The sequence below is a fragment of the Dorea sp. AM10-31 genome, assembly GCF_003435815.1.
GTDB classification, from domain to species: domain Bacteria; phylum Bacillota; class Clostridia; order Lachnospirales; family Lachnospiraceae; genus Dorea_D; species Dorea_D hominis.
Genome location: NZ_QTUV01000011.1, coordinates 1 through 57,671, shown reverse-complemented (window position 1 = coordinate 57,671; position 57,671 = coordinate 1). Strand labels below are relative to the sequence as shown.

The 57,671-nt window shown below is 41.9% G+C and carries 58 protein-coding genes, 1 tRNA gene and 1 pseudogene (1 of these 60 running past the window's edge); 6 read left to right on the top strand and 54 right to left on the bottom strand.

Annotation, left to right across the window (positions count from 1 at the left end):
- The 19 genes and pseudogenes from purM to DW125_RS12960 form a co-directional block, all read right to left on the bottom strand.
- A protein-coding gene (gene purM, locus DW125_RS13045; RefSeq protein WP_117538415.1) for a phosphoribosylformylglycinamidine cyclo-ligase crosses the window boundary here: on the bottom strand, positions 1-274 show its 5' end (the start). It extends 752 nt beyond the left edge of the window; 274 of the gene's 1,026 nt are visible here — the first part of the coding sequence; the start codon lies at positions 272-274; its stop codon lies beyond the left edge, outside the window.
- 23 nt (positions 275-297) lie between these two features.
- Entirely contained in the window at positions 298-807 is a 510-nt protein-coding gene (purE, locus tag DW125_RS13040) for a 5-(carboxyamino)imidazole ribonucleotide mutase (protein ID WP_021861349.1), read from the bottom strand.
- Between the two features lie 42 nt (positions 808-849).
- Positions 850-2,898: an aminopeptidase gene (locus DW125_RS13035; protein WP_117538414.1), complete on the bottom strand. Its 2,049-nt coding sequence runs from the start codon at positions 2,896-2,898 to the stop codon at positions 850-852.
- Positions 2,899-3,243: a DUF6142 family protein gene (locus DW125_RS13030; RefSeq protein ID WP_021861347.1), complete on the bottom strand. Its 345-nt coding sequence runs from the start codon at positions 3,241-3,243 to the stop codon at positions 2,899-2,901.
- Positions 3,227-3,691, bottom strand: coding sequence for a VanZ family protein (locus DW125_RS13025; protein WP_117538413.1), 465 nt, complete (start codon positions 3,689-3,691; stop codon positions 3,227-3,229). Before DW125_RS13025 ends, DW125_RS13030 begins: the two co-directional genes overlap by 17 nt.
- A gap of 32 nt (positions 3,692-3,723) precedes the next feature.
- Positions 3,724-3,876 carry a hypothetical protein gene (locus tag DW125_RS14125; RefSeq protein WP_021861345.1) on the bottom strand — a complete coding sequence of 51 codons (153 nt, stop codon included), beginning with the start codon at positions 3,874-3,876 and terminating at the stop codon, positions 3,724-3,726.
- A gap of 17 nt (positions 3,877-3,893) precedes the next feature.
- On the bottom strand, positions 3,894-4,574 hold the full coding sequence (gene pyrE / locus DW125_RS13020; RefSeq protein ID WP_021861344.1) for an orotate phosphoribosyltransferase: 681 nt from the start codon (positions 4,572-4,574) through the stop codon (positions 3,894-3,896).
- 352 nt (positions 4,575-4,926) lie between these two features.
- Positions 4,927-5,331 (bottom strand): annotated as a pseudogene (locus tag DW125_RS13015) (sugar transporter); the annotation flags it as partial.
- 114 nt (positions 5,332-5,445) lie between these two features.
- Positions 5,446-6,348 carry a dihydroorotate dehydrogenase gene (locus DW125_RS13010; protein WP_021861342.1) on the bottom strand — a complete coding sequence of 301 codons (903 nt, stop codon included), beginning with the start codon at positions 6,346-6,348 and terminating at the stop codon, positions 5,446-5,448.
- Positions 6,348-7,133: a dihydroorotate dehydrogenase electron transfer subunit gene (locus tag DW125_RS13005; protein WP_117538411.1), complete on the bottom strand. Its 786-nt coding sequence runs from the start codon at positions 7,131-7,133 to the stop codon at positions 6,348-6,350. Before DW125_RS13005 ends, DW125_RS13010 begins: the two co-directional genes overlap by 1 nt.
- Before the next feature lie 11 nt (positions 7,134-7,144).
- A complete protein-coding gene (gene pyrF / locus DW125_RS13000) occupies positions 7,145-8,065 on the bottom strand; it encodes an orotidine-5'-phosphate decarboxylase (RefSeq protein WP_117538410.1) in 921 nt (306 codons plus the stop codon).
- Between the two features lie 78 nt (positions 8,066-8,143).
- A complete protein-coding gene (locus tag DW125_RS12995) occupies positions 8,144-9,439 on the bottom strand; it encodes a dihydroorotase (protein WP_021861339.1) in 1,296 nt (431 codons plus the stop codon).
- A gap of 124 nt (positions 9,440-9,563) precedes the next feature.
- Positions 9,564-10,736 carry a S41 family peptidase gene (locus tag DW125_RS12990; protein ID WP_117538409.1) on the bottom strand — a complete coding sequence of 391 codons (1,173 nt, stop codon included), beginning with the start codon at positions 10,734-10,736 and terminating at the stop codon, positions 9,564-9,566.
- 16 nt (positions 10,737-10,752) lie between these two features.
- Entirely contained in the window at positions 10,753-11,862 is a 1,110-nt protein-coding gene (locus DW125_RS12985) for a murein hydrolase activator EnvC family protein (protein ID WP_117538408.1), read from the bottom strand.
- A gap of 79 nt (positions 11,863-11,941) precedes the next feature.
- Positions 11,942-12,850: a permease-like cell division protein FtsX gene (gene ftsX, locus DW125_RS12980; RefSeq protein ID WP_117538407.1), complete on the bottom strand. Its 909-nt coding sequence runs from the start codon at positions 12,848-12,850 to the stop codon at positions 11,942-11,944.
- On the bottom strand, positions 12,840-13,526 hold the full coding sequence (ftsE, locus tag DW125_RS12975) for a cell division ATP-binding protein FtsE (protein WP_021861335.1): 687 nt from the start codon (positions 13,524-13,526) through the stop codon (positions 12,840-12,842). Before ftsE ends, ftsX begins: the two co-directional genes overlap by 11 nt.
- 31 nt (positions 13,527-13,557) lie before the next feature.
- Positions 13,558-14,646, bottom strand: coding sequence for a PucR family transcriptional regulator (locus tag DW125_RS12970; RefSeq protein ID WP_117538406.1), 1,089 nt, complete (start codon positions 14,644-14,646; stop codon positions 13,558-13,560).
- Positions 14,647-14,819: 173 nt separating this feature from the next.
- Entirely contained in the window at positions 14,820-15,518 is a 699-nt protein-coding gene (locus tag DW125_RS12965) for a WecB/TagA/CpsF family glycosyltransferase (protein WP_117538405.1), read from the bottom strand.
- A gap of 136 nt (positions 15,519-15,654) precedes the next feature.
- Positions 15,655-15,864: a small, acid-soluble spore protein, alpha/beta type gene (locus tag DW125_RS12960; protein ID WP_021861332.1), complete on the bottom strand. Its 210-nt coding sequence runs from the start codon at positions 15,862-15,864 to the stop codon at positions 15,655-15,657.
- 227 nt (positions 15,865-16,091) lie between these two features.
- On the opposite strand from DW125_RS12960, the gene DW125_RS12955 reads away from it, so the two are divergent.
- Positions 16,092-16,637: a hydrolase gene (locus DW125_RS12955; RefSeq protein WP_117538404.1), complete on the top strand. Its 546-nt coding sequence runs from the start codon at positions 16,092-16,094 to the stop codon at positions 16,635-16,637.
- Positions 16,638-16,658: 21 nt separating this feature from the next.
- Here DW125_RS12955 and addA read toward each other — a convergent pair whose 3' ends face one another.
- The 3 genes from addA to dapF all read right to left on the bottom strand — a co-directional run bounded on the left by addA (position 16,659) and on the right by dapF (position 24,659).
- Complete coding sequence (gene addA / locus DW125_RS12950; protein WP_117538403.1) at positions 16,659-20,276, bottom strand: helicase-exonuclease AddAB subunit AddA; 3,618 nt, start codon at positions 20,274-20,276, stop codon at positions 16,659-16,661.
- Positions 20,276-23,740: a PD-(D/E)XK nuclease family protein gene (locus DW125_RS12945; protein WP_117538402.1), complete on the bottom strand. Its 3,465-nt coding sequence runs from the start codon at positions 23,738-23,740 to the stop codon at positions 20,276-20,278. Before DW125_RS12945 ends, addA begins: the two co-directional genes overlap by 1 nt.
- A gap of 61 nt (positions 23,741-23,801) precedes the next feature.
- Entirely contained in the window at positions 23,802-24,659 is an 858-nt protein-coding gene (gene dapF / locus DW125_RS12940; protein ID WP_021861328.1) for a diaminopimelate epimerase, read from the bottom strand.
- A 168-nt stretch (positions 24,660-24,827) separates the two neighbouring features.
- Between dapF and DW125_RS12935 the strand changes: the two genes are divergently transcribed.
- The gene (locus DW125_RS12935) at positions 24,828-25,670 is read left to right on the top strand and encodes an AraC family transcriptional regulator (RefSeq protein WP_021861327.1); all 843 of its coding nucleotides are present in this window, start codon (positions 24,828-24,830) and stop codon (positions 25,668-25,670) included.
- Here the strand turns inward: DW125_RS12935 and hflX are convergent.
- The 18 genes from hflX to DW125_RS12850 all read right to left on the bottom strand — a co-directional run bounded on the left by hflX (position 25,649) and on the right by DW125_RS12850 (position 41,842).
- Positions 25,649-26,890 carry a GTPase HflX gene (gene hflX, locus DW125_RS12930; RefSeq protein WP_117538401.1) on the bottom strand — a complete coding sequence of 414 codons (1,242 nt, stop codon included), beginning with the start codon at positions 26,888-26,890 and terminating at the stop codon, positions 25,649-25,651. The genes DW125_RS12935 and hflX overlap by 22 nt on opposite strands.
- 34 nt (positions 26,891-26,924) lie before the next feature.
- On the bottom strand, positions 26,925-27,449 hold the full coding sequence (locus tag DW125_RS12925; protein WP_117538400.1) for a tetratricopeptide repeat protein: 525 nt from the start codon (positions 27,447-27,449) through the stop codon (positions 26,925-26,927).
- A gap of 75 nt (positions 27,450-27,524) precedes the next feature.
- Entirely contained in the window at positions 27,525-29,387 is a 1,863-nt protein-coding gene (locus DW125_RS12920; protein WP_021861324.1) for a heavy metal translocating P-type ATPase, read from the bottom strand.
- A 42-nt stretch (positions 29,388-29,429) separates the two neighbouring features.
- Positions 29,430-29,789, bottom strand: coding sequence for an ArsR/SmtB family transcription factor (locus DW125_RS12915; protein ID WP_021861323.1), 360 nt, complete (start codon positions 29,787-29,789; stop codon positions 29,430-29,432).
- A 232-nt stretch (positions 29,790-30,021) separates the two neighbouring features.
- Positions 30,022-30,690, bottom strand: a complete 669-nt coding sequence (locus DW125_RS12910; RefSeq protein ID WP_021861322.1) for a uracil-DNA glycosylase — start codon at positions 30,688-30,690, stop codon at positions 30,022-30,024.
- A 96-nt stretch (positions 30,691-30,786) separates the two neighbouring features.
- A complete protein-coding gene (hisF, locus tag DW125_RS12905; protein ID WP_117538399.1) occupies positions 30,787-31,548 on the bottom strand; it encodes an imidazole glycerol phosphate synthase subunit HisF in 762 nt (253 codons plus the stop codon).
- Between the two features lie 15 nt (positions 31,549-31,563).
- Positions 31,564-32,169 carry an imidazole glycerol phosphate synthase subunit HisH gene (hisH, locus tag DW125_RS12900; RefSeq protein WP_117538398.1) on the bottom strand — a complete coding sequence of 202 codons (606 nt, stop codon included), beginning with the start codon at positions 32,167-32,169 and terminating at the stop codon, positions 31,564-31,566.
- Between the two features lie 96 nt (positions 32,170-32,265).
- Positions 32,266-33,750 carry a sensor histidine kinase gene (locus DW125_RS12895; RefSeq protein WP_117538397.1) on the bottom strand — a complete coding sequence of 495 codons (1,485 nt, stop codon included), beginning with the start codon at positions 33,748-33,750 and terminating at the stop codon, positions 32,266-32,268.
- Positions 33,751-34,428 (bottom strand): response regulator transcription factor, encoded by a 678-nt coding sequence (locus DW125_RS12890; RefSeq protein WP_117538396.1) that lies wholly within the window; start codon positions 34,426-34,428, stop codon positions 33,751-33,753.
- 57 nt (positions 34,429-34,485) lie between these two features.
- A complete protein-coding gene (locus DW125_RS12885; protein ID WP_117538395.1) occupies positions 34,486-34,725 on the bottom strand; it encodes a hypothetical protein in 240 nt (79 codons plus the stop codon).
- A gap of 22 nt (positions 34,726-34,747) precedes the next feature.
- Positions 34,748-35,218, bottom strand: a complete 471-nt coding sequence (gene smpB / locus DW125_RS12880; protein WP_117538394.1) for an SsrA-binding protein SmpB — start codon at positions 35,216-35,218, stop codon at positions 34,748-34,750.
- On the bottom strand, positions 35,211-37,358 hold the full coding sequence (rnr, locus tag DW125_RS12875; protein WP_117538393.1) for a ribonuclease R: 2,148 nt from the start codon (positions 37,356-37,358) through the stop codon (positions 35,211-35,213). The genes smpB and rnr overlap by 8 nt, the downstream gene beginning before the upstream one ends.
- Positions 37,359-37,450: 92 nt before the next feature.
- Positions 37,451-37,696 carry a preprotein translocase subunit SecG gene (gene secG, locus DW125_RS12870; RefSeq protein ID WP_117538392.1) on the bottom strand — a complete coding sequence of 82 codons (246 nt, stop codon included), beginning with the start codon at positions 37,694-37,696 and terminating at the stop codon, positions 37,451-37,453.
- Between the two features lie 86 nt (positions 37,697-37,782).
- A complete protein-coding gene (eno, locus tag DW125_RS12865) occupies positions 37,783-39,132 on the bottom strand; it encodes a phosphopyruvate hydratase (protein WP_117538391.1) in 1,350 nt (449 codons plus the stop codon).
- Positions 39,133-39,169: 37 nt separating this feature from the next.
- Complete coding sequence (locus DW125_RS12860; protein ID WP_117538421.1) at positions 39,170-40,507, bottom strand: MATE family efflux transporter; 1,338 nt, start codon at positions 40,505-40,507, stop codon at positions 39,170-39,172.
- Between the two features lie 55 nt (positions 40,508-40,562).
- Positions 40,563-40,727: a hypothetical protein gene (locus DW125_RS14050; RefSeq protein WP_158549929.1), complete on the bottom strand. Its 165-nt coding sequence runs from the start codon at positions 40,725-40,727 to the stop codon at positions 40,563-40,565.
- Positions 40,728-40,851: 124 nt separating this feature from the next.
- Positions 40,852-40,977 carry a LysR family transcriptional regulator gene (locus DW125_RS12855; protein ID WP_330411918.1) on the bottom strand — a complete coding sequence of 42 codons (126 nt, stop codon included), beginning with the start codon at positions 40,975-40,977 and terminating at the stop codon, positions 40,852-40,854.
- Between the two features lies 1 nt (position 40,978).
- Complete coding sequence (locus DW125_RS12850) at positions 40,979-41,842, bottom strand: DegV family protein (RefSeq protein ID WP_021861311.1); 864 nt, start codon at positions 41,840-41,842, stop codon at positions 40,979-40,981.
- A gap of 119 nt (positions 41,843-41,961) precedes the next feature.
- Between DW125_RS12850 and DW125_RS12845 the strand changes: the two genes are divergently transcribed.
- Positions 41,962-42,501: a TetR/AcrR family transcriptional regulator gene (locus tag DW125_RS12845; RefSeq protein ID WP_021861310.1), complete on the top strand. Its 540-nt coding sequence runs from the start codon at positions 41,962-41,964 to the stop codon at positions 42,499-42,501.
- Here DW125_RS12845 and DW125_RS12840 read toward each other — a convergent pair.
- From DW125_RS12840 to DW125_RS12830, 3 genes are all read right to left on the bottom strand, one after another.
- Positions 42,491-43,885 (bottom strand): NAD(P)/FAD-dependent oxidoreductase, encoded by a 1,395-nt coding sequence (locus DW125_RS12840; protein WP_117538390.1) that lies wholly within the window; start codon positions 43,883-43,885, stop codon positions 42,491-42,493. The genes DW125_RS12845 and DW125_RS12840 overlap by 11 nt on opposite strands.
- Before the next feature lie 91 nt (positions 43,886-43,976).
- Complete coding sequence (locus DW125_RS12835) at positions 43,977-45,155, bottom strand: phosphoribosylaminoimidazolecarboxamide formyltransferase (RefSeq protein ID WP_021861308.1); 1,179 nt, start codon at positions 45,153-45,155, stop codon at positions 43,977-43,979.
- 62 nt (positions 45,156-45,217) lie between these two features.
- Positions 45,218-45,931 (bottom strand): IMP cyclohydrolase, encoded by a 714-nt coding sequence (locus tag DW125_RS12830; protein WP_117538389.1) that lies wholly within the window; start codon positions 45,929-45,931, stop codon positions 45,218-45,220.
- A gap of 244 nt (positions 45,932-46,175) precedes the next feature.
- Between DW125_RS12830 and DW125_RS12825 the strand changes: the two genes are divergently transcribed.
- Complete coding sequence (locus tag DW125_RS12825) at positions 46,176-47,291, top strand: acyltransferase family protein (protein WP_117538388.1); 1,116 nt, start codon at positions 46,176-46,178, stop codon at positions 47,289-47,291.
- A 112-nt stretch (positions 47,292-47,403) separates the two neighbouring features.
- Here DW125_RS12825 and DW125_RS12820 read toward each other — a convergent pair whose 3' ends face one another.
- The 4 genes from DW125_RS12820 to DW125_RS12805 all read right to left on the bottom strand — a co-directional run bounded on the left by DW125_RS12820 (position 47,404) and on the right by DW125_RS12805 (position 49,133).
- Entirely contained in the window at positions 47,404-48,015 is a 612-nt protein-coding gene (locus tag DW125_RS12820) for a DUF3841 domain-containing protein (RefSeq protein ID WP_021861305.1), read from the bottom strand.
- 91 nt (positions 48,016-48,106) lie between these two features.
- Positions 48,107-48,472 carry a heavy-metal-associated domain-containing protein gene (locus tag DW125_RS12815; protein WP_117538387.1) on the bottom strand — a complete coding sequence of 122 codons (366 nt, stop codon included), beginning with the start codon at positions 48,470-48,472 and terminating at the stop codon, positions 48,107-48,109.
- Positions 48,473-48,533: 61 nt separating this feature from the next.
- Positions 48,534-48,977 (bottom strand): transcriptional repressor, encoded by a 444-nt coding sequence (locus tag DW125_RS12810; RefSeq protein WP_242992995.1) that lies wholly within the window; start codon positions 48,975-48,977, stop codon positions 48,534-48,536.
- An 18-nt stretch (positions 48,978-48,995) separates the two neighbouring features.
- Positions 48,996-49,133: a FeoB-associated Cys-rich membrane protein gene (locus DW125_RS12805; protein WP_021861302.1), complete on the bottom strand. Its 138-nt coding sequence runs from the start codon at positions 49,131-49,133 to the stop codon at positions 48,996-48,998.
- 201 nt (positions 49,134-49,334) lie between these two features.
- Here DW125_RS12805 and DW125_RS12800 point away from each other — a divergent pair, with 201 nt between their 5' ends.
- Positions 49,335-49,700 (top strand): metal-dependent transcriptional regulator, encoded by a 366-nt coding sequence (locus tag DW125_RS12800; protein WP_021861301.1) that lies wholly within the window; start codon positions 49,335-49,337, stop codon positions 49,698-49,700.
- 168 nt (positions 49,701-49,868) lie between these two features.
- Here DW125_RS12800 and feoB read toward each other — a convergent pair whose 3' ends face one another.
- The 6 genes from feoB to proC form a co-directional block, all read right to left on the bottom strand.
- The gene (gene feoB, locus DW125_RS12795; protein WP_117538386.1) at positions 49,869-52,052 is read right to left on the bottom strand and encodes a ferrous iron transport protein B; all 2,184 of its coding nucleotides are present in this window, start codon (positions 52,050-52,052) and stop codon (positions 49,869-49,871) included.
- Between the two features lie 78 nt (positions 52,053-52,130).
- The gene (locus DW125_RS12790; protein WP_021861299.1) at positions 52,131-52,352 is read right to left on the bottom strand and encodes a FeoA family protein; all 222 of its coding nucleotides are present in this window, start codon (positions 52,350-52,352) and stop codon (positions 52,131-52,133) included.
- 68 nt (positions 52,353-52,420) lie between these two features.
- Positions 52,421-52,633 (bottom strand): FeoA family protein, encoded by a 213-nt coding sequence (locus tag DW125_RS12785; RefSeq protein WP_021861298.1) that lies wholly within the window; start codon positions 52,631-52,633, stop codon positions 52,421-52,423.
- 325 nt (positions 52,634-52,958) lie between these two features.
- On the bottom strand, positions 52,959-54,827 hold the full coding sequence (locus DW125_RS12780) for a heavy metal translocating P-type ATPase (protein WP_117538385.1): 1,869 nt from the start codon (positions 54,825-54,827) through the stop codon (positions 52,959-52,961).
- Positions 54,828-54,884: 57 nt separating this feature from the next.
- Positions 54,885-55,103, bottom strand: coding sequence for a cation transporter (locus tag DW125_RS12775; RefSeq protein ID WP_021861296.1), 219 nt, complete (start codon positions 55,101-55,103; stop codon positions 54,885-54,887).
- A 415-nt stretch (positions 55,104-55,518) separates the two neighbouring features.
- Positions 55,519-56,313: a pyrroline-5-carboxylate reductase gene (gene proC, locus DW125_RS12770; RefSeq protein ID WP_021861295.1), complete on the bottom strand. Its 795-nt coding sequence runs from the start codon at positions 56,311-56,313 to the stop codon at positions 55,519-55,521.
- A 398-nt stretch (positions 56,314-56,711) separates the two neighbouring features.
- On the opposite strand from proC, the gene DW125_RS12765 reads away from it, so the two are divergent.
- Positions 56,712-57,362: a GntR family transcriptional regulator gene (locus DW125_RS12765; RefSeq protein WP_021861294.1), complete on the top strand. Its 651-nt coding sequence runs from the start codon at positions 56,712-56,714 to the stop codon at positions 57,360-57,362.
- Positions 57,363-57,529: 167 nt separating this feature from the next.
- Here DW125_RS12765 and DW125_RS12760 read toward each other — a convergent pair.
- Positions 57,530-57,601: transfer RNA gene (locus DW125_RS12760), tRNA-Asn, on the bottom strand.
- Between the last annotated feature and the right edge of the window lie 70 nt (positions 57,602-57,671).

The following is a 57,671-nucleotide window of genomic DNA, read 5'->3' as shown; positions in this document are numbered from 1 at the left end:
CAATATCATTGACGCACATTGCTACTGCATCGATCCCGATCGTATCATGCTTGTCCATGACCATGGCAAGTTTCACTTTTGTTCCACATCCATCTGTTCCGGATAAGAGCACCGGCTCTTCCATCTCTTTAATCTTTGTAAGAGAAAATGCTCCTGAGAATCCTCCCAGTCCGCCTAAAACTTCCGGACGCATTGTTTTCTTTACATGCTCCTTCATCAGTTCTACTGATCTATAACCTGCCTCAATATCGACACCAGCTTTTTTGTAATCCATAACTCGTCTCCTTTGTGTATGTTTTATTTATTTAAATATGCTTCGTATCCGATTTCATCCAGTTTTGCAGCTTTTGCCTGTACTGTCTCTTTCATCTCTGTTGTATAAGCTTTAAGCTTTTCAAGAAGCTCTGCGTCTGAAACTGCAAGAATCTTAGCTGCAAGAATTGCTGCGTTCATACCACCATCAATTGCTACTGTGGCAACCGGGATTCCAGGTGGCATCTGTACAATTGAAAACAGTGCATCTTCACCCGCCAAGTTCTTACCTGACATCGGCACTCCTACAACCGGCATCGGGAATAATGCCGCACACATTCCCGGAAGATGTGCTGCCATACCTGCACCTGCTATGATTACTTTAATTCCTTTTCCTTCTGCGGATTTCGCCCAGTCGAAGAAAACATCTGGTTCTCTGTGCGCTGAGATAATCGTCATCTCATAATCAATCCCTAATTTTTCCAACATCGCTGCAGCTTTGCTCATTACTTTTAAATCCGAGTCGCTGCCCATCACAATTCCTACTTTTGGCATTTTTCTCTTCCTTTCTGTTCTTCTACTATTGAAAATATTACATTATTTATCTATATTTTTCAATGGCTCATTTAAAATCTCCGTACCCGGCAGAACAAACCTTCCATGTTCCAGAAGTAAAATATGACCGCCGTCTTTTTTATTTACTTCGATCTTTCCAAGTTCTTCGTACGGAATGGTAATATCTGTATGGCAGTGATAGTACGCCTTTCCCAAATCCTCTTTTCTCTGGATTGAGACCGAATTATCTCTTGCTATGATTTCTTTCCCATTTGGATTGTAAACCGCTATATCCTCACACCAACTATAGCAGGTATCCCCCACTGCAAAATGTGGTCCCATCTTCTCTGCGATCAGAATCGGCATTTTATCCTCAATGCCATATTTTTTTGCCGCCTGATAAGCAGTCGTATTTGTTCCGATTGCGAATTCTCCAAGTGCCAGTGTGTCATGACGATACAAAACATTATCCCGGATATATTCCTTATTCTCCAGCTCGCGTTCGAAATTGCTACACCGGTAATCTGCAACCATTCCATTGGAAAATGTAATTTCCAGATCTTTGTACTGTAACTCATTCAGATAAACTTTGCTCACATGCAGTACACCATTTGTTCCTTCCAGTACCGGTGATGTAAATACTTCTCCCACCGGAATGTTCACATCAGCAACACAGTTTTCAAAAATTGTCTCTTTTTCCGGATCACTCAGCGTGTGTAGCTGTACAGTAAGGTCAGTGCGGTTCCCATTTTCCCCGCAGATATGCACGGACTCTCCTCGGTCCAGTGCATCGATCAGTGTCTGCTGAACCTGTTCATACAATCCCGCATCCAGCGTATTGATCCGGATAATCTCCTGAAATATCTCCTCGTAATCTTCTCCGATCTCCGGCACCGGATACGCAATGATCGTAAAACTTCTCTCATCTCCCGGAATATAAGTGTTCGTAAGCCGACTCTGACGTCCGTCAAAAAATACGGACAACTCCTGCTGTTTCTCGCTTAATTTCAGAGCTGTTTCTTTCTGCTCCGGCACAAACGGAACTTCTCCAAACATCTCTATGCATGCCGGTCCTGCAAAAGCTCCCGCTTCTTCTTTCAGATGTTCGTAAGTAGTCGCGATCACTTCTAATTTGCGTTCCACAAATTTCTTATCCAAAAATAACGCCTGGTCATTTCTGTGATCATACTCATATTGTTTATTTGCAATAGCTCCATAGTATCCAATCTTCAAATGCTGTCTCTTCGTCAGCATGCTGACACCACTTCGGTAAATAACCGGCTTAAGCCCCATTTTATCAAAATTCTCAATTGCTTTTTTGACAACACGTTCAAAGCCTAATACATAACGGATATTGACCGTCTTTTTCTTAGACAGATCTTTTCCTGTATTCACAAAACCGATCCGGTATCCTTCTGTGTATACATCTGCCATCTTCTGAATTGTTGTTTCATCCAGTGACAACAGATATTTTGCAGTTGTCAGCTCACTGTCACTGATATACTCTCCAAAGCGATACAGATAACGAAGATCTGCAAGATCACTTCCAAGGATCAGATCTGCTGCAAAAGACTGTGTAGCATCTACCTGCTCATGGATGCGGTCTGCCACAAAAACATCACAGTAATCGCTGGCGTACCAGTACAGGATCTCCTTTAACACATGTGGCTCCGGCATTTCTTCTTCCTCGAACTGATTATATACCTCTATAAAAAGTTCAAACAGAATATCTAAATATTCTGTTTTCTTTTCATATACATACACGATCGCTGCACGTATTTCCGCATACAGCGCACTGAGTGTGCTTCCATACGCTTCTCCAAGCTGCGCCACCGCATAATCCGGATTTGCATAGCTCTCCCGGTAATGTTCCGGAAGGATATCGCTGTAAAGCTTCTTGTTCCATGCAGCCAGTTCTTCTATCTGCATCCCATCAAATGTATGATCCTCTATTTTCTTTTTCGTCCCATCAATAAGATGAATAAATTCCGCAACTTTTACAAAATAGTCACGGAACTTCACATCCACCGTTCTTTCTTCCTTAATATCGCCAATTCTGTCTACCGCCAGATTGTATCTTTCTTCCATCATCTAAACAAGCCCCCTGATAAATATTGCGCACATGCCAAGGAAAAGTGCGCTGCAGACTGCAATTCCCACTTTGCACGTAATGTAATTTTTATCTCTTTCTCTCAGTCCTGTAACGCCCTGATAAATGCCATATCCTGCCATCACCATAGTAAACAGTCCTGCAAAACCGACCAGGATATTTACATTTCCTTTTAAACAAAATGAAATCCAGATCATAAAGACCAGAAGCAGAAATGACAGCGCTGCAAGTATACATGATTTCATTCCTTTTCTGGAATGTCTCCTTGGTGACTGTCCGAATCTGGTCCGCATCATTTTTCTTTTCTGTTTATTTTTTACGACCATGTATCCTCCTTAGTGCCACACAGATGATAAATATCAGATATCCTACCACACCGCCAAGCGTATTAAGCAGCAGATCATCCACATCAAAACATCCGACTTTCGTGATCAGCTGAAAACTTTCAACGCACAAGCTCAACCCGAAACTGTAAAACAATGTAGCCAGAAAACTTCTATGTTTGCTTGCCATCGGCATAAAAAATCCAAACGGAATAAAAATCACAACATTTCCAAACAGATTCGTAAATGTTGCAAACATGCCTACCTGATCCCGATAATACCAGAATCTTTTAATTTCTTTAAATAATACGAGATTATAATGATACTCCTGCATCTGACCGGTACGTCCGTACCAGTCAGAAAAAAGCAGGAAATAGATAATAAAAATAATATATAATACGAATAATATCTTCCCTAATATACGAATTCTCTTTCTACTGCCCGAATTCACTTTGTACACTCCCCTTATTTATCTGTCCATGCTTAAAATGTAAGCTTCTTCTTCTCTTTCAGCAGACGGGCACCGCTAATGATCGTAATAATTCCCGTGACAACACCTACCACTGCTACGATAACTCCAACTGCAATATTAGAAACTCCTGCAAAAGTCATGGATTTGTATATCTTCTCATTCATAGTGAAATCCTCCGTTATTATTTCGCTCCATATTGTTTATAATATGCGTCAATTGCTGCTTTTAATGTATCATCGATCACAATTTTTCCGTTACACTCTTTGTTGTACAGACACTCTGTAACTTCTTCCATTGTAACGATCGCTGCAGTATCGAATCCGTACAGGTCTTTGATCTCGTCGAGTGCGCATTTTTCTCCGCCTTTTCCAACCTCCATACGGTTTAAAGAAACCATAAGTCCCACGATCGTAACATCAGCGGCGCCTTTTACCTTAGGCACTGTCTCTTCCATGGATTTACCGGATGTTGTAACATCTTCGATCATGATCACACGGTCGCCGTCTTTTAATTTGCTTCCAAGAAAGCTTCCTTTATCTGCACCGTGATCTTTCTCTTCTTTTCTGTCAGAGCAATAACGTACTTCTTTTCCATATAATTCACTGTATGCAATTGCAGTTACAACCCCAAGTGGAATACCTTTATATGCCGGTCCGAACAACACATCAAAATCATCTCCGTATGTATCATGGATTGCTTTTGCATAGTATTCTCCGAGTTTCTTAAGCTGGGAGCCTGTCACATATGCTCCTGCATTCATAAAGAAAGGGGATTTTCTTCCACTCTTTAATGTAAATTCTCCAAATTTCAGCACATCGCTTTCTACCATAAATTTAATAAATTCCTGTTTGTAGCTCTCCATCTTTCTATCCTCCGTATGAGTGAGCAGTTTTGCTCTTACAGCTCTGCTCTTATTTTTTTTACATTATATGATGCCAGGGGCAAAAGCCTGAAACCACGATGTGCTTGCACATGAGTGGTTTTATGGCTTAGTGCCCCGCCCGATATGAGCATAAAAGTGGAGCATAAGCTTCACGATATGCGAATATTGGGTAGAATTGCGGGAGTACGAAGTACGAAACAATTCGTATGGCATCATTATTTTTAATAATAACACAATTTTTCTTTACAGGCAACGTGTGGAAAACGCGACACGAAAAAAACTGCCGTACGCGATACGTACGACAGTTTTCTTACATCCCTTTTTAATACTAGACTGGCAGTTCAAGATAAATATCTTTTCCTTCTTTGATAGAAATAACTACCTTTCCATGTTTTACAGTCACTGCTGCACCTTCTACATTCACTTCCGGAGCAACTGCAGCTTCTTCTGCCGGTGCTTCCTCAGCCGGTACTTCTTCTGTAACTTCTTTGATTCCTTCTACGTTGTCTACAGTAAGTGGACAGAGAGAATCACTTGTCTTTGTAAGTTTTGCTCCCAGTACCTGCTCGATTGTAAGACATCCATCCAGATTTAATAATCCAGAATCTACTAATTCATCAAAGATTGCCGGATCTTCCAGGTTAGCCGGTTCAATTGTAATTCCACCTTCTGCTCTGCAGCAAAGAACTGCAGGGTCTTTTGCATGCGCTTTCGCTGTTTCAGCTGTAATTGACATACTTCATTACCTCCTACATTTACATCTTCTTTTAGTATAGAGCTGTCCTCCGGCAAAATCCAATTGTTTTTTTATATAGTATTTATTGTTTTTTTCTATATTTCGACATCTGTTTTATTTTACAATTCCTACCATATCCGAAACTTTATCAAAGCCATTCTTCTCCATATATGCACGGATTCCGTCAACCACTTCTTCTGTGATATTCGGATGATAGAAATTCGCTGTTCCTACAGAAACGGCACTTGCACCCGCAAGTAAAAATTCAATCGCATCTTCCGCCGACTGGATCCCCCCCATTCCGATGATCGGAATCTTCACTGCCTGTGCTGCCTGATAAACCATGCGCACAGCGATCGGATGCACGATTGGACCTGACACGCCCCCGGTCTTATTTGCAAGTGCAAATGTTTTTCGGTTAATATCAATCTTCATTCCTGTTAATGTATTGATCAGAGAAATTGCATCTGCACCTCCTGCTTCTGCCGCTTTTGCAATCTCCGTAATATCCGTTACGTTCGGTGTCAGTTTCATGATAACCGGCTGTTTTGCAATCTTCTTGATCTGGGCAGTCAGTTTTTCTACATGACCGGCATCCTGTCCAAAAGCGAGAAAGCCTGCATTTACATTCGGGCAGGAAATATTGATCTCCATCATGTCGATCGGTTCATCTGCAAGTCTTTCTACAACTGCAAGATACTCTTCCGGTGCATGTCCGCAGACATTGACAATAATCTTTGTATCGTATTTTTTAAGAAACGGGATATCTCTCTCGCAGAACAGCTCAATTCCCGGATTCTGTAATCCGATTGCATTCATCATGCCGCCGTATACTTCTGCTACACGCGGAGTCGGATTACCGGACCACGGTACATTTGCCACACCTTTTGTTGTTACTGCACCTAACTTATTCAAATCTACAAAATCGGAAAACTCTTCTCCTGATCCAAACGTTCCGGATGCTACAGTAACCGGATTCTTCCATTCTACTCCGGCAATATTCACTCTCATGTCCATTAGATTTCCACCTCCGTAGCAAGAAATACCGGTCCGTCTTTACAGATCCGTTTGTTATGTACATTGCTGTGTGCATCTTTTTCTTTTGATTTGCAGACGCACGCCAGACAGGCACCGATTCCGCATGCCATCCGTTCTTCTAAAGATATATAACATTCAATCTGATTTTCTGCTGCATATGCTTTGATTGCACGAAGCATCGGAGCCGGTCCACAAGCGTAAATAATCTCTGCTTCCAGAGCTGCTTCCCGGATTGCATCCATAACATTGCCCTTTGTTCCTACACTTCCGTCTTCTGTTGCAATATAAACTTCTCCGTTTGCTTCAAACTCTTCTCTCAGAAATGTCTGCGCATCCCGGTAACCGACAATGATCCGCTTCTTTTCACATTCCATTTCCTTAGCAAGCTGTAAGATCGGCGGCACTCCGATTCCTCCACCCATCAGAAATACTTTTTTCCCTTTTGCTTTCTCAAGCGGAAATCCATTGCCAAGAGATCCAACAATATCAATTGTATCTCCCGCCTGCAGTTTTGAAAACTGCTCTGTACCTGTGTTTTCTCCGGTTACCCGGTATACTACACGAAGTTTCTCACTCTCACGGTCTATCTCACAAATACTGATCGGACGCGGCAATAATTTACCTGCGTCATTTGTATACATGGATATAAACTGTCCCGGTTTTGCATTTTTTGCAGCCTTTGTCTGAATCCACATACTGTATATACCGGCAGCCAGCATCTCCTGAGAGATGACACGTGCCTGTTCTTTTTCCATTTTAGCCATTTATTTTCTCCTTAACCAAGTGCTCCTTTGATATCTGCAACCATGTCTTCTACTGCTGCTCTGGATGCATCTGCAAAATTCTCTGCTCCGAATTTTGCATATTTCTCCTGCTTGTATGCAGCGATGATTCCTCTGGATGAGTTCACGATCGCACCGAGTCCGTCTTCGTTAAAGAAGTGTACAAGATCTTTTCCTTTTCCACCCTGTGCACCATATCCCGGAACAAGAATGTATGCTTTCGGCATGATCTTACGCAGTACTTTACCCATCTCCGGATAAGTTGCTCCAACAACGGCTCCTACATAGCTGTATTCGTCTCCCATTGCTTCTGTGCCCCATGCGGCCACTTTCTCTCCAACCAGTTCATAGAGCGGACGTCCGTCGATCTCCTGATCCTGGAATTCGCCACTGGATGGATTGGATGTTTTCACCAGCACGAAGATTCCTTTCTTCTCTTCTTTGCATACATCCAGAAATGGATTCACACCATCAGATCCAAGATATGGATTCACTGTTGCAAAATCTTCATCAAATGCTGCATAGTTCTTGCTTCCAACTGCAACTTTTCCAAGATGTCCGACTGCATAGGCTGCGGATGTTGATCCGATATCGCCACGTTTGATATCTCCGATCACTACAAGTCCTTTCTCTTTGCAGTAATCTACAGTTTTCTTGAATGCCTGCATTCCCGGAATGCCAAACTGCTCATACATGGCAATCTGCGGTTTTACAGCCGGGATCAGATCATAAGTATTATCTACGATTGCTTTGTTAAACTGCCAGATTGCTTCTGCTGCACCTTCCAGCGTCTCTCCGTATTCAGCAAATGCTTTTTTCTGTACCTGCTCCGGAATATAATTTAACATCGGATCAAGCCCTACTACAATCGGTGCCCCTGTCTTCTTAATGTTTGCTACTAATTTGTTGATCATCCTCTTATTCCTCCTATATTCTCTGTACTGTTACACATCGTAAGATACTCTGCCCTAACACTTGCATGCTGTTGCATACTACACCTTTCTGGTATCCTGATACTCATATACGATTTCACCATCCGCCAGTGTATATTCTACCCGGCCGTATACTTCTCTTCCGTCAAACGGTGTGTTCTTCCCTTTGGAAAAGAATGTATTCTTATCAATCTTATAGTTAGCATCCGGATCAAAAATTACAAGATCCGCAATCTTTCCTTCTGCCACTGCTCCTTTTTCAGTAAGCCCCAATATCTGCGCCGGATTATAACTCATCTTCTCTGCCATATCCATAATACTGAGCACGCCTGTCTTCACCAGTTCTGTATAAGTAAGCGCTGCCGAAGTCTCCAGACCTACGATACCAAAAGATGCTTTCTCAATGGAACGGTTCTTCTCTTCTTCAGAATGTGGTGCGTGGTCTGTAGAAATCACATCCATAATTCCATTCTTAAGTCCCATGCGGAGCGCTTCAACATCTTCTCTGCTGCGCAGCGGCGGATTCATCTTGAAATTTCCATCATCTTCTTTGATATCATCTGAAGTCAGTATAAAATGATGCGGACATACTTCTGCCGTTACCGGAAGTCCTTCTTTTTTCGCCATCTCTACCATCGTCACACTGTCCTTTGTAGAGCAGTGGCACAGATGCAGACGTACGCCTGTCTCTTTTGCCAGCAGGATATCTCTTGCAACGATCACATCTTCTACAGAGTTTGTGATTCCCTTAAGTCCGAGACGCTTCGCATTCTCATCTGCATTCATCACGCCTCCTTCGACCATGGTAATGTCCTCGCAGTGTGCAAATACACTGATTCCTGCCTTCTTCGCTTCTTTCATCCCTTTACGGTATAAAGATGCATTCATTACAGATTTGCCGTCTTCACTGATCGCATGGCATCCTGCCGCTGCCATTCCTGCAATATCAGCCAGTTCTTTTCCTTCCTGTCCACAGGTAACTGCGCCAAGCTGGATAACATGTGCCGGTGATTCTTTCACGGCTCTTTCATGCACAGCTTCTACTTTCTCCCGGCTGTCGATCACCGGTTTCGTATTCGGCATCGCACAGATTGTCGTCACACCACCGTGTACCGCCGCTCTTCCGCCTGTCTCCAGTGTTTCCTTGTATTCCAGTCCCGGATCTCTGAGATGTACATGCAGATCAATAAATCCCGGCAACACATAAGTTCCTCTTGCATCGATCACTCTGTCTGCTTTCTCATCGATCTTCTCTGCAATTTTCTGAATTTTCTTTCCTTCTACCAACACATCGTATACTCCATCTTTTTTTGTGAGTGGATCTACAACATGTCCATTTTTAATTAAAACTGTCATATCTATAATCCTTTCTTCCGGAAATGATTTCCCAGGATTTCATTTAGAAAAATTTTCGTTTTTATTCTATCACATGGCATGTTAAAAGGGAATGCCAAAAAAGCATTCCCTTTATTTTCATCGATTATTTTATTTTATCTTTTACAACAGACACCGCTTTATCAAGCTGATTGTCTGCCTTTGGATCTTTGGCATTATATTTATATTCGATCTTTACATCCGGCGTGATTCCTTTGCCGTCAATGTTGCGGCCCTTCGGTGTAAAATACTCGGATGTCGTTAATTTTACGCAGGTGCCATCTTTCAGATCAAACAGATTCTGTACCACACCTTTTCCGTAAGTTTGTGTTCCTATAATCTCAGCTTTGCCATAATCCTGTACTGCTCCGGCAAAAATCTCTGATGCGCTTGCGCTCTGACCATTTACCAGCACAGACATCGGAAGGTTTAACCGGTGTTTTTCATCCGATGTATATTCTTCTTTCTTTCCATTCTTATCCTTCGTGTAAACGATCAGTCCTTTTGGGAGGATGCTGTCAAGAATATCACACACCGTAGAGAGACTTCCTCCCGGATTATTTCTTAAATCTACGACCAGTCCTTCTATATTCTTCTTTTGCAGCTGTTTCAATGCTTTTGCGAACTGAGCACCTGTCACAGAATCAAACTCTGAAATGGAAATATATCCAATCTGATTTTCCAGCACTTTATATTTCACCGTCTCAACATTGATCACGTCACGTGTAGCTGTCACTTTGATCTTATCACTGTTCGTTCCACGAAGCAGTGTCAGATTGACCTTTGTTCCTTTCTTACCTTTGATCCACGAAACAACTTTGTCCAGATCTTTTCCTGTCACCGTTTTCTCTTCTACTCGGTACAAGACATCTCCAGCCTTAATTCCTGCTTTCTTTGCCGGCGAATCATCGTACACCCGTGTGATCGTGATCACTCCGCTACTGGCATCCTGCGTCATAACAGCGCCGATACCACTGAAAGAACCATCCAGGCTTTCCGTCAACTCTTTTGTTTCCTTTTTGTCGTAATAAGCAGAATACTGGTCCCCCAGTCCTTCTACATAGCCTTTGTAAATGCCTTCATTGAGATCTTTCTCTTTTACGTCATGCAGATATGTCTCATCAATCAGTTTTTTCAAATAAGATAACTTCGTCTCTGTATCAGATGATATGATTCCTTCATTGATATGCTGCAGTCCACAGGCTGCAAGGCTCACAACTAATAATGTCAGAAGGGCGCCCGTAAGCGCCCCTTTTATAAATCCTTTTTTATGTTCCACAATCGTCAGTCCTATTCTATAAATATTTCAACGGGTTCACCGGTACTCCGCCGGACATAACCTGGAAATGCAGGTGTGGTCCTGTTGAATTACCCGTTGTTCCTACAATTGCTATATTCTGTCCTTTGCTTACTTTCTGCCCTGCCCGGACGTAAATCTTGTGGCAGTGCATATAGTAAGTAGATAATCCGTTTCCATGATTGATTACGATCAGGTTACCGGCTTTGCCACTGTATCCGGCAGATACTACAGTACCTCCTGCCGCCGCATAAATCGGCGTACCAGTCGGCGCCGCAAAATCCATTCCTTTGTGATTTGTGCTGGCTCCGGCAAGTGGCTGTTCACGATATCCGAAATAACTGGATATGCGACTGTATCCCGGACAAGGATGTGTAAAAGTTCCATTACCGGATACGACAGACGCACCCGCTCCGGATGAATAAGAACTCGCTGCTTCCTGCTTCTTTCTTGCAGCATCTGCCGCTGCCTGTTCAAGCGCGCTCAGCTTGCTTGCATTCTTTTTAATATCCTTTTGGATTCCGGCAATCTCATTCTTCTTATCCGAAAGCATCTGTTTTACAGTACTCTGCTTTGCGATCAGATTATCCTGCATCTTTTCCAGTTCGGCATTCTCTTTTTTCAGGACTTCTTCCTGCGCCTGCACATTCTTTACAACTTTCTGGAACTTTTTCAACATAGTTCTGTCATATGAAGAAATCGTCGATATGTACTCTGCATTATTCAGAAAGTCACTCAACGACTTCGACTGGCAAAGAATCTCGATGAATTTAGCATTGCCATTCTCATACATATATTTGATACGTTTCTTCATGTCTTCATACTGATTGTCTTCATCTACCTGCGCAATCAGTAGTTCATCTTCTTTTTTACTGATCTCATCTTCTTTGGCAGTGATCTTCTTCTTTGTTGTTTCCATCTCATCCAATACAGATTCCAACTGCTCCAGAAGTTTTTTCTTCTCTGCTACTGCCTCTTTTTTCTTCGACTGTAACACCTGCGCTTTTTTCTTAGCGGCACTGATCTTTGATGCCTGTGCCTGCCCTGTCATACTGAAGCACAGAACACATACCAATAACAGACTGAGGATTCTTTTTCTCTTCTTCATCTGTGTCTCCCTTATTAATTACACCCTTGCGCTATCTGAAGAACCTGTCACTGACAGCTTCTTTCGTACGCTAAAGCAACTAAACTTTCAGATGTTTGCGGATTGTAAATGTACTTCCAAGGAAACCGATACCTACTCCAAGAGCAATACCGACCGGTAAAAGTGTACGGTATACTCTCATTACCGGGAGGAAGTCCACGATATTATTCAGCAGACTGTATCTTGTCATCACATAGCTTACTGCTTTATCATACATAAAATATAACATTACCAGTGGAATGATCGCACCGATCACACCAATCAGAAGACCTTCAAATACGAACGGTGCCCGCACAAAACCGTCCTTCGCTCCGATGTATTTCATGATCGCAATCTCTTCCCGTCTTACTGTAATACCCATTGTTACTGTATTACTGATCAGAAAGATAGATACAGCCAGCAGGATCAAAATAATCGCTGCCGAAATGATACCAACCAGTTTGTTCACACTTGTCAGAGTCTTGGCTACCGTATCTGACTTGTTGACTTTCCGTACACCGTCCAGTTTCTCTGCATAAGATACGACCTGTTTCTGCTTGGATACATCTGACATGTATACTTCATAGTTGTCTGAATTTGCCAGTGGATTATCATTTTTAAATCCCTCTGCCGCTTCTTTGGAGTCTCCGAAGTAGTCATCCTGGAACTTATTCCATGCTTCTTCTGCACTGATATAGTTCACTTCCAGAACTCCGTCTTCCTTCTTCAGATCCTCTCCGATCTTATCTTTCTGTTCCTGTGTTGCATCCTCGTTAAAAAATACTGTAATTGCAACTCCCTGCTCTGCTTTGTCTACAATGTAATTAAAGTTCATTACAATCGAATAGAATAATCCAAAGAGGAAAATACAAGCTGACATCGTTGCAATGGATGCCATGGAGAACATCTTATTTCTGCCGATGTTCTTCACACCCTGTTTCATCGAATATCCAAATGTGCTAATTCTCATTATTATACCCACCTTTTTTCTCGTCGCTGACGATAACACCCTTCTTCATCGTTACAACGCGCTTTTTCATCTCGTTTACAATCTCCTGGTTATGTGTAACAACAAGTACAGTTGTTCCACGGTCATTCGCCTCTTCAAGAAGCTTCATGATTTCCCATGAGTTCGTCGGATCGAGATTACCGGTAGGCTCATCCGCCAAAAGGATTGCCGGTTCATTCACGATTGCTCTCGCGATTGCAACACGCTGCTGCTCTCCACCGGATAATTCTTTCGGGAATGATTTGTACTTCTGTGCAAGTCCTACAAGGGACAGCGCAGCCGGCACTTTTTTCTTAATAATTCTTGTCGATGTCTCGGTTACTCTCTGGGCAAACGCAATATTCTCATAGATATTTCTATCCTTCAAAAGGCGGAAATCCTGAAATACAACGCCCAATTTTCTCCGGTACAACGGAATCTTTTTATGTTTCATACGGTTCAGGTTATGTCCATTTACAATGATCGTGCCTGAAGTAGGATCTAACTCCTTCATAATCAGACGAATCAGAGTAGACTTACCGGAACCACTGTCTCCAACAATAAAGACAAATTCGCCCTGTTCAATCTTAAGATTGATACCATTAAGGGCTGCAACCCCTTTTGAGTACTCTTTCGTTACTTCTCTTAATTCAATCATATGTTCCTCCTAATTATTATACTCCAGCAATTTAATATTCCAGCGACTCCATATATTTCATGTATTTTACAACCATCAGTGCAATCTTGAATGTAATAGCATCCTCGAATACACGAAGATCAAGTCCCGTACTTTTCTGAAGTTTATCCAAACGGTAAACTAATGTATTACGGTGAATATAGAGCTGTCTTGAAGTCTCTGACACATTGAGGTTATTCTCAAAGAACTTATTGATCGTAGTCAATGTTTCCTCATCAAAATCATCCGGTGATTTCCCCTCAAAAATCTCACGGATAAACATCTTGCACAGAGGAATCGGAAGCTGATAGATCAGTCGCCCAATGCCAAGCGCACTGTATGCGATAATATTCTTCTCACCAAAAAAGATCTTACCCACATCAAGCGCCAGTTTGGCTTCTTTGTAAGACTTCGATACTTCTTTGATGTCACTGACAACCGTACCATACGCGATCAGAATGTCTTCTTCTCCGTCATTGCGGAGCAGATTATAGAAATTCTGCGCAATCCTCTCCAATTCTGCATGTCCGTCATTCGGCTCCAGTTCCTTCACAACTATAATATTCTTCTCATCTACCGCTGTTACAAAATCCTTGGCTTTACCGCCAAGAAGTGAGCGCACATTATCAAGGGCACTGCTGTCCTTCTCGTGTTTTGTCTCAATAATAAAGATAACACGTCTTACTTCCGTGTCAATATGTAATTTTTTGGCACGATTGTAAATATCCACCAACAACAGGTTATCAAGCAACAGGTTCTTTATGAAATTGTCTTTGTCAAACCGTTCTTTATATGCTACCAGAAGATTTTGGATCTGGAACACTGCGATCTTGCCCACCATATAGACATCTTCTCCGCCGCCGTTCGCGAGCAGGATATATTCCAGTTGGTGTTCATCAAAGATCTTAAAGAACTGATATCCCTGTACTACCTGACTGTCTGCCGGAGATTCCACAAAAGACAGAATCTCGTCTTCGTAATTCTCCTGTTTTGAAAATGTACTTGCAAGGGCCTTACCATCTGTATCCATAATACAAAAGTCAATTCTAGTAATCCCTTTCAATCCTTCAATCGTGTTTTGAAGTATTTGATTAGATATCATAGGTTATCTCCTCCACTCATTTCAATATGCATTTTCCACAACAAAATTACTCTATCTTAAGTGAATTTGCATATTACTAGACCTATATTAATATATATCAACAAAAAAATAAAGAGGAAATCACAATTTTTTGTTGATTTCCTCACTTTTTTCTTTCTGTATCTGTATGTCTTTTAAATGTCTGCCCCGACATTCCTGTCGCTCTCTGCCTTTTGCTTTTCCATCTCTTTTCTGAAAATTCTCCGGGTAAAGAATCGGGTGACTTTTTCCTTTCCAAAGCTGGTCTCTTTCCACGGCGGAGCTGCTTTCCCCATACCGAAAAGAATTCTCGTATTGAGAAGTGCTCTGTTCTTTGCCGCAAAATCTTCCTGAAGCGGCGAACATAACATAGAAAGTACACAGTCTGTCTCTGCACCATTGATCGCATTCACCAGCATATCATCCGCTCTGTTCTCTGCAGAGACTTTCGCCATCCCAACAATCTGGATTCCTCTATAATAGTGTTCCAGATATTGAAAAAATGCTTCTCCCTCTTCCTGTGTCTCAACAAGAAGATATACCCGCTTATGGTTCTTATGCAAATATCTCAGGAACATCTTCATAAATAAATGATTCTCTGTCTCCTGCAGACAACGCTTCTCTTCCACATCCGCTGCTTCCAGAATTGTCTTGTCTCCTGCCAGCACAAGATCGAAACTTCTAAGCTGTTCCTTCGTCTCCTGCTGCAGATCTACATCCATCACTGCATCTACTGTAAGAAGTTCTACAATATTAACCGGATCAGACTCCATGTATCCGACCGCTTCTTTCATAGCTTCTTTGCCTGTGTAATTGTCTATATATATACCTAAAACATTAATCTTGCTGTCCATCTTCTCTGCACCCGCTATATCCCGAATCTTTTACTCTTCTAATCAAGCTTTTCGATTATAGCAAAAGGGCTTTCTGTTTTCAAGCTTTCCCTGTAAATGTTCATACTAATTAACATTCGTAATACTTTTGTTACTTTTACTCCTCTTCCACAGCGCTTTGCTGCTGCCGACGCCTGCGTCCTGCCAGCTTCCCTCCAATCCGTCCGGTTTCCTTGGATGATAAAGATTTCCATCCCTCTGCCAGCACTTTATCAAGCAGTCCCAGCTCCTCTGCTACTTCATATTTCATTTTCTCTTCCGGCGTGATCTGATCCAGCCGTATCGGACCTTTCTTTTTTGCAGTCATAATATTACCCCTTTCATTATTTTGAAAGTATTTCCATAACATTTTTAAAATATTCGTGTAATAACTTTTTTCTATAGTCTGCCAAAAAAGATTCTTATTAGTGTGGAACTTATATACCGTGCTATAATAATGTCAGATAGAATTGTGGAATACGAAGTACGGAACAATTCGTATGGCATCTTTTGACCCTGACATCATTATAGCAATAACATCCAGGAGGTATATATATGACACAGGAACAGGCATGGACATTATTGAAAGAATATAATCAGGATGAATTTCATCTGGAACACGCAGACATTGTCGGAAAAACAATGCGCTATTTTGCAGAGAAACTTGGATATGGTGATGAGAAAGATTTCTGGGAAGTCGTAGGGATCCTGCACGACCTGGATTTTGAGAAATATCCGGATCAGCACTGCATCAAAGAGCAAGAAATCTTAAAAGAAAATGGCGCAGATGAAAAAATCATCCACGCCACAGCAAGTCACGGTTATGCAATTACTGTTGACATACAACCGGAACACGAAATGGAAAAGGTGCTTTATGCCGTTGACGAGCTGACCGGACTGATCGGTGCAGTCGTTGTTATGCGACCGTCCAAAAGCGTTCAGGATCTGACTTTAAAATCTGTTAAGAAAAAATACAAATCCAAAAATTTTGCAGCCGGATGTTCCCGCGAAGTAATCGAACGCGGTGCTGATATGCTCGGCTGGACTCTGGAAGATCTGATTGCCCAGACCATCGAAGCACTGAAAACATTCCGTCCTTAATTGTAAACTTTTTATTTTCTTTTATGGCAGATGAATTTCTTCGCCAAGGGTAAAGGAATAGATGATCTTTTCTTTTACGGTTTTACCGGTCGCCTGTTCCAGTGCCCTGGCGTAGTAATCAAGCTGTCCATGATAACGTTCTACAAGTTCTCTGTTTTCACGGACACGGTCTGTCTTATAATCCAGCACAACCAATCCGTCCTCTTCTTCAAAATACACATCTATGATTCCCTGAACAAGAACAAGTTCGCCTTCCTCTTCTTCCTTCCACAGATCCGTTGCCGGCACTCCGAGTACGAATGGCTGCTCTTTAAAGAGGCGGTTTTGTTTTGCACATGCCTGCATCCGTTTTCCGCTGTCTGTCTGTAAAAATTTCAAGAAATCCCGAATGCAGACAGCCTTTCGCATCTCGTCCGTCATCTTCCCATCTTCTGTAAACTTCCTAAGGCAATTTTTCAGTTTCTCAGTATCATAGTCTTCTGCAAAATTCAGAAGCTCCAGTGCACGGTGATAAGCGGTACCTCTGGATGCTCCTGTAAGCGGCACCTCTTCCTCCATAAATTTCGGAAGGATCGGCTGCAGTTCCGTTTCTTCGTAAAGCTGCTCGCTGTCCTCCATTTCTCCGGATTCCTGTAAATAAATCCGTTTCTTTAATTCCGAAACGGAGAATTTCAACTTTCGTGTCTGGCTGTTTTCATATGGATATCTGTAAGCAAACTGATTCCTAAGATTTTCATGCATCTCTTCATCATATACACGCTCTGTATCCCAGTCTTCCAGTACACTTCTTTCTATCTGACTCTTCACCTGCGTTTCTGCCTGTCCCGCAATGATGTCATACATATTCAGCACTTTCAGTCTGAGCGGTACAGACCGCGGAGCCCGTAATACTGCCGGCAGTACAAAATCCCAGTACGTTGTCGCTTTGCTCAGACGTAGGAAATCAAATTTCATATCCGACTCTTCCTGCACACTTTCATATTCTGCCTGCTTCTTTTCCAGATTAGACATCGTTCCTGTGATGATCAATTTCTCTTTTGCCCTTGTATAGGCAACATAAAGAACTCGGAGTTCTTCTCCAAGTGAATCCAGTTTTTCTTCCTGCCGGATCGTTTTCTTTAACAGGCTCGCCCGCTTCGTCCGCTGCTTCAGGTCTACAACTTCCAGACCCACACCAAATTTGGAATTCAAAACAACACGGCTGTTAATATCCTGCATGTTAAATCGTTTCCCCATACCGGCTACAAATACAACTGGAAATTCCAGTCCTTTACTTTTATGGATTGTCATAAGACGCACAGTATCTGCCTGCTCTTCCTCGACATTCGCCTCTCCATAATCCACTTCATATTTCTGCAGCTGTTCCATATAGCGCACAAAATGAAACAACCCTTTGTAACTGGTGCTTTCAAAAGCTTTCGCCCTTTCCATCAGCATATCAATATTGGCTTTTCTCTGGATACCTCCCGGCATTGCTGACATATACATTTCATATCCGGTATCATCCAACACGCGCTGTAATAATTCATGCATCGGTGTATACGGCACGATCTCACGAATTTTCTCCATCACCGAAAGGCAGTTTTCCAGTTTGTCTCTAAGCTCTTCTTCCGTTCCTTCTGCTCGGTATCTGCGCACTGTTTCATAAAATGGTTCTTCCGGACATGAGCTACGAATCAGTGCAAGCTCTTTTGCACTGCATCCACCGATTGGTGACGTCAACACTGCCGTCAGCGGCAGATCCTGTCTTGCATTATCCAGCACACGCAGATAGTCCAACAGTACTCCGATCTCCTGTGTGGCAAAATATCCTTCTTTTGTTCCCGCAAACGCCGGGATTCCTTCCCGCCCAAGGATTTCCACAAATACATCTGAAAATCCTCTCGAACTTCTTGTCAGGATCACAATATCGCGGTACTGAAGCGGGCGAAGTTTTCCACTCTCTTTATCTGTCACGCGGAAGTTATCCTCCATCATGGAACGGATTTTCCCCGCAATTGCTCTTGCTTCTATCTCCCTTTCATTGATCCCTTTTACTTTCTTATGATCATTGTCGCGAATATCAGTATCGACAACAAGCACTTCCGTCGCATTTTCTCCGGTCTTTTTATAGTCAGCTCCTACATTTAGCGCTGCATCGTCGTCATAGTCGATTCCTCCTAGATCTTCCGTCATAATCTGACGGAAAATAAAATTCACACTGTCCAACACTTCCTTACGGCTTCGGAAATTCTTATGCAGATCAATCCGCTGTTTTTTACTCTCGGATTTATCGTATGTATTATATTTATCCATGAAAATCTCCGGTCTGGACAGACGGAAACGATAAATACTCTGCTTTACATCACCAACCATGAAAATATTATACTTATCTTCCCATATTGTAGAAACACTTGTAAGAAGCGCTTCCTGGATTAGATTGCTGTCCTGGTATTCATCGATCATGATTTCCACAAACTGTCTCTGGTACTCTTTTGCGATCGGTGACGGCACAAGTCTGCCATCCTTTTCTTCTGTCAGAATCTGCAGGGCATACTGCTCCATATCGGAAAAATCAATCATATTTTTGCTTCGTTTTTTCTCTTCAAAACGATCTGCAAATTTGCATACCAGATCTGCCAGTTCTTCCATCATCGGCGCACTGGCATTTAAGTCTTCCAGCAATTTAAAAGACGGTGCATAGAAGAACTGCTCTTTCATTTCTTTTATGATCTTCTTTGCCGTATCTCTTAAATATTTTACCTGGTTTGCTTTATTCTCAGATACGTTTTCATCTCTGTTGCACGGAAGCCTTGTCCATTTATAATCCTTGTCCAGCACCGTTGACATCTCAAGAAATGTATCTTTTGATCTTAAACTTTGAATCAACTGCGAATCATTTACCAGCGCCGTCTCATACATATATGGTCCATCAGCTTCTCCGGTACAGATCTTTATTGCCTGCCGGATTTTATTCGCCGCATCCTTAAGATAACGGCTCACCTGATCTTTGATGACACGGATAAATTCTGTCTCTTCCAGTGCATCAAAATCTTTAACCCGGTAGCTTTCTGCACAGTCATGTATCCATTTTTTTGCATCCGGATAACTTCTGGAATATTCGTATATTTTAAGGATCAATTCTTCGATCTTCTTATCATTCTTTCCATCTCCATATGCAGTCGTAAAATCCAGGAAACGCTGTCTCCCCTCTGTGTATTCTTCTTCCAGCACTTCTCCGAGCACATCATGACACAAAAGCTTAAGCTCCCCTTCCTCTCCGATCCGGAATCCCGGATCCAGATGGATTGCATAAAAATGATCCTTGATCACAGACAGGCAGAAGCTGTGGATTGTCGTAATACGCGCATTATGAATCAGTGTTGCCTGCCGTTTCAGATGTTCATTATCCGGCTCTTCTTCCAATTTCTGCTCTATGGCCACACGGATTCTTTCTTTCATCTCCGCTGCCGCCGCCTCTGTAAATGTCACAACAAGTAGCTGGTCTACATCGATCGGCGGCTCATCTTTCGTCAGCATCGTTATGATCCGTTCTACCAGAACTGCCGTTTTCCCGGAGCCTGCTGCCGCCGACACAAGTATGTTCCGGTTACGCAAATCAATTACTTTCTGTTGTTCCGGCGTCCATGTCACACCCATTACTGCTCCTCCTTGCTGTTCTTTTCTTTATCTGGCTGTTCTTCTTTCTCTGCCATTCCAATTTTTTTAGATTTTTCCGGCTGTTTTAAACCAGTCCCGACTTCTGCTGTCATCTTCTGGATTGCTTCTTCTTTTGATAATTTTTCCAGATTCCGATAATGATAACCCGGAACTTTCAGATCAAATCCGCAAATGTGCCGATATTTACAATAGTCACATCCTGTCTCCGTTCCCTGACGGTACGGCCGAGCAGCAACTTCACCATCTGCAATTTTCTGATGGATCTCTTCCACTTTCTTCTGGGCATATCGCATCAATGTATCAAAATCTGTCTCTGAAGCCACTTTGGATGTTTTGGAAAGCGATCCCGATTTTGTATATTTAACCGGAACTGCAACAGAATCACCAGACTGTATTTTCTGTAAATGTTTAAGATTCTCACCGGACAGATTGACCAGACCATCCGGACGGAGTACTTTTAACATCTCCTTTTCCATCTGTTCTTTCTTTTCCTCTTCGGTTCCACGCAGAATTTCATCCATGACTTTTCCATCCAGAAGCGGATCCTGGATGCGATAATAAAATACGCCTGATGGTACGATCTCTTTACCCGGATGTCTTTTCTCTTCTCTTTCCACTGCCGCCTTTATATAAACCATCAGCTGAAGCTGCAATCCCTGATACAGCGAAACTACATCAAATTCTTTGCTGCCGGTTTTATAGTCCATAACTTTCACATAAACTTTATCCTCATCCTCACAGGTATCGACACGGTCAATTTTGCCATTTGTAAAGCGGACTTCATATGCAGAAGGCGCAAAATCCCCCTGTGCAAGCTGTTCTGTCAGTGCCCAGATCGTGCGTTCCAGCATTCTCTTCATACGCTCTACAAGATATTCGTTCCGCGATGAACTGTAGAGAACCGAATTGCCATAGTCTGTAATTGCCTCATCCACCGACTCATCAATATATTGCTTTCTTATTTTATTTTCAACTTCTGTCCAGCTCTCTCCGGTGTGCTCCAGTTTTCTTGAGTACAGTTCCAGTGCACGGTGACACACATTTCCAAAATCCACAGACTGGAAATCATATTCCGGTCGTTCTTTCAGACGGAGCCCGTATGTCAGAAAATGTGCGAATGCGCAGATACTGAACCGCTCCATTCTCGATATACTATCTGTAAAATATTTTCCATATAACTTCTCTGCCACCTGTCTCGTAAGTCCATCCATCGGCATACGGTAATAGCCGGCTTCCAGTAAGCTTTCTACTGTCTGCTGCCATTCTGGATGTTTCTTATACCAGGTGTACAGTTCACACCAGAGTGGATCAAGTTCTCCATTACTTTCCTGCAGCCCCCGTATCAGACAGGTGATTCCCAGCTTCTCGGTGAATTCCCTCTCTGCGAAGCTTTTTTCTTCTTCCTCTATGATCTTCATGTCCGGATACATTTTTCTTAAATCTTGCATCAGATACGCCGGTCGCATATTTTTACCATCGGAAGATACCTTGCTATAGAATATATCCAGCTTTTCCGATGGTTTTGTAAGATTCATATAGAGATAATACTTCTGTACATATGCCCGCTCTTTTCCACCCGGAGCCAGAGCCAGCTTCTGGTTCTGGAACTGTTCCCTGTCCGGCTCTGACAACAGACCGGTACGCAGAAGATTTCCCGGAAGATGCAGATCATTTGCCCCGACAAAGAGAAGTGCACGGATGTCTTTCAGACGCGTACGCTCCATATCTCCGATCACAACCTGGTCAATACTTGGCGGGATGACACCGACACGTGCCTCTTCCAGCCCTGCATCCAGCAATTTGCAATATTCATTCAGGCTCACCTGTTCATCACCGAGAAGCTCGACAAATTTATCAATCAGTTCGATAACAATCCGATAAACCTGTGCATATTCTTTCGCAAGTGCCAGTTCACCATTCTCACGGAATTTTTGCTCCTGCTCTGCGATCCGCTCCTGCAACTGCTCCTGCACCATAAATTCATACAATGCCATTGTAATATCTTTGACAGTTTTCCTCCGCTGCTTTAATACAAAGACAAAATTATCCACTTTTTCTACGAATCTGGTGCGGTAATGGTTCAGTCGTTCCAGATCCTCTTCTTTCATATCTTTTAATCTGCGGATCCATTTCTCCTGCCACCGTTTATAGCCTTTGATTCCCATACCGATGACATAATTTTCCAGTTCGTCCACTTCATCATGGGTAAATCCCGCCAGATTTGTACGCAGAAAACGAAATACACTTTCATATGTAAAATTCTGTTCTGCCATTCCAAGGAGACTTCGTATATACTCTACGAATGAATTTAACAGGATACTTCTCTTGTGATCCATAAATACCGGGATCTCATACAGCGCAAATGCCTGTTCCAGTGCCTCGGCATACATCTCCATATTGCTGACGATCACAGCAATCTCACGGCAGCGATATCCATTCTCCCGCATATAAGCGCGCACCTGCTGCGCCGCCGCCAGTGCTTCTTCCCCCGGCTCTCTCGCCACATGGATCTTAACCGCATCCTGCTCTCCTTCATAAGTTTCTTTCCGATAGCGGAAAAGATTTCTTTCCAGAAATGCAAGTGCCGGATTATCACGGAAACGATACGGGATCTTATCAAACAGCTCCATGGGCTCTTCGATCTCGATCTGATTTTCTTTCGCCAGCTGTATCATGGATGTAACCATATGTTTACTAAGCGCAAATAACTGATATGGATGTTCATAGCGGTACGGATCTTCCGCCGGATCGATCGTTACAGTAATCATAACTTTCCGACAATGCTTCATCAGTTCTCCAAGCAAGCGGTTCTGTACCGGTGTAAATCCGGTAAATCCATCCAGAACGATCGTACTGTTTTTTAATATTTCCGATTTACATACGACACGGCTTAATACGTCCAACAGTTCTTCCTTGGAAATATACCGTTCTTTCAGATAGTCCTGAAACCCGCGGTATAGAACTTTCATGTCTGCCAGCTTATAATACAGTCTTGACTCTCTGCCGGCATTTTCCATCACACGGTCAATCTCTTCTTCCCCGATATCATACTGTGCAAATTCCGATAGCACCGATTTGACTTCACTGATATATCCAAGCTTGCGAATGTTGCCGCGGAGCATCTGTAATTCATTTTCATGATTGCCTGCAATCTTACGCAGGATCAGATTTTTTCCCTCATCATCCAGCACCGGCAGTGTACCGGCTCCTGTCTCTTCAAATATACGGTATGCAAGACGCACAAAACTTAATACATCGATGTTCATGATTGCGTGTCTGTCATGCATCGTCACAAGATCTTTTTGCGTCTGCATCGTAAACTGCTCCGGTACAAGAACAATAAAATTCTCCTCCGGATGTGCTTTCGACTCAGCGATCACATTCTTATATAATTGATAAGTTTTTCCGGACCCCGATGGTCCCAATACAAATTTTAAAGGCATAGGTTTTCCTCCTATGCCTTAGTATATCTTATTAGATGGTACAAATCTACCCCACACATTTTTATAAAGCTCTTAACTTCTCTGCAAATTCATTGCTCAGAGTCATCTTCGCAACATAGAAAACATCTCCTGTCATATAGACATTCCAATCATCTTCTACTTCTACCTGTAATTCTCCACCCGGCATATGCACGATCACTTTGCTGTTCGTCATGCCCAATTTGTATGCAACTCCGGCTGCCGCACACGCTCCTGTTCCGGATGCAAGTGTGTAACCTGCGCCTCGCTCAAAGATTTCAATCGCAATATTTTCTTTGTCGATCACTTTCATAATCTGTGTATTAATACGATTTGGAAAATATCTTGCGATCTCTGCATAGTCACCAATCTTCGTAACAAGTGGTTTGGAGATCTCGCGCATCGGAATTACACAGTGCGGATTACCGATATTTACACAGGTAACCGGATATAACGTACGTCCGAATACCATATCTTCATTAATGACTTCTCTTCGTTCTCCAGTTACCGGAATATCATCACTCCAGAATGAAAGTTTTCCCATGGAAACGCGAAGTCTGCTACCATCTTCATTTAAAAATGTTACTTCAACCGGTCCGTTTCCTGTATATAATTTAAAATTCTTTTTCTGTACATAACTTGCATCTTTGAGATATTTTGCAAAAATACGGACACCATTTCCACTCGTCTCGGATTCGCTTCCGTCTGGATTCCATACTTTCACATACATTCCGTCTTCTTTTAAAATCGGTCCCTCAAGAACTCCGTCAGAACCAAGTCCCGCATTTCTGTCACAGATCCTCCGGACATTTCTTTCATTTAATTCCAGCTCATTTTTATTTGGATCAAATACAACATAATCATTTCCAAGTCCATGATAACGCTCTAATACAACTTTCATAACATACCTCCGGTTTGCAGAAATCTTGTGATTTCTTTTTCTCATAGCTTCTGTACTCATCATAGCAGGCATGATTTTCCTTTTCAACGCAAATATTGCTATTTGCATTGCAAATCGTGCTATTTTATTCTATGATATAAGAAAAAACGACAAAAGGAGCATTTCTCCATGGACACATATATGAAAAAAGGCTATCTGAACAGTGAATTCCGGCTTTTTCACCTGACGGACCGTGAGACGAAGGAAGTCGAATACCATTATCATGACTTTAACAAGATCACGATTTTTATTAAAGGAAAGGTCAACTATATGATCGAAGGAAAATCCTATGATTTAAAACCTTATGATATCGTTCTAGTCAATCATAATGATATTCATAGACTCGAAGTGGATAATTCGGTTCTTTATGAACGTATTATTGTTTATATTGCACCGGGATTTATCCAAGCTTATAAAAATAAGGATTATGATCTGAGTTTCTGTTTTCAGCGTGCCGCAAAAGAACATTCTAACGTGCTTCGTATTCCATCACTCGAAAAAAGCTCTCTTTTCCGCTCCATTACCCGGCTGGAGAAATCTTTCTCTGATGATAGTTATGCTTCTGGTCTGTACCGGCAGGTATTATTTCTGGAATTTATGATCCACTTAAACCGTGCCGCCCTGAAAAACAGGCTGGAATTTATTGATACAGATAACTGCAATGCAAAGATCATCCATATTCTTGACTACATTAATAATCATCTGAGTGAAAATTTGAATATTGATATTCTTGCTGAACATTTTTATATCAGCAAATATTATATGATGAGACAGTTCAAGCAGGAAACCGGTTATACCATCGGGAATTACATTGCCCAGAAACGGCTCCTGCTCGCAAAAGAAATGCTCCTGTCCGGCACTCCTGCCGCACAGGTATGTTATGACTGCGGTTATCACGACTATTCCACGTTCCAGCGTGCATACCGCAAATTATTTTCTGAATCTCCGAGTCAGACAGTGACTCTCGAGTAAAGTTCTGCCGGGACATAAGCTCTTACAAAGATACCATCCTCCTGATACTTCTCTTCCAGCAGCTCTCCGTACTTGCGGATGAGCTGGATCTTTGCTGCATCCCGGTACTCATACAGGCATTCAAGAAATACTTTCTGCTCTCTTAACACCGCTTCCATCGTATCTGTCAGGTCGGTAAGTCCGGCTCCTGTCTTTGCTGAAATTTTAACCGTATAATCTGCTTTAAAATCCCGGATCAACGGTGCATCTTCTAACTTGTCCTGTTTATTGAACGCCGTGATGATCGCTTTGTCTTTTACACCAAGGTTCGATAATGTCTCATACACGGTGTACATCTGACTGTCCATCTGTGGACTGGATGTGTCTACTACATGCAGGATTACATCCGCATATTTTGCTTCTTCCAGTGTACTCTTAAATGCTTCGATCAGATGATGTGGAAGTTTTTTAATAAATCCGACTGTATCTGTCAGAAGTACTTCCTGACCTCCCGGCAATTTTAAACCTCTTGTTGTCGGGTCTAATGTTGCAAACAGCTTATCTTCCGCCAGAATATCCGCTCCCGTCAGCCGGTTAAGAAGTGTAGACTTTCCGGCATTCGTATATCCAACGATTGCAACTACCGGCACATAACTTTTGCTTCTCTGCTCTCTTGTCACTTCACGGTGGCGTTTTACTTCTTTTAATTCCCGGTTCAATGCTGCAATCCGGCTTTTAATGAGACGTCTGTCCATCTCCAGTTTCTTCTCTCCCGGTCCTCTCGTTCCGATACCACCGCCAAGTCTTGACATTGCCGTACCAAATCCGGTCAGCCTTGTCTGCCGGTACTTTAACTGTGCCAGTTCTACCTGAATCTTACCTTCACTTGTAGAAGCTCTGGCTGCAAATATATCCAATATAAGAAGTGTACGATCCATCACCTTCACATTCAGTTCATCCTGCAGATTCTTCATCTGTGCCGGTGAAAGTTCGTCATCACAAATAATACCTGTTGCTTCCAGTTCCCACAACAGGTCTTTGATCTCTTCTATCTTTCCTTTCCCAACATAAGTTCCCGGATGCACCTGCTCCCGGTTCTGGATCACACGACCGACCGTTTCTGCACCTGCTGTGGTTGCCAGTTCAGAGAGTTCCGAAAGCGAATCTTCCATGCTTTCTTCTCCCGGAAGTTCCACTCCTACCAGGATCACTCTCTCTTTATCCTGTTTTAATTCTATCATACGAAACCTCTATTTTATCTGGTTCTATAACTGATTATCTTGTTTCCAGAAATTCCACTTCTTTTTTTGCTGTTTCATCATCCGGATATTTTTCCAGATATTCATTCAGTTTTGACTTTGCTTTTTCCCAGTTCTGCATCTTCTCATAGGAAACAATAACATTGTATTCCATTTCCTTTTTCAACTCATCTGAACTTCCGGATGCTGCCAGACCTTTCTCATAATAGGAAAGTGCACTCTTTCCATCATCAAGTTTCAGCGCACAGCCACCCATCAGATTATAAAGTGTGGCATTTTCTTTTGTTCCTGCTTTAACTGCATTTTTAAATGCTTTTAATGCAGCCTTATATTCCTTCTGCTCCCAGCAGGCAATTCCGATACCACGGTATGCATCTGCTGTATTCTTGTCCTGTTTCACTGCTTCTTTGAAGCTTGCTTCTGCCTGTTTATATTCTTTGGACTCTAACTGGCTGACACCCTCTTTGTAAGGATTGCCGGAACATCCTGCCAGAGCAAGTCCCATACTTGCTGTCAATATCACTGCTGCCAATCTCTTCATTATGATCTGTCTCCTTTTGCTTTCCTACATGTTTATATGCAAATAGTGATTCTCTCTCAAAATATATTCCACAGTCTATGCATAATATTTCACGACATAAACTGCGTTCATAATCGCTGCAAATACAACGCCGACTTCTGCAACGATCGCTTCCCACATTCCAAAGTATCCAACCAGCGCAAGCAGTACAATGATCACTTTCACTGCAATCGCAAAAGCAATATTCTGGTTTACTACCCGGAGTGTTTCTTTGGAAATTTTGATCGCATCTACGATTTTCGGCAATTCATCTTCCAGTAAAATAATATCTGCCGCCTCAATTGCCAGCGCAGAACCTAACGCTCCCATCGCGATTCCGATATCTGCACGTGCCAGTACCGGGGCATCATTTACACCGTCTCCGACACAGACCAATTTCTCCATATCATCCTGGATCGTCAGGAAATCTTCCAGCTGCTCTAATTTGTCTGAAGGCATCAGATCTGTATATGCATAATCCATCTTCAGTTCTTTTGCCACCGCATATCCTGCGCTCCTTGTATCACCAGTCAACATAACAAGCACAGCTTTACACTTATCTTTCAGATATTTCATCGTCCACTTCGCACGATATTTAATCGCATCTTCAATGATGATCGCACCCATATATTCTGTTCCCACGCTGACATAGACAACCGTTCCTGTACTATCAAATTCATCTACTTCAATATCATATTTTTCCATCAGCCGGAAGTTTCCGACATGGATTCGCTTTCCATCATAATCTCCGGAAAGACCATATCCCGGAATCTGCTTAATATTGGATACGAGATCTTTGTCAATCTCGCCATCATAGGCATTCAGGAGTGACTGTGCGATCGGATGATTGGAATAGCTTTCCACATGCGCCGCAATCTTTAAAAGTTCCTCTTCTGTTCCCTGCTCTGCGTAAATCTCCTGAACCGAAAATTCTCCTTCTGTCAGTGTTCCTGTCTTATCAAATACAAATGTATCTGCCTTGGAAAGGTCTTCCAGATAGTTGGCTCCTTTGATTACGATTCCCTGTCTTGCCGCCGATGCAATTCCTCCTAAGAACGCGATCGGAATCGACATTACAAGTGCTGTCGGGCATGCCACGATCAGGAAAATAAGTCCTCTGTAAATCCATATATTCCAGTTATGATAAGAAAATGTAAGCGGCGGATAGATCATAACAAAGAGTGCTAACAGCACCATTGCCGGTGTGTATATTCTTGAAAATCTGGAAACAAAACTTTCGCTCTCGGATTCCTTATTCTGTGCTTCCTCTACCAGTTCCATGATCTGTGCGACTGTCGAATCACGATATACTTTCAGAACCTTTGCCTCTACTGCACCGCTTAAGTTAATACATCCACTGTAGATCTTATTTCCTTCAGAAACTCTTCTTGGCATAGACTCACCGGTAACCGCTTTCATGTCAAGAAGCGTAGATCCAGCTTCTACTATTCCATCAACCGGCACACGTTCTCCCGGCTTGATCACAATGATATCTCCAACCTGAAGATCGATCGGATCGATCTGTTCTTCTCCGCCATCTGTCTTACGAATCGCAAATGCCGGACGAATATCAATCATCTCTTCAATGGATCGTTTGGCATTGTCTGTGGAATATGCTTCAAAAATAACTCCCAGCTCAAAAAGGATCATAACAAGTACACCTTCTGTATATCTTCCAATACCGAAAGCTCCGATCGTCGCAACCGTCGTCAGCGTATATTCTGTTAAAAATTTCAGTTCCAGAATCCTGTCTCGAAGTTTTTTAAATACATCAAAACCGACGATCAGATATGCGATCAGAAACCAGACGAATTTAATCTCATCTTCTATCGTAAAATTCGATGTCACAATAACAGCCGCCAGATAAATAACAACGCCGACTCCATATATCATACTTTGTTTTTTTAATTGCTCTGTCATATCATTTTCCCTTTTCTTTTTCCACTAAAAAGCCTGTAAAAACTACTCCATAATATGTTCCATTCCTTGGCTGATAATATTCTGAATATGTCCATCCGCAAGTGAATAATAAACTGTTTTTCCTTCTCTTCTGTTCTTCACCAGCTTCATCTGCTTTAATACACGAAGCTGATGTGAAATCGCCGACTGCGTCATCCCCAGCATCTCTGCCAGGTCACACACACACATCTCTGATCGGAGCAGCACGCATAAGATCTTGATTCTTGTTGCATCTCCGAATACTTTATAAAAATCCGCCAGTTCATTCAGCAATTCTTCCGCCGGCATCTTCTCTTTTACTGCCTCTATAATCTGGTTGTGCACGCATGTAACGTCACAGCATTCTACTTCTGTCTTTTTCATGGTCTGTCCTCCCATCGATTCAAGAGATCCATAACCTATGAAAATATGAACCATCTCTCATCTGATATATTATGCCAAAACAAAACCGGCATTTCAACTGTTTGCAACAAAATACAAGGAAAATTAAGAAAATTGTAACGATTTATATTCGTAAGAAGGCTCTCACTGCCGCTAACAGCAGTGAGAGCCTTCTTCTCTTCTAGCATCAACATTCTCCTATCACTTCTTCCGCCTACTCAATCTGCCAGTCAATTGGCTCGATCCCATGTTCCTTCAGGAAATCATTCGTCTGGCTGAAAGGCTTGCTTCCAAAGAAACCACGATATGCCGACAGCGGACTCGGATGCGGTGCCTTTAAGATCAGGTGCTTCGGATTATCAAGCATTCTGGCTTTCCGCTGTGCCGGAGCGCCCCATAAAATAAATACAATCGGACGGTCCTGACTGTTAAGCGCCATGATCGCCGCATCGGTAAATTCTTCCCAGCCGATCCCGCGATGGGAATTTGCCTGATGTGCGCGCACAGTCAGTACTGTATTCAGCATAAGTACGCCTTGCTCTGCCCACTTCGTAAGGCATCCGTGATTTGGAATTGTGCATCCAAGATCATCGTGCAGTTCTTTATAAATATTCACCAGTGACGGTGGTACTTCCACACCTTTTTTCACCGAAAAGCAAAGTCCATGTGCCTGTCCGTTGTTATGATACGGATCCTGCCCAAGAATCACAACCTTTACCTTACTGAGCGGTGTCAGATGAAATGCATTGAAAATATCATCTGCCGGCGGAAAGATAAGCCTCGTCCGGTATTCTTCATTCACTTTATTAAATAATTCTTTATAATAAGGTTTCTTAAATTCCCCTTTTAACGCATCTAACCAGTCATTGTTAATCGCAGACATACTCTTTTCCTTCTTTTCTCTTACTGCTATATGGCAGTTTCATTTCTTATGTATTTTCCTATATATTATTCAATATCATCTGTCCGGCTCCTGTGCCTACAAACGCACGGATACGCCTTTCTCTCGCAGATACTGTTTTACTTCTTTGATCTCCAGTTCTTTATAATGGAACAATGAAGCCGCCAGTGCTGCATCTGCCTTTCCATCCGTCAGTGCTTCATAGAAATGTTCCAGCGTTCCGGCTCCACCGGATGCGATTACTGGAATATTTACCGCTTCCGCAATGGCTCTTGTAAGCTCCAGATCATATCCTGCTTTTGTTCCGTCGCAGTCCATGCTCGTCAAAAGAATCTCTCCGGCTCCAAGGCTCTCTACTTTGTGTGCCCATTCCAACGCATCAATTCCAACGTCTACACGGCCACCGTTTTTATAAATATTCCAGCCACTTCCATCTGCCCGCTTCTTTGCATCAATTGCAACAACTACACACTGACTTCCGAACTTGTCTGCCGCTTCAGAAATGAGATTCGGTGTATTGATTGCCGAAGAATTGATGGAAATCTTGTCTGCTCCCTCGCGCAGAAGTGCCTTAAAATCGTCCACGGTACGGATTCCACCGCCAACTGTAAATGGAATAAATACATTCTCAGCAACTTTTCGCACCATATCTACGACCGTTCCACGATTATCGGAAGATGCCGTAATATCCAGAAATACCAGTTCATCTGCTCCAGCCTGATCATACGCTTTCGCAATCTCAACCGGATCTCCGGCATCTTTCAAATCTACAAAATTCACACCTTTTACTACCCGACCGTTATTTACATCCAGGCATGGAATAATTCTCTTTGTATACATCCAAATTACCTCCGCTTATAATTCCACAAAATTTTTCAGAATCTGAAGTCCGATATCACTGCTCTTCTCCGGATGGAACTGACATGCAAATACATTGCTTTTCTCCACCGATGCATGAATATGTGTGCTGTATTCGGTTGTCGCAGTTACAATATCTTCCTCAGCCGCCTTCAGGTAATAAGAATGTACAAAATATACATATGGATGTTCCGGAAGATTCTTGAACAGTCTTCCATCATTCTGAAAATCCAGGGAATTCCAACCCATATGCGGTATCTTAAGCCCCGGGGAATCCGGAATTCTTAAAATCTCACCTTTTAAAATGCCAAGTCCTTCCACTCCAGGTGTCTCATCACTTCGTTCAAACAAGAGCTGTAAGCCAAGACAGATTCCGAGAAACGGCGTTCCTCTCTCCACTACTTCATGGATCACCGGCTCCAGTCCGTACTGATGAATCTTTCCCATTGCATCACCAAAGGCTCCCACACCCGGAAGAATAACTTTGTCTGCTGTAAGAATCCGTTCTTTATCTCTTGTAATGCAGACGTCCTGTCCCAGACGGATCATTGCCTTCTCTACACTTTTAATATTACCGGCATCATAATCAATAATTGCTATCATATGTTTTTACTCCTAATCAGTACGTTTTACCATTTTATCACTTTGCCACGTTAAAATAATAGCACATCCCTTATAGCTTGTCGATATGAAACTTTCTTACTTCCGATCCAGTGTAAACCAGAATTCCACGCCATTTTCATAATTCTTCACACCATACTCCTGATGGAAGGATTCCATGATCGCTTTTACAATAGAAAGACCGATTCCATTACCACCATACTCTCTTGTATGCGCCTTATCCACTTTATAAAATTTATCCCAGATATGGTTAAGATCTTCTTCCGGGATCGGCGATCCTGTGTTAAACACTGTTACTTTCGCTCTGCTTTCCTCCATATAAATCTTTACTTCCACAATCTTCTCTCCGTTCAGATGGTGGAAAGCATTGCTCATATAATTACGAATTACCTGTTCTACTTTGAATTCATCTGCCCATACATAGACCGGTTCATCTCGCCGGAAGTTCACCGTAGCATTATCCTGCTGTGCCATGATATCCATACTCTGGATCACGCCTCTGATTACTGCTGTCAAATCAAAACGTTCAAAAGTAATATCCTCATCGCCAAATTCCAGCTGGTTAAGCGTCAGCAGATTACGAACCATATTATTCATCTTGCTAGCTTCGTCAATAATCACATCACAGTAAAAATCCATGCTTTCCGGATCGCTGGTCACGCCGTCCTTCAATCCTTCGGCATATCCCTGTATCAACGCCAGCGGCGTCTTTAATTCATGGGATACATTTCCCAGAAAATCATTACGCATCTGTTCCAGTTTTTCTTTCTGTTCAATGTCTTTCTGCAAATTATTATTAGCACTCTTTAAGTCCGAAATCGAGCGTTCCAGTTTCCACGACATCTGGTTGAAATTCTCGCCCAGTTCCGCGATCTCACTCGGTCCTCCTCCGGTGTACTTCGCTTCAAAATCCTGATTTGCCATCTTCTCTGATAATGTAGCCAGTTCTCTTACAGGCGCCGTCAGACGCTTTGAGAAAAACCATACAAGAATTGCACAGATAATAAGCGCAGCAGCTCCGATGTAAAGGAGAAACCGATTCGATAGCTGTACGCTTTCTTTGATACTCTCCAATGGACTTCGGATCAGGAAAGTCTCACCGTCTGAGAATGTTCCCCACATTTCAATATACTCGGTCTGCGTCCACGGCTCTTTTGTCTGCCGGATCTGATAATTCTTTTTCTTTAAAAGAACCTTACCATTTTTCTGTGCCTGATTAAGAAGGTATCCCATCAGCTGCTTCCGGAGCAGATCTTTATCAAGTACATTCGTTATAATACTCACATCATCCGAATCGGAATTTCTGTTATCCAACACCAGAAATGATATATTATTCTTTTCTGCCATTTTCTGAATACGGTTAGATACCGTATTGTCTGTAATGTTGTCTTTTTTTACCGCCGTACGAAGTTCCTTGTACATTTTGATAAATTCAGTCTGCTTATTTCTTACATAATAAGGTTCCAGGAAACGTACATTTGTGATCCACATTGCGCCAATCATACAAACGATCATGCATATAAATACAGCAATCATCTGCCTTTTAATCGACTGTTTTTTCATCTATTCCACCTCGAATTTGTAGCCCATACCCCAGATGGTTTTGATATAATTACCTTTGTCGCCTAATTTATTCCGAAGTTTCTTTACATGCGTATCAATCGTTCTTGCATCTCCGAAATAATCATAATTCCACACATTGTTCAGGATTTTCTCTCTGGACAACGCAATTCCCTGATTTTCTACAAAATAAGTAAGTAATTCAAATTCTTTGAAACTCAGGTCGATCTCTTTGCCATCGATCTTGACCATATGTGCCGATTTATCAATCTCAATTCCGCCTGCATCCATTACAGAAGAAGCATCTATACCATGTGTTCTGCGAAGTACCGCTTCTACACGGGCAACGAGGATCTTCGGACTGAACGGTTTGGAAATATATTCATCAATCCCGAGATCAAATCCCTGCAGTTCATCCCGCTCTTCCGATCTTGCTGTCAGCATAATAATCGGCACTTTGGAACTCTGTCTTACTTCCCGGCATACCTGCCATCCATCCATCTTCGGCATCATCACATCCAGAATAATCAGAGCAATCTCTTTCTCTTCATAGAAAATCTCCATCGCTTCCATTCCGTCTCCGGCTTCGAGTACTTCAAATCCTTCTCTTTCAAGAAAGTCTTTTACAAGCTTCCTCATCCTGCTCTCATCATCTACTACCAGTATTTTGATCTTATCCATCAAAAGCCCTCCTTCTTTGTATCTTATACTACCAAAAAAGTTTGTCTGTTCTGTGAATTAATCTTCCTGTATTCCAAGGATCTCCGCAAGTACTTCAATAATGATCTCATTCGTGCAGGACTTGATATATCCCATCATATGAAGAGAAATCTCATCCTGTTTCTGTGCCTCTGAAAGAGAATCATCATGCTTCGTCTGATCGATGAGCTGGATGAGCTGCGGTGTCAGATCTTCGTAAATATCCAGCGTCTTCTGTGTTACCATTTTCCGTAAATCTTCTTTTTTTACCGGTACCATTCGTGTTCCTCCCTTTCGTGCACTATACGCGAAGATTCCGCACTTTGAAATCTCTCTGCGCTTCTCTCTTCTGGTCTTTCTTCGCAATATCCTGTCGTTTGTCGTACAGTTTCTTACCTTTGGCAAGACCGATTTCTACTTTTACAAGACTGCCTTTGAAGTAAACTTTGAGCGGCACGATCGCCATTCCTTTTTCTTTTGTCTTACCGATCAGTTTATTGATCTCTGATTTGTGCATCAGAAGTTTTCGTACACGAAGCGGATCTTTATTAAAAATATTTCCCTTCTCATATGGACTGATATGCATGCCGTAAATGAACACTTCTCCGTTTTCAATACGGATAAAGGATTCTTTGATACTGCATTTTCCCATACGCAGGGACTTTACTTCTGTTCCATGAAGCGCAATTCCTGTTTCAAAATTCTCTAATATAAAATAATCATGGTATGCTTTTTTATTATTGGCAATCATCTTGCCATTTGTCTTAGCCATCCTGTTTTTCCCTTTCCCTTGCAAATTTGAAATCGATTGTCCGTAAGAATCTGTCTGTATCCAGTACACAGATTCTCACACGCTGTCCCAACTTATAAGTCTTTCCTGTATGCATGCCGACCATCTCATGCCGTTCTTCATAATACTCATAATGATCGTCTGTCATGTTTACGACATGTACCAATCCCTCTATCGTATTCTCCAGTTCTACATACACGCCCCATTTCGTAATACCGGAAATCACACCTTCAAAATATTCTCCGATATGTTTTTCCATGTATTCCGTCTTTTTCAACTTGACTGTCTCGCGTTCTGCCTCTTCCGCTCTTCGTTCCATTTCACTGGACTGTTTTGTCACTTCTTCAAGGATTGCTTCATAATGTGTACGTTTTTCCGGTGTCATCCTGCCTCTTAAATTATCCTTGATGATCCGGTGGATCTGAAGATCCGGATATCGCCTTATCGGTGACGTAAAATGTGTATAATAGGAAGCTGCCAGCCCGAAATGTCCGGCATTTTCCGGTGTATATTTTGCCTGTTTCATAGACCTTAATGCCAGACGGCTGATCAGTGGCTCTTCCGGTGTGCCTTCAACTTTGCCAAGCAACTTTTGTATTTCTTTTGGTCGAATTTCATTTATGCCAAGATGCATGGAATATCCAAAATTATTGATAAACAGCGCAAGTGCCTGCATCTTTTCCTCATCCGGTGCTTCGTGCACACGGTATACAAATGGCAGCTCCTGCCAGTAATAGTCTTCTGCCACTGTTTCATTTGCCAGCAGCATGAAATCCTCAATCAGCTTCGTAGCCACATTTCTCTCATATGCACGAATCTCAACCGGCCTGCCTTTTTCATCCAGAATTACTTTTGCTTCCGGAAAATCAAAATCAATCGCTCCACGCTGTTTTCTGTGTGCTCTTAAGATTCCCGATAACGTTTCCATCTGTCTGAACATCGGGACCAGTTCTTCGTATTTCCTGCACTCTTCCTCGTCCTCTTCTGTCAGGATCTTATTTACACTGGTATAACTCATTCTCCGGTCTACATGGATCACCGTCTCAGTGATTTCGTGATCAATCACAACACCCTTCGAGCTGACTGTCATAATACAGCTCAGTGCCAGTCTGTCTTCTCCTGCATTCAGCGAACAGATCCCATTGGACAATGTCTGTGGAAGCATCGGTATCACACGGTCTGCCAGATATACACTTGTTCCACGCTTCAAGGCTTCTCGATCCAGCGCACTGTTCTCCTGCACATAATTTGTCACATCTGCAATGTGAACGCCGAGAATATAATTCTCTCCTTCTTTTACAAGCGAAACTGCATCATCCAAATCTTTCGCATCTTCTCCGTCAATGGTAACCATCTGCCAGTTTCTTAAGTCCTTGCGCCCCACGCGGTCTGCCTCACTGACCGGCTTAGCCACGCGCTCTGCCTGGTTCAGCACTTTCTCCGGAAATTCTGTCGGCAGATTGTAGCCTTTGGCGATCGACAAAATATCTGTTCCCGGCTCATTTGCATAGCCAAGAACTTCTGTAATCTCTCCTTCCGGTTTATGTCTGTCATCCCCGTAGGAAGTAAGCTTCACGACAACCTTCTGTCCATCCAATGCACTTTTATCCTTTTCCGCCGGTACAAATATATCCTTTAATATCTTCAAATTATCCGGAAGCACAAATCCATAGCTTTTTCCTTTACGCTTATGATAAAGCCCTACGACGGTCTTAAGCTCATGCTCCAGAACTTTTGTGATCTTGCCTTCCTTACTTCGCCCCTGTGGAGAACGGATAATCGTAAACTCAACCACATCGCCGTCCAGCGCACCACCTGCATTCTCCTCAGCGATAAACGTATCGTCCGGATCGTCTTCTACTACAACGAAGCCGAAGCCACGCTGATTAGCACGGTATCTTCCTGTCAGTTTCTTCGCCTCTCCTTTGCAGTATTTCCCACGCTTGGAAAGATATATTTTTCCTTCTTCTTCCAGCTCTTCCAGAATCATACGAAGAGCATCTCTGTCCTCTTTTGCAACTTGCAGAAGGACTGCAAGTTCTTTAAATTTCATAGGTGTATACAAATCGTCACAGATCAGATCGTGCACAACCTTTTTTCTTTTTTCAAATGTTTTATCCACGTCTTACAAATCCTCCATAAATCCATTTAATATTAGAAAAAAGGCACCCCCATACAGGAGTGCCCTACCCATTCATTCTCATCATCTGCAATCTACGCAAATACTTTTAAATTCAACACTGCTGCCAGCACAATAAAAAGAATCGCAAGCATCTTTGTACCTCTTACAAGTGCTCCTTCCATAGAACGTCCCTTGTTCTGTCCCCAGTATGTGTCTGTTGACATACCTCCGATGGAACCAAGTCCCTGTGTCTTACCTTCCTGCATCAACACGATAGCTGATAATGCGATACAATCTATTGCAAATATAATCATTAAAATCGTTTTTAAAATATCCATCCCTTTACACCTCCTGCGGATAAACCATGTATATTTTATCATAGAGGCGGTAGATTCGCAAGCTTTATTTTCCGGTTTCCCTGTGATTAATTCCGCGTTTTTGTAGGATACTGTGCAATCTCTCCCAGCCGTTCCTCAATCCGCAGTAACTGGTTATATTTTTCTACCCGCTCCATTCTGCACGGTGCTCCGGTTTTAATCTGTCCTGCCTGAAATGCAACCGCAATATCTGCGATCATCGTGTCCGCAGTTTCTCCTGATCGGTGTGATATGATTATCTGATATCCGGCGCGCTTTGCCAGTTCAATCGCATCAAACGCTTCTGTTAGCGTCCCGATCTGATTTACTTTGATCAGAATCGCATTTGCAACTTTTTTCCTGATTCCTTTTTTCAGCCTCTTCGTATTTGTCACAAACAAGTCGTCCCCCACAAGCTGTGTATGAAGCCCAAGCCTTGTCGTAATCAGTTCCCAGCCATCCCAATCTTCTTCGTCCAGCGGATCTTCCAGTGATACAATCGGAAAACGTTCCAGAAGCTCTTCGTAATAATCAATGAGTTCCTCAGATGACCGGACGCAAGGTTTCCCCTGCATCTTTCCTTCTCCTTCAAATACATACTTCTGAAAAGTAGAATCATACAGTTCGCTCGCTGCCACATCCAGTGCAAACGTAATATGCTGTCCCGGTTCATATCCGGCACGCCGCACTGCTTTTTCCATCCATTCCAACACGGTCCCGGCATCCGGAAGATTCGGTGCAAACCCGCCTTCGTCACCGACCGCAGTGCTTAATCCTTCTTCTTTCAGGATCTTTTTCAGCATCTGATATACTTCCGCACACATCCTTAGTCCTTCCTTATATGTCTCTGCTCCAGATGGTACGATCATAAATTCCTGGATATCGATCGTATTGTCGGCATGTTTTCCCCCATTCATAATATTCATCATCGGAACCGGAAGCATCTTCACATTTACACCGCCCAGATATGAATACAGCGGTATGCCAAGTGAATTTGCAGCCGCTCTTGCAACTGCCATGGATACTCCAAGCATTGCATTGGCTCCCAGATTGGATTTATCTTTCGTTCCGTCCAGTTTTTTCAGCATCTCATCGACTGCTGCCTGATCAAAAACATTCATCCCAATCACCGCCGGTGCAATTCTGGAATTTACATGGTCTACTGCCAGCTCCACTCCCATACCGCCGTATCGTTCTTTTGTATGTTTTATTCCCGGTTTCTTTTCCAGGTTCTTCTCCCTTTGCCTGCCATCCCTTAGTTCCACGACCTCATAACGCCCGGTCGATGCACCGGACGGCACAGACGCCCTGCCACAAAATTCATCCGCCGCAAGCACTTCTACTTCTACAGTCGGATTACCTCTGGAGTCCAGGATTTCTCTTGCGTACAAATCCGTGATCGGTAAATATTTGTACATGTTTTTTCCTCCTTACAGAGGATATTATGCACCAGTTTTACGTTTCTGATACACCCGGACGTGCATGAACTTTCCGTCGCACAAAATAAAAACAGATGACCTGAAGCACAATCGTTATCATCCATGATACCGGATAAGAAATAAATAAAATATCCAGTGAACGATGGTTCGGGAAGATTCCAAAGATCCATACAATTCTCGTACCTACTGTTCCTATGATTGACAGGATCATCGGCACAGATGAATATCCCATACCACGAAGGGCTCCCGGAAGGAGATCCATGATACCACACAGAAAATAAGTAAGTGTCGTATAAGTCAGAACTTCCATTCCACAACTGATAACCCGCGGATTCGTTGTATATATTTTCAGTACCTCCGGTCCGAAGAAATACATTCCACCGCCAAGAGTCAGCATAACTGCAACCGATAAGATTATACAGTCAAACAGTACCCGATCCATTCTCTTCCATTTACCGACTCCGTAATTCTGGCTTGTAAAACTCATGCATGCCTGTGTGATCGAGTTCGTTGACACATACAGGAATCCAAATAAATTGTTGGCTGCTGTATACCCTGCCATTGCAATTGAACCAAAAGAGTTTACCGAAGATTGTAATAATGCGTTGGAAAAATTAATAACTGTGCTCTGGATTCCCGCCGGCAGTCCTACCTGGAAAATCTGCCGCACATAGCAGCCACGGATCTTAAGATCTCTGAAACGTAACTGATAACTTGCCTGTGACCGTTGCAGACAGCGAAGCACAAGCGCACAGGAAATTCCCTGCGCAGTAACAGTTGCGATTGCCACTCCGGCAACGCCCAGATGAAAAGCAATAACGAGAAAAAGATTCAGACACGCATTGACAACACCTGATACGATCAGGAACAACAATGGCCGCTTTGTATCTCCAACTGCACGAAGGATCGCCGCACCATAGTTATACAGCATAAAAAATGGCATCCCGGCAAAATAAATCCGCATATATAAAGTGGACTGACCGATAACATCATCCGGTGTTCCCATAAGTTCCAACGCACCTCTGGCAAAAAAGATACCGACAAACAGCATTACTACACCGCTTATAAGCGCCAGCATAATCGCTGTATGTACCGTTTCCGACATTTCTTTATCTTTTTGTGCTGCATAGAATCTTGCTGCGAGCACATTTGCCCCAAGTGATATTCCGATAAATAAATTCGTAAAAATATTGATAAGTGCTGTTGTTGAACCGACAGCTGCCAGTGCCTGACTTCCGCTGAATCTTCCAACCACAATAATATCTACCGCATTAAACAAAAGCTGTAAGATTCCGGACAAAATTAACGGCACAGAAAAAGAAATCAATTTGTCCATAATGGTTCCATTGCACATATCAATCTCATATTTATTCTTTTTCAATTGATTCACCTCTCCTTTAGATTTTCAATTACTCATACCGCGATAAGTATAACACTTCTGTTTTACTTCTGTAAACCAGTGTCACTTGTTCACACTTTAACCGGTCAGCACATGATCCAGCCGGTGTAACTTCCCGAGGTGAAAAATTTCCTACTGTTGCGATAAAAAACTCCACTCCTAAAAGCGCCGACATATTTTAACGCTCCTTTTTGTATCCACGATACCACAAAAAGGAGCGTTATAGATAAATCTTTCCCAGTCCCTTCTTTCGTCGAGGCGATTCCAAGACAGTTTCTTGTAAATACCGGAAAGCCACGTTAATTCTCCACTTCTTTGATCGCATTGGAAAGGCTGGGTTGTGAAATATGCAATTCCCGCGCGGCTTCACTGATCGAGCCTTTCTCTGCCACTGCAAGAATATATTTTAAATGTTGTAATGTCATATTATCCTTCCCTGCAGATTCCTACCACGCCAAATGCTCCCGGACCTCCGTGACAGGTGATCACACCCCCGGTACGCACCCATGTGATTTTCTTCACGCCACACTCTTTTGCGGCATTTTCTGCAATTTCTTTTGTATGTTCATCCATTCCCGGAGACCAGATCAGATACAATTCACTAAGATCCAGTTTCTGTTCTTTGATATATTCCGGGATTACTTTTACTGCAATCTTCTTCATTTTGCCACGATGCTTCTTCGTTGCCTGCAAATATCCATCCAGAATCTCAATCTGTGGATGCAGTTTTAACAACTCTCCTGCAATTGCCGCACCATTGCTGACTCTTCCGCCTGCTCTTAAGAATTTCAATGTATCAGGTATAAAACACATATGTACACTTGCTGAAATCTTCTCCGCCGCTTCTTTCGCCTCAGAAAGTGTCCACTCCGGATGCGCCTTAATTGCTTTTGCGGTTTCAACCACCACCATATACTGACCTGCTGCCACATGTTTTGTATCCACACAGGCAATTCTTTCAATATCATCTGTATCAATTGCAATCTGGGCGCTCTGGTAAGAACAGGTTGTCACTGCTGAATATGCCAGATATAAAAGCTCACACTCCGGATCTTCCTCTCTGATTTCTGCGATTACACGCCGGAAATCTTCCGGTACGCTTCCACTTGTCCGCGGCAACTCACCGGTCTTCTCATAATACGCATAGATTTCTTCTGCCGGAAATGTTCCGTCATCCTTCGTATCTTTTCCAAAAGAGACGTGCATCGGCACTAATTTTATCCCATATTCTTTCGCCACTTCTTCTGTTATATCCGAACCCGTCTCGGCCAAAATCACAATCTTGCTCATCCTAAATAATTTCCCTTCATCTTTATCACGTAGTTTTTATTACTACATTTAATTGTATCTCATACATATCTGTGATACAATTTACAAAAGACGTGAAAGTGTAAGAAAGGAGCCTTCTCATGACACGAAAATTATTTTCCAGAAAATATACAAAGCGGACACGTTTTACCCGACAGTGTATCGGAGAAGCGATCATTGCTCTTGTTTACAAAAAAGACTTTGATTCCATTACCATCTCCGACATTGTAAAAACTGCCGGCGTATCCCGCATGACTTTTTACCACTATTTCAAAGATAAAACCGAAGCTCTCGGCAACTATCTGCAGGAAGTCATTGACGGTTATCAGGAAGTCTGCCCGAAAGATATTACCCTTGTCATGCTTCGCCGTGAGACATCGATCCGTCAGGCACTGCATTATTTTGATCAGTACACCTCTCTGTTTCTGACATTGGAAAAAGCCGGTTTGTACTCCCTTATGATTAATGCCATCAATGACTATATGCGTATTTATGTCGCTCCTTATTACTCCGGTTCTATCTATGAACTGTATTTTTACGCAGGTGCACTTTTAAATACATTCATCGAATGGGAAAAAGGAAAAAAGAAAGAACCTGTCGATGAAATCGTACAGATTCTTCTTTCTCTGACTACTGATTAAGGATACAGCGCGCTACCCACAGACCATTCGCAGATGCCTGCTGCAGTCCTCTTGTAATGGAAGCACCGTCTCCCATCGCACGTAATCCTTTGATGCTGGTCTCAAAATCCTGTCCAACTACAACTTTATTGGAATAGAACTTCACTTCCACGCCATACAGCAATGTCTCATCCGACGCAATACCCGGTGTTACTTTATCAAGTGCCTGGATCATCTCGTCAATCGCAACCATGATTCTGTGTGGAAATACCAGTGACAGGTCTCCCGGCACTGCATCTTTCAGTGTCGGCGTAATATTGTTACGGTGAAGACGCTCTTCTGTTGTTCTTCTTCCCCTGCGGAAATCTCCGTATCTCTGTAACAGGATCTTACCGTCACTTAACATATTGCCAAGCTGTGCGATATGTTTACCATATTCGATTGGTGATTTAAACGGCTCTGTAAAATTCTTGGATACAAGAAGTGCAAAGTTCGTATTCTTTGTCTTCATATCTTTTGATTTATAAGCATGTCCGTTTACAACGGCAAGCCCGTCATCATAATATTCTGTCGCAACTTCTCCTGACGGATTCGTACAGAATACACGCACTTTATCATCAAAGGTTGGTGTATAGTATACAAGCTTTGCTTCATACAGTTTCTCATTAAGTTCCTTCATGATCTCATCACGCACTTCCACACGAACACCGACATCTACTGTACCATTCTTGGTATCGATGCCATGTTCCTTACAGATATGTGAAAACCACTCAGAACCTTCACGACCGATTCCGGCTACAATTTCCGGTGCATAGAACACCTCGCCCTGCTCCGTGAGCACACCTTTTGCAACACCATCTTCTACCAGAATGTTCTTCACCATTGTCATAAATTTTATCTCAACACCGCTCTTTATCAGATGTTCCTGCAGTCTTGTATAAATCTTATAACCTTCTTCCGTTCCCAGATGACGGATCGGACATTCGATCAGCTTCAGATTCGCACGGATTGCTTTAGTACGAATTGCTTCGATTGCCTCATAGTCTTCAATGCCGTATACCTTCTTATCTGCTCCGAATTTCAGATAAATATCATCTGCCTCATGAATCAGTTCTTCTGCTTTCTCATATCCTAAAATCTCCGGCAGTGTACCGCCGACATCCGGTGACAGCGATAATTTTCCATCGGAAAATGCTCCTGCTCCTGCAAATCCGGTTGTGATGGAACACGGCTGACATCCCACGCAGACTTTCGTCTTACGCTTCGGACACTGTCGCTTTTCTATAGATCTTCCTTTTTCCAGCATAAGGACTTTCAGATCCGGTTTCTGCCGCGTCAGTTCATAGGCGCAGAAAATTCCTGACGGACCTGCTCCTATAATAATTACATCATATTGATTATTCAATCATTTTCACCTTCCTGGTTTTATATTCGTGCAACACTCCTGTGGCACAGAACAAACCGGTGAGAGCTCCCCGGCTGTTCTGGTAATGGATCTAGTGATGGAACAGACGAATACCTGTAAACGACATTACCATATCATACTTGTTACATGTATCGATCACATTGTCATCACGTACAGAACCACCCGGCTGTGCAATGTATTTTACACCGCTCTTGTGGGCACGTTCAATATTATCCCCAAATGGGAAGAAGGCATCCGAACCAAGTGATACATCTGTCAGCTTATCCAGCCATTCTCTCTTCGCTTCTCTTGTAAATACTTCCGGTTTTTCTTTGAAAATATTCTCCCATGCCCCGTCAGCAAGTACATCCATATAATCTTCACCAATGTAAAGATCGATCGCATTATCTCTGTCTGCACGGCGGATTCCATCTACAAACGGAAGATTCATTACCTGCGGAGACTGTCTTAACCACCAGTTATCTGCTTTCTGACCTGCCAGACGTGTACAGTGGATACGTGACTGCTGTCCTGCTCCGATACCAATTGCCTGTCCGTCTTTGACAAAGCATACGGAATTTGACTGTGTATATTTCAGAGTGATCATAGAGATCGCAAGATCGATCTTTGCCTGCTCTGTCAGTTCTTTATTCTCAGTCACAATCTTAGCAAAGAAATCATCATCAATCTTTAATTCATTTCGTCCCTGCTCAAAAGTAATTCCAAATACTTCTTTGTGCTCCATCGGATCCGGTACATAATCCGGATCGATCTGGATAACATTGTAATTGCCTTTTTTCTTTGCTTTTAAAATCTCCAGTGCTTCCGGCTCATAACCCGGTGCGATCACACCGTCTGACACTTCTCTCTTGATCAGCTTTGCAGTATCTACATCGCACACATCAGACAGCGAAATAAAATCACCGAAGGAAGACATACGGTCTGCTCCTCTTGCTCTTGCATAAGCACTTGCTAGCGGAGACAACTCTCCAAGATCATCTACCCAGTAAATCTTAGCCAGTGTATCGCTCAGCGGAAGACCTACGGCAGCGCCTGCCGGTGATACATGTTTAAAAGAAGTTGCTGCCGGAAGTCCGGTTGCTTTCTTAAGCTCACTTACAAGCTGCCATCCATTAAACGCATCCAGGAAATTAATATATCCCGGACGTCCGTTTAACACTTGGATCGGCAGATCTTTTCCATTCTTCATATAGATCTTAGATGGTTTCTGATTCGGGTTACAACCATACTTTAATTCTAATTCTTTCATGTTTACACTCCTGACTTTTCATATGTGATTTCTATATTCTCTATATTCTCTATATTCTGTTCTTACTGGTTCTTGTTGACAATTCTTGTCTCATACTCTCCTGTTTCGATATCAATATAACGTACAAATAAAGATACTTTATTGTCTTCATTCAGGCTGCTCCACAGAAGCTCTGTAAATGCATCGATTCCATCCGGGATCTGAACAAGCTTCGGCTCTCCCTCAAAGCTTGGCAGTGGATTGGCATCATGCTGGTATGTATGAATGAAATGTCCTTCTCCTGCTGCCGGATTCTCATATGCAAATGTATAGCGGTTACATCCGGAAGGATCACCATTATTACTCTTAAGAATAGACATGGCATAGTTGTATTTTCCTTTCTCAATATGCATAATACCGGAAATACGTGGTGTATAGTTCGGTCCGTCCGGTTCAAATTCACGGCTTCTCAATGACTGTTCGAATGTCATCTGCTTATCCATACCTTCATAGATCGTATCGGTCTGATCTCCGTTTGTAACGATCGTCTTATTCCCCAGTACACGAACCGGTGCATAGATGATCAGGCTCGGATCTGTCAGTTTCGCCGGATCAAATGCCTGCGTACGGATTCCCTGTCCGTCTTCTACAAACACACGGTTCCGGCTGTTCTCACTTCTTCCCATAATAAAATAGGCAGTTACAGCTTTACTTCCGTCTGCACTTCTGCCTATAACGATACCTCTTCCTGGATAGGAATTTTCTTTCAGTTCTTTTTCAATTGCTAACATTTCCATAAGAATACGTCTCCTTCTTCTGATTGGTTTTAAGCTGTGCATTCATTATATAAGAAATCTGGAATTGATACAAGTGTCAACAACCTAACTCTTTCTTTTGTTTGCTCTGAAAAACATTAATTTTGTTAAGATTATATTACAATTTTATTACATTTTTATGCAATTTTTATCTTGTCCGCAGAAATAAAAAAGAGTAAAATAAATGCGTTTTTAAAATCTATTCGCTAATCCAGGAGCAGATATTATGGAATCAAAGAACAGACAAAGAGATTATTTATTCGATAACTACAAAGTATTATTGATCATTCTGGTCATCATCGGACATTTTACCGAGCCATCCTATCGCAATAATGATTTTTTATATACTTTAAAATGGCTGATTGTGTCCTTTCATATGCCGGCATTCATTTTCATATCCGGCTATTTTTCCAAACGTGAACTGACTTTTGCAAAATTATTTCAAAAACTGGTTATTCCGTATTTGATTTATGAATTTATATATTATTTCTTCTATATTTATGTACTTCATAAAGAAACCAGCTTATATCTGTTATATCCGAAGTTCTCCCTTTGGTATATTTTGGCTTTATTTGCATGGAGAGCTGTCACACCGTATTTCAAAAAGCTTCCATACTATATGTTGCTTTCTGTCGGACTTGGGCTCTTGATCGGATGCAGTGATATGGCTGACAATTTTTTAAGCCTGCCGAGGATTCTTGTATTTTATCCATTTTTCCTCGCCGGAACTATATTTTCCAGAGATACTCTAAATACTCTCCGCACAAGAAAATGCCAGCTCTTTTCCGCATGTGTTATTGCAACATTTATTCTTTATTTGATTTTAGATGAAACACACACAGAATATTCGCCGAAAATTTTTTATGGCAGATACAATTATGATTTCTTAGGACAGACAAACGCCGAAGGAATCTTTTGCCGGTTATTCTGTTATGCAGTAAGCTTCATTCTTACATTTGCTATTTTTAGTCTTATCACAGACCGCCAGAATCTGCTTTCCTATATTGGAAGCCGGACAATGGCAATTTATCTGTTTCACGGACTGACCTATTCTTATCTGAAAGAATGTACAACACTGCTGGATCATGTGGATACTCTGACAGAATCTCTCATTCTGCTCTTCTTCTGTACGGCTCTGGCACTGCTGTTTTCTGCATTGCCATTCAGCAGACTGACCGGCCTGGTTTCCAATCTTCCTGCAGTACTTAAACTTTCCATACAACAGTTAGCTTTCCCGTTCCGTTTTCTTCCTGTGCATTATCTGGAAGTTTCCAATCCGGCACTGGAACCTGGAACGCTGCAGTTGTTTAGCTGTACCCTTTCCACTAACAGAGCAGATTAAAGACTTTCCTTCATTAGCGACGTACGCCGCCTGGCGCACTCATATAAAAAGAAGACCTCTGTACTTCAGAAGTCTTCTTTTTATGGTGATGACGTATATTGTCTTTATACCTTTATCCTTCAATCAGATCTGTATCAGCCGGAATCTCCTCTCCCGGATGAACGATTTTACGCACCCACTCTTTTCTGATTTCCCAGATATTGCCACAGACATTGAAGATCGTCCATTTATCAATCCGGAATGCTCTCTTCCAGCTCTCCCGAATCTTTGCAACTTCTTCCGGATACATTCCTTTATAACGTCCTTCAAAGAATTCAAAACTGTTGCTTACTCCGATCTCTTTCAGATGCTTCTTATAGGCCGCCGCATCTTCATCATTATTCGGCAGGTATATCCGATTCAGTACATAATCCCATTTCACATCGTCAAAATAAATAACCTTATCTTCCGGTACTTCCAGTACATACACGACGGTTCCCGGAATCGGTTTTAAACAGTTATCTTTGCTGATGGAACACCAGATCGGTGCATGCACATCTTCCGGCTTTGGAAGCATCTTCGCTGCTTCTTTTGTAAACCAGTCATAACTTTCCATAAAGAGTGGAGCAATATCTCCAAAATGCATCTCTACATATGCGCGGTGGTTGATAATTCTTCCATCCCGCTCAAGTTGCCTGAGTGTTTTATCGTTCTGTCTGGTATACAGTCTTATCATCTTCCCCATGACATTTCCTCCTTATCCGTCTGCAGATCACTTTATCCGCTCTTTCCTCTGGTTTTATTATAAAGCGTCAAGATAGAAATGTCATTTTCTTTTAGGAAAATTTTAATCCGTCCGGTTCATAACCGCTCTGCCAAATCGTGCTCATAATCTCATCTTCCGGCATTTTTTCCTTCATATGTATAACTGCCTGCGCTTTCGCAAGATTTACGACTGCATAAACACCTTCTTTTTCGTTAAATGCATTCTCAACTCTCTTTTTGCAATTGGAACAGGTCATTCCACTGACTCCGACTGTGCATGTGTACGGATAATGTGACACATTCTTATCTTCAACCTTAACCTTCTTCACATTATCTCCGCCACCGCCGCAACAGCCGTGTGCTGTTCGATTTATCATACTTCTGATTCCGACTATACAAATTACAACCAGAATCAGACAAATTACGATTGTTGCCATTGCAATTCCTTCCCATTGTTTTTTTTCTATATTACTGTCTCTTCTGAATCTGCTATGACTCTTACATGCAAGACTGCATCTCTACACTGCGGATTTTCTGATCATTCACATAGCCATATGCTTTCAAGCCTGCCAGAATCACGCGATTCCATGTCTTTGCTGAAAAATGCTTTACTGTATTATCATCAAATTCCACCGTACATGCATCTTCACGGTCACACTCTGCACTGCATGAGATCTTATACATGTTCTTCCTGCTGATAGCTCCAATCTCTTCCAGCTTATTTACCATACGATAAACCGTAGCCGTTCCAATACCCGGGTCTACCTTGGATGCCCGATAATAAATCTCTTTGCAGCAGGAACACTCTTCTTCCAGAATCACATCCAGAAGCATCCGTCTCTGTTTGGTGATTCTGCACCCTTCCTCTCTCAGCCGCTTGATGATCATATCTTTCTGCATCTTCGTTCTCTGATAATTCTGATTGGAATTTTCGTATGCCATAGGTACCTTCCTCCCCGATTAGTGACAATGTCCATTACAATGTTTACAATCACATCCACACTGTAATGATTTTCCGTTCTTTTTATCTTTAACCATACTTCTGATAATCAGTCCAACAACTGCAAGTACTACTGCTCCGACAATAAAAGTTGCCATATGATCGCCTCCTAAATGATAAGTATTTTCATTTTTATAATAGTTAGTATATGCTAACCATCATTGTCTGTCAATACCATTATTAAATATTTTTTATCATTTTCTGATAATTATTGTTTCGTTGCTGACACTTTATTTCTGTGCTATAATGAATTTAAATGTTGGAAACAAAAGATTTCATATGAAAAGAGGTGATCTGTATTGGTTATAAGGGAATCTGCCGAAGACTATCTGGAAACGATCCTCGTTCTTCAAAACCGTCTTGGTAATGTACGCTCGATCGACATTGCCCAGGAGTTATCCTACTCAAAGCCAAGCGTCAGCGTCGCTATGAAGAATCTGCGTGCTGACAATTACATTAAAGTAGACGAGAACGGACATATCCATCTGACAGGAAGTGGTCTGGAGATTGCAAACAAGATTTATGAACGTCATACTTTCCTTACCGGCTGGCTAACATCCATCGGTGTCGATGCCGACATTGCTGTTGAAGATGCCTGCCGTATTGAACATGTAATAAGCGGACAAAGTTTTGAAGCGATTAAAAAATACATTGCAGAGCGTTAAAATAATGTACATCACAATGAACAAAATACGCTTTACGAGTTTTTTCATTAAATTAGCGTTCGTCAAATGTTGCCATGCAAGCATGACGCATTTCTCCGTCGCACTAATAAAAAGCAGTTGACTCACTTAGAATCAACTGCTTTTTTTAGACGTATGTATACCTATGGCTTATTTTGCTTTTGCTGTAGTCTTGATATTAACATTTAAAGTCTGGCTCTCTTTGTATGGACGGAAGAGCATGTATAAGAATCCGATCACAATCAGGATTGCTACTACTACACCGATTCCGAATCCACCGCCTGTTGCCAGGGTACCGAACTGATAAATACACAGAGATACAAGATAAGCGAGGATGCACTGGTATCCGATTGCGAACCAGAACCATTTAATGTTGTTCATCTCTCTCTTAATAGCTCCCATTGCTGCGAAGCAAGGTGCACATAGAAGGTTGAATACGAGGAAGGAATAAGCTGCAATCTGAGTCATGCTGTTTGCAAGTGATCCCCAGATTTCTTTTCCGTCTTCTGCAACTTCTGCAAATCCGAATAACTGTCCGAATGTACCTACTACGTTCTCTTTTGCTACAAGACCTGTGATAGCTGCGACTGCCATTTTCCAGTTACCCCATCCAAGTGGTGCGAAGATCCATGCGATCAAGTTTCCGATCTTAGCAAGAACACACTGAGCCTGAGCTGCTTCCAGTGCTGCTCCCTCAAGTCCGTCAAAGTTCAACATTCCAAAGTGTCCGTTTGTCCATCCGAAGTTCAATAAGAACCAAACAACGATAGTTGAAAGTGTGATAATCGTACCAGCTTTTTTGATGAAAGACCATCCACGCTCCCACATACTTCTTAATACATTTCCTGCTGTAGGCATATGATAAGCAGGCAGCTCCATTACGAACGGTGCCGGCTCACCGGCAAACATTTTTGTCTTCTTCAGCATGATACCTGAACAGATAATTGCCGCGATTCCTACAAAATATGCACTTGGTGCAACCCATGAAGCATTTCTGAACAGCGCACCTGCGATCAGGGCAATGATCGGAAGTTTAGCTCCACATGGGATAAATGTTGTTGTCATAATTGTCATCTTACGGTCTCTGTCGTTCTCAATTGTACGAGAAGCCATTACTCCAGGGACTCCACATCCTGTACCGATCAGCATCGGGATGAAAGATTTTCCGGAAAGACCGAATTTACGGAAGATTCTGTCCATGATAAATGCAACACGTGCCATGTATCCACAAGACTCTAAGATTGCAAGGAAGAAAAACAGAACTAACATCTGCGGTACGAAACCAAGTACGGCACCGACACCGGAAATGATACCGTCAACGATAAGACCCGTTAACCAGTCTGCGCAGCCAATTCCTTCAAAGAAGCTCTGTGCTGCCGGAACGATCCACTCAGCAAACAGTTTATCATTTGTCCAGTCTGTTAAAATTCCACCAAGTGTTGAAATAGATACATAATATACTGCATACATGATGACTGCGAAGATTGGAAGCGCAAGCCATCTGTTTGTAACGATACGGTCAATTTTATCAGATGTTGTAAGCTTCTCACCTTTTTTCGCTTTTGTAACACACTCTCCGATAATAGAAGAAATGTATACATATCTCTCATTTGTGATGATACTTTCTGTATCGTCATCAAATGCATCTTCCAGTTCTTTAATTTCAGAAGAAACATCAACTGTCTGTTTCATCTGTGTCTGAATCTTGTCATCCTTCTCCAGAAGTTTGATTGCAAAGAATCTCTTCTGATCATCAGATACGATTCCTGAAAGCTTTCCTTCAACCTGCTCGATCACACTCTCAGCTTTTGTTGAAAATTCGTGAACCGGTGCCCCTGCACTCTTCTGGTTAGCAAGTTTAACAGCTTGCTCTGCTGCTGCTTTGATTCCTGTTCCCTTTAATGCAGAAATCTCAACTACATCGCATCCAAGTTTTTCTTTTAATTTGTCAAGATGGATTTTATCTCCTGTCTTAGCAAGAATGTCCATCATGTTGATTGCCATAACAACCGGGATTCCCAGTTCCATGATCTGTGTAGACAGATATAAGTTTCTCTCAATATTTGTACCATCTACAATATTGATGATCGCATCCGGTCTCTCACCGATCAGATAGTTCCTTGCTACGACTTCCTCCAGTGTATATGGAGATAATGAATAAATACCCGGCAAGTCCATGATTACAACATCTTTATGTCCTTTTAACTTACCTTCCTTTTTCTCTACTGTAACTCCCGGCCAGTTACCAACAAACTGATTGGAACCAGTCAGTGCGTTAAATAATGTTGTCTTACCGCTATTCGGATTACCTGCAAGCGCAATTTTTACTGACATATTTTTCTCCTTCATTAATTATTGCTTTCTGCTTGTTTCGCCTGTCTTGTTAGCATCTGCTAACTACTGGTTAAAAATTTATTCTACCTCAATCATTTCGGCATCTACTTTCCTTAAGGACAGTTCATATCCTCTTACAGTTACCTCGACCGGATCACCAAGCGGTGCAACTTTTCTTACAAAGATCTCAACACCTTTTGTAATACCCATGTCCATGATTCTTCTTTTTACCGGACCAGTACCAGTAAGCTTTGCAACTTTGACAGTCTTCCCAACGGCTACATCTTTCAGAGTTTTCATTCCCTTAATCCCTTCTTTCATACCTTTATTGTTATCTTTTTATGTTCCTTCGGAACGAGCTTCATGCATTATACCATGATTTTATTTGCCATATCTTTACCGAGGGCAACTCTGGAATCTTTCACATTAATGATCAGATTACCTCCGACTTCCGACACGACCGTTACAATACCTCCGACTACAAATCCAAGGTTTTCCAAAAACCGGCGTGTCTCTTCTTTTCCACCAATTTTTTTAATTGTACATTCTTCACCTGGTTTTACCATTGCTAACGGCATCATCTTACCCCTTCCTTCTACATATTAATGATAAACGTTTTCATTTTACTTTAGTTAGTTTATGCTAATTTATCTTTTCTGTCAATATTTTTATTGATTATATTTTCTCAATAGCCGTGTCATCTATCAATGTCATTATAACTTAGTCATGCAAAAGCCAAAGAATTTTCAACATTTTCCGGATGTTACATCAAAATCAGAAATCTGCCGCCGCAGTTTTTTCTTGGTACTATGGCATTTTTAATATAAAAAAAGCGATAACACAAGAACATTTGTGTTATCACTTCTTTTTTATTATACGATTTTATACTTATATTTGAAGCGAGTATTATATATTTTTCACAAACAATGCGCGGATCGCATTTAATACGGCAATCACCATAACTCCTACGTCTGCGAAAATAGCCATCCACATATTTGCAACACCGATTGCTCCGAGAAGCAGACAAATTCCCTTGATTCCAAGTGCGAAATAAATATTCTGATAAACAATTCGAATACATTTTCTTGCAATTTTGATCGCCTTTGAAATTTTCAGCGGATCATCATCCATCAGCACAATATCTGCCGCTTCAATTGCTGCATCTGAACCAAGCGCACCCATTGCAATACCGATATCTGCTCTGGAAAGTACCGGTGCATCATTGATTCCGTCGCCGACAAATGCAAGCTTTTCTTTTTCTGTCTTCTGTTTCAACAGTTCTTCAACTTTTGCTACTTTGTCGGCTGGCAGTAATTCGCTGTGTACTTCCTGGATCCCAAGTTCTTCTGCCACCTGCTCTGCTACGTTTTTAGCATCTCCGGTCAGCATAACCGTTTTCTTAACACCTGCACGCTTTAACTCTGCTATTGCCTGTGCTGCATGTGGTTTGATCAAGTCAGAAATAAGAATATGACCTGCATATTTACCGTCAACTGCCATATGGACAATCGTTCCCACACTGTGGCAATCCATATAGGAGATTCCAAGTTTCTTCATAAGTTTCACATTTCCTGCTGCAACCAAGATTCCATCTACTTTGGCAGTTACTCCATTTCCACCAATCTCTTCAATATCTGTCACACGGTTACGGTCAATCGACTTTCCATAAGCCTTCTGTAAGCTCTTACTGATCGGATGTGAGGATGAGCACTCTGCCAGCGCTGCATATTCCAGGAGCTTCTCTGCATCCATCTCATTATGATGTACACCACTGACTTCAAACACTCCCTGCGTCATTGTACCTGTTTTATCAAATACTACATATTTTGTAGAAGCGAGTGTCTCCAGATAGTTAGAACCCTTTACCAGAATCCCCTGATTACTTGCTCCGCCAATACCGGCAAAGAAACTAAGCGGAATACTGATTACCAATGCGCACGGACAACTGATTACAAGGAATGTAAGTGCACGATAAATCCAGTCTCCCCATTCTGGTGCAAGTCCCAGAGCAGTCATTCTTACCAGAGGTGGCAGAACTGCAAGTGCCAGCGCACCGTAGCAAACTGCAGGTGTATAATATTTAGCAAATTTTGAAATAAAGTTCTCGGATCTTGATTTTCTGGAGCTTGAATTTTCCACCAGTTCCAGGATCTTTGATACTGTAGATTCTCCAAATTCTTTCGTTGTACATATTTTAAGTACACCTGTCATGTTAATACATCCGCTGATGATCTCATCTCCCGCCTTCACTTCGCGCGGAAGGCTTTCTCCTGTCAGTGCACTTGTATTAAGAGTGGAACTTCCTTCCAGGATCACACCATCGATTGGTACCTTTTCTCCGGACTGTACCACGATTGTCGTTCCTACTTCAACTTCATCCGGATCTACCTGTTCTAACTGTCCATCTTTTTCGATATTTGCATAGTCCGGGCGAATATCCATCAGTTCACTGATATTACGGCGGCTCTTACCAACTGCATAGCTCTGGAACAACTCACCGATCTGATAGAAAAGCATAACGGATACACCTTCAGTATAATCTCCCAGTGCAATGGCACCAACTGTCGCTACTGCCATCAGGAAATTTTCATCAAAGACCTGTCTGTTCAAGATTCCCTTCCCGGCTTTTCTCAAAATATCATAGCCAATGACAAGATACGGAACCATATACAGTGCAAATCTTACATATCCTTCTACCGGAATCCATTTCAGCATAATGATTAATGCAAATGCAATAATAATTCTGATAAATACTTTTTTCTGCTTCTTATTCATTACCGGACCTCCCAATAATACTTGCAAATCTTATTTTATAATCTTCCCACCGAAATCTTATAAAAATATCTCGCAGTCATCTTCTACTTTCTTACAGTTTTTCAGAACTTCTGGCATAACAGCTTTCGGATCCTGACCTTCTTCAAATTCAACGATCATCTTTAATGCCATAAAGTTGACAGTTGCATCTTTCACTCCTGCTGTTTTCTTTGCTGCATCTTCCATTTTGTTTGCACAGTTTGCACAGTCAACATCGATTTTGTAAGTTTTTTTCATAATTTTGTTCTCCTTTAAATATCCCTTATTTTCGTTTTATCATATGAACAGTTATTCATATGTTTGTTTTTATTATACTCCTGCTTACAGTTCTGTCAATATATTTTGCGAAAATTATTATGGAAATTTCCAATCATTATATACAACTCGCTTACACAAATTCATCCGCACAAGTTCATGCATTTTCCTCGTAGCCTTAAATCGAGCAGGCATTCCCTACTCGATTAGTATATTTCATACACAAAAAAGCAACTGCCTCACGATTATACTTCGCAAAACAGTTGCTTTTTCCCCGATATTCTTTTTAATCCTCAACTTAAGAAGGTTCTATATTACATGATGTTAGATTCAAAAGTTGACCTAAGCCACTCATCTGCAAGTGCATCATGTTTTTAGTTTATAGCCCCTGGCATCATTACATGCTCTTAGATACTTCTTCGCAAACTTTCATTGCTTCGATAATAGAGCTTCTGAAACCAAGTTCTTCCAGAGTACGTACGGCCTCAATTGTTGTTCCTGCCGGTGAGCATACCATATCTTTTAATTCTCCTGGATGTTTACCTGTCTCAAGTACCATCTTCGCACTTCCGAGAACAGCCTGTGCTGCAAATTTGTATGCCTGCGGTCTTGGCATTCCACCAGAAACTGCTGCATCTGCCATAGCTTCAATCATCATATATACATATGCCGGTGAGCTTCCGCTGACTGCTGTTACTGCATCCATCAATTTCTCCGGTACAACTTCTACTCTGCTGAAGCTTTCCAGAATTGTCTTCACATATGCAATCTCTTCTTCCGTCATATGCTCGTTCGGGCATGCTGCTGTCATACCTTCTCCAACCATAGCCGGTGTATTCGGCATTGTACGTGTGATCTTCACAGCTTTTCCAAACTGATCAGCAAGCCATGTTAATGTCTTACCTGGTGCGATTGTAATGATTAACTGCTCCGGTTTTACAATATCTTTGATCTCAGCGATTACATCTGCATAAAACTGTGGTTTTACAGATAAGATTACAACTTCTGCTTTTTCAATAACTTCTTTATTACTATCTGTAACGTTAATTCCAAACTGCTCTTTTACTCTCTCTCGTCCCGGTGCAAATAAATCTGCTCCGATAATCTCCTCTGCCGGGAAAATATTTTTTTTAATTACTCCACCCATGATTGCTGAAGCCATATTGCCTGTTCCGATAAATCCTAATTTCATTATAAATACCTTCCTTTTTCCTGCGGTTATGTTCCATTTCCCTTCTTATATCTCTCACTTCTCTTCTTAAATTATATGCTTCCTCGTATCCTTCACTTTTTCAAATGATATAATTCCTCATATCTTCTCTATGATCCACAATATAATCCTGTACTTGCAGAAGCTATCGCTGTCTGCTTTCCTTAAATGTGAAATGGTTTCAAAGAAAAAAATGGTATACATTTCGCAAATTTGTATACAACTTGTTTCTATGGTGACTATAACACTACTTTCTATAAAAGTCAACACTATTTTTTAATTTTAATATTGAATTTTGCGCTAAAAATCGTTATAATTTGTATACAATTATAATTATATATAATTTATTAACGACTCTTACAACAACGAAGAGGTGTATAATGGCTGAGAAAAATATATCACTGGCAAATCGTGCCTATACAATTATTAAAGAAAATATTATGAATCTGACTTATCCGCCGGGAATGACTCTGACGGAAGCAAAACTTACAAAAGAACTTGGTATGAGCCGCAGTCCTGTGCGATCCGCTATCCAGATGCTACAGAATGAAGGTCTGATTGTTTCCGACTATTACAAATCTATGATGGTAAAAGAAATTACAGATGAGGATATCACGGAAATTTATCAAATCCGTGAATTATTTGAAGGTGCGGCTTTCGAGCTCATCTTCACATCCGGCAGATACGAGGAATATTCCTATCGTATTGAGGAAAAAGTCGTGCGTATGTGTGCGGCTGCCGGAGATCTCTACAACTGGGAACTGGCAGACGCAGCCATGCACAGGGAGATCATCAGTATTTTTGAAAATGAACGAATCAACCGCATCTATGAAAATAATCTGACAGAACTTGTACGAATCGGACAGTATTCTATTAAAAATGGTATGGCAATCCCGAAGACAAATGATAACCTCAAGAAGATGATCCAGTACATGCGCAAAGGCAATTACGAAAAAGCTTTTGCAATATTAAAAGCAGACCATTTCGGTACAGGAAAATCCGCTGCTTTAAATGGTCCGCGCAATATTTAGCTACTATATTACAGCACAAAAAAGATATCCGATTTGTAATTACTCGTTACTTTATCAGATATCTTTTTTATTTATATAATATTACAAAACCCGGCACAGACAGTTTCCTCTGGCTGTTGTGGAAGAAACAGAAAAACCTGTAAGCCATAGTCTTACAGGTTTTCAAACTCCCCGAGTTGGGCTCGAACCAACGACCCTTCGGTTAACAGCCGAATGCTCTACCACTGAGCTATCGAGGAATATTATAAAGGTTATGTACCTTCAAAACTGCATACAAGAAATACTTCATCCTTTACCTATCACCTTGCT

Excerpts from the sequence above, each read along its gene's own strand:
- purE (WP_021861349.1), bottom strand. The coding sequence starts at position 807 with ATGCCAAAAGTAGGAATTGTGATGGGCAGCGACTCGGATTTAAAAGTA.
- DW125_RS13035 (WP_117538414.1), bottom strand. The coding sequence starts at position 2,898 with ATGATGGAAGAAAGATACAATCTGGCGGTAGACAGAATTGGCGATATT.
- DW125_RS13030 (WP_021861347.1), bottom strand. The coding sequence starts at position 3,243 with ATGGTCGTAAAAAATAAACAGAAAAGAAAAATGATGCGGACCAGATTC.
- DW125_RS14125 (WP_021861345.1), bottom strand. The coding sequence starts at position 3,876 with ATGAATGAGAAGATATACAAATCCATGACTTTTGCAGGAGTTTCTAAT.
- pyrE (WP_021861344.1), bottom strand. The coding sequence starts at position 4,574 with ATGGAGAGCTACAAACAGGAATTTATTAAATTTATGGTAGAAAGCGAT.
- DW125_RS13010 (WP_021861342.1), bottom strand. The coding sequence starts at position 6,348 with ATGGACATGAGAGTGAATATTGCCGGAGTAGAATGGAAGAATCCGGTT.
- DW125_RS13005 (WP_117538411.1), bottom strand. The coding sequence starts at position 7,133 with ATGGCTAAAATGGAAAAAGAACAGGCACGTGTCATCTCTCAGGAGATG.
- pyrF (WP_117538410.1), bottom strand. The coding sequence starts at position 8,065 with ATGATCAACAAATTAGTAGCAAACATTAAGAAGACAGGGGCACCGATT.
- DW125_RS12995 (WP_021861339.1), bottom strand. The coding sequence starts at position 9,439 with ATGACAGTTTTAATTAAAAATGGACATGTTGTAGATCCACTCACAAAA.
- DW125_RS12985 (WP_117538408.1), bottom strand. The coding sequence starts at position 11,862 with ATGAAGAAGAGAAAAAGAATCCTCAGTCTGTTATTGGTATGTGTTCTG.
- ftsX (WP_117538407.1), bottom strand. The coding sequence starts at position 12,850 with ATGAGAATTAGCACATTTGGATATTCGATGAAACAGGGTGTGAAGAAC.
- ftsE (WP_021861335.1), bottom strand. The coding sequence starts at position 13,526 with ATGATTGAATTAAGAGAAGTAACGAAAGAGTACTCAAAAGGGGTTGCA.
- DW125_RS12970 (WP_117538406.1), bottom strand. The coding sequence starts at position 14,646 with ATGATATCTAATCAAATACTTCAAAACACGATTGAAGGATTGAAAGGG.
- DW125_RS12965 (WP_117538405.1), bottom strand. The coding sequence starts at position 15,518 with ATGGACAGCAAGATTAATGTTTTAGGTATATATATAGACAATTACACA.
- DW125_RS12960 (WP_021861332.1), bottom strand. The coding sequence starts at position 15,864 with ATGACTGCAAAAAAGAAAGGTCCGATACGGCTGGATCAGATCACGCCG.
- DW125_RS12955 (WP_117538404.1), top strand. The coding sequence starts at position 16,092 with ATGACACAGGAACAGGCATGGACATTATTGAAAGAATATAATCAGGAT.
- addA (WP_117538403.1), bottom strand. The coding sequence starts at position 20,276 with ATGGGTGTGACATGGACGCCGGAACAACAGAAAGTAATTGATTTGCGT.
- DW125_RS12945 (WP_117538402.1), bottom strand. The coding sequence starts at position 23,740 with ATGCCTTTAAAATTTGTATTGGGACCATCGGGGTCCGGAAAAACTTAT.
- dapF (WP_021861328.1), bottom strand. The coding sequence starts at position 24,659 with ATGAAAGTTGTATTAGAGCGTTATCATGGACTTGGAAATGATTATGTT.
- DW125_RS12935 (WP_021861327.1), top strand. The coding sequence starts at position 24,828 with ATGGACACATATATGAAAAAAGGCTATCTGAACAGTGAATTCCGGCTT.
- hflX (WP_117538401.1), bottom strand. The coding sequence starts at position 26,890 with ATGATAGAATTAAAACAGGATAAAGAGAGAGTGATCCTGGTAGGAGTG.
- DW125_RS12925 (WP_117538400.1), bottom strand. The coding sequence starts at position 27,449 with ATGAAGAGATTGGCAGCAGTGATATTGACAGCAAGTATGGGACTTGCT.
- DW125_RS12920 (WP_021861324.1), bottom strand. The coding sequence starts at position 29,387 with ATGACAGAGCAATTAAAAAAACAAAGTATGATATATGGAGTCGGCGTT.
- DW125_RS12915 (WP_021861323.1), bottom strand. The coding sequence starts at position 29,789 with ATGAAAAAGACAGAAGTAGAATGCTGTGACGTTACATGCGTGCACAAC.
- DW125_RS12910 (WP_021861322.1), bottom strand. The coding sequence starts at position 30,690 with ATGTCTGCGATTAACAATGACTGGTTAGATGCGTTAAAAGGGGAATTT.
- hisF (WP_117538399.1), bottom strand. The coding sequence starts at position 31,548 with ATGTATACAAAGAGAATTATTCCATGCCTGGATGTAAATAACGGTCGG.
- hisH (WP_117538398.1), bottom strand. The coding sequence starts at position 32,169 with ATGATAGCAATTATTGATTATGATGCCGGTAATATTAAAAGTGTAGAG.
- DW125_RS12895 (WP_117538397.1), bottom strand. The coding sequence starts at position 33,750 with ATGAAAAAACAGTCGATTAAAAGGCAGATGATTGCTGTATTTATATGC.
- DW125_RS12890 (WP_117538396.1), bottom strand. The coding sequence starts at position 34,428 with ATGGATAAGATCAAAATACTGGTAGTAGATGATGAGAGCAGGATGAGG.
- DW125_RS12885 (WP_117538395.1), bottom strand. The coding sequence starts at position 34,725 with ATGGTACCGGTAAAAAAAGAAGATTTACGGAAAATGGTAACACAGAAG.
- smpB (WP_117538394.1), bottom strand. The coding sequence starts at position 35,218 with ATGGCTAAGACAAATGGCAAGATGATTGCCAATAATAAAAAAGCATAC.
- secG (WP_117538392.1), bottom strand. The coding sequence starts at position 37,696 with ATGGATATTTTAAAAACGATTTTAATGATTATATTTGCAATAGATTGT.
- eno (WP_117538391.1), bottom strand. The coding sequence starts at position 39,132 with ATGTACAAATATTTACCGATCACGGATTTGTACGCAAGAGAAATCCTG.
- DW125_RS12860 (WP_117538421.1), bottom strand. The coding sequence starts at position 40,507 with ATGTGCAATGGAACCATTATGGACAAATTGATTTCTTTTTCTGTGCCG.
- DW125_RS14050 (WP_158549929.1), bottom strand. The coding sequence starts at position 40,727 with ATGTCGGCGCTTTTAGGAGTGGAGTTTTTTATCGCAACAGTAGGAAAT.
- DW125_RS12855 (WP_330411918.1), bottom strand. The coding sequence starts at position 40,977 with ATGACATTACAACATTTAAAATATATTCTTGCAGTGGCAGAGAAAGGC.
- DW125_RS12850 (WP_021861311.1), bottom strand. The coding sequence starts at position 41,842 with ATGAGCAAGATTGTGATTTTGGCCGAGACGGGTTCGGATATAACAGAA.
- DW125_RS12845 (WP_021861310.1), top strand. The coding sequence starts at position 41,962 with ATGACACGAAAATTATTTTCCAGAAAATATACAAAGCGGACACGTTTT.
- DW125_RS12835 (WP_021861308.1), bottom strand. The coding sequence starts at position 45,155 with ATGAAAGAATTAGAATTAAAGTATGGTTGTAACCCGAATCAGAAACCA.
- DW125_RS12830 (WP_117538389.1), bottom strand. The coding sequence starts at position 45,931 with ATGGAAATGTTAGCAATTGAAAAAGAACTGAAAGAAAATTCCTATCCA.
- DW125_RS12825 (WP_117538388.1), top strand. The coding sequence starts at position 46,176 with ATGGAATCAAAGAACAGACAAAGAGATTATTTATTCGATAACTACAAA.
- DW125_RS12820 (WP_021861305.1), bottom strand. The coding sequence starts at position 48,015 with ATGGGGAAGATGATAAGACTGTATACCAGACAGAACGATAAAACACTC.
- DW125_RS12815 (WP_117538387.1), bottom strand. The coding sequence starts at position 48,472 with ATGGCAACAATCGTAATTTGTCTGATTCTGGTTGTAATTTGTATAGTC.
- DW125_RS12810 (WP_242992995.1), bottom strand. The coding sequence starts at position 48,977 with ATGGCATACGAAAATTCCAATCAGAATTATCAGAGAACGAAGATGCAG.
- DW125_RS12805 (WP_021861302.1), bottom strand. The coding sequence starts at position 49,133 with ATGGCAACTTTTATTGTCGGAGCAGTAGTACTTGCAGTTGTTGGACTG.
- feoB (WP_117538386.1), bottom strand. The coding sequence starts at position 52,052 with ATGTCAGTAAAAATTGCGCTTGCAGGTAATCCGAATAGCGGTAAGACA.
- DW125_RS12790 (WP_021861299.1), bottom strand. The coding sequence starts at position 52,352 with ATGAAAACTCTGAAAGATGTAGCCGTTGGGAAGACTGTCAAAGTTGCA.
- DW125_RS12785 (WP_021861298.1), bottom strand. The coding sequence starts at position 52,633 with ATGATGCCGTTAGCAATGGTAAAACCAGGTGAAGAATGTACAATTAAA.
- DW125_RS12780 (WP_117538385.1), bottom strand. The coding sequence starts at position 54,827 with ATGAATAAGAAGCAGAAAAAAGTATTTATCAGAATTATTATTGCATTT.
- DW125_RS12775 (WP_021861296.1), bottom strand. The coding sequence starts at position 55,103 with ATGAAAAAAACTTACAAAATCGATGTTGACTGTGCAAACTGTGCAAAC.
- proC (WP_021861295.1), bottom strand. The coding sequence starts at position 56,313 with ATGAAATTAGGATTTATCGGAACAGGCAATATGGCTTCAGCAATCATG.
- DW125_RS12765 (WP_021861294.1), top strand. The coding sequence starts at position 56,712 with ATGGCTGAGAAAAATATATCACTGGCAAATCGTGCCTATACAATTATT.